52 protein-coding genes, 1 pseudogene and 1 riboswitch (1 of these 54 running past the window's edge) are annotated in these 57,671 nt (G+C 28.1%); of the genes and pseudogenes, 46 read left to right on the plus strand and 7 right to left on the minus strand.

Going from position 1 to position 57,671, the window contains the following annotated elements; all coding sequences use genetic code 11:
- Nucleotides 1-231: 231 nt before the first annotated feature.
- Entirely contained in the window at nt 232-1,299 is a 1,068-nt protein-coding gene (locus tag E5347_RS00005; protein WP_136003292.1) for a LacI family DNA-binding transcriptional regulator, read from the minus strand.
- A gap of 425 nt (nt 1,300-1,724) precedes the next feature.
- On the opposite strand from E5347_RS00005, the gene E5347_RS00010 reads away from it, so the two are divergent.
- From E5347_RS00010 to E5347_RS00050, 9 genes are all read left to right on the plus strand, one after another.
- Nucleotides 1,725-2,609, plus strand: coding sequence for an ABC transporter permease (locus E5347_RS00010; protein ID WP_136005811.1), 885 nt, complete (start codon nt 1,725-1,727; stop codon nt 2,607-2,609).
- Between the two features lie 15 nt (nt 2,610-2,624).
- On the plus strand, nt 2,625-3,518 hold the full coding sequence (locus tag E5347_RS00015) for a carbohydrate ABC transporter permease (RefSeq protein ID WP_136005812.1): 894 nt from the start codon (nt 2,625-2,627) through the stop codon (nt 3,516-3,518).
- Between the two features lie 27 nt (nt 3,519-3,545).
- The gene (locus tag E5347_RS00020; protein ID WP_136003294.1) at nt 3,546-5,138 is read left to right on the plus strand and encodes an extracellular solute-binding protein; all 1,593 of its coding nucleotides are present in this window, start codon (nt 3,546-3,548) and stop codon (nt 5,136-5,138) included.
- 74 nt (nt 5,139-5,212) lie between these two features.
- Entirely contained in the window at nt 5,213-6,688 is a 1,476-nt protein-coding gene (locus E5347_RS00025) for a glycoside hydrolase family 32 protein (protein ID WP_136003295.1), read from the plus strand.
- A 77-nt stretch (nt 6,689-6,765) separates the two neighbouring features.
- A complete protein-coding gene (locus E5347_RS00030; protein WP_136003297.1) occupies nt 6,766-7,716 on the plus strand; it encodes a carbohydrate kinase family protein in 951 nt (316 codons plus the stop codon).
- A gap of 488 nt (nt 7,717-8,204) precedes the next feature.
- Complete coding sequence (gene rsgA / locus E5347_RS00035; protein ID WP_136003299.1) at nt 8,205-9,239, plus strand: ribosome small subunit-dependent GTPase A; 1,035 nt, start codon at nt 8,205-8,207, stop codon at nt 9,237-9,239.
- Between the two features lies 1 nt (nt 9,240).
- Nucleotides 9,241-9,696 carry a GNAT family N-acetyltransferase gene (locus tag E5347_RS00040; RefSeq protein WP_136003300.1) on the plus strand — a complete coding sequence of 152 codons (456 nt, stop codon included), beginning with the start codon at nt 9,241-9,243 and terminating at the stop codon, nt 9,694-9,696.
- Nucleotides 9,697-9,841: 145 nt separating this feature from the next.
- Complete coding sequence (locus E5347_RS00045; RefSeq protein WP_136003302.1) at nt 9,842-10,405, plus strand: RNA polymerase sigma factor; 564 nt, start codon at nt 9,842-9,844, stop codon at nt 10,403-10,405.
- 2 nt (nt 10,406-10,407) lie between these two features.
- Nucleotides 10,408-11,862 carry a DUF4179 domain-containing protein gene (locus tag E5347_RS00050; protein WP_136003303.1) on the plus strand — a complete coding sequence of 485 codons (1,455 nt, stop codon included), beginning with the start codon at nt 10,408-10,410 and terminating at the stop codon, nt 11,860-11,862.
- Between the two features lie 111 nt (nt 11,863-11,973).
- On the opposite strand, the gene E5347_RS00055 is transcribed toward E5347_RS00050, so the two are convergent.
- On the minus strand, nt 11,974-12,576 hold the full coding sequence (locus tag E5347_RS00055) for a DUF445 domain-containing protein (protein WP_136003305.1): 603 nt from the start codon (nt 12,574-12,576) through the stop codon (nt 11,974-11,976).
- Between the two features lie 503 nt (nt 12,577-13,079).
- On the opposite strand from E5347_RS00055, the gene E5347_RS00060 reads away from it, so the two are divergent.
- Nucleotides 13,080-14,786 carry a methyl-accepting chemotaxis protein gene (locus tag E5347_RS00060; RefSeq protein ID WP_136003307.1) on the plus strand — a complete coding sequence of 569 codons (1,707 nt, stop codon included), beginning with the start codon at nt 13,080-13,082 and terminating at the stop codon, nt 14,784-14,786.
- A 187-nt stretch (nt 14,787-14,973) separates the two neighbouring features.
- Here the strand turns inward: E5347_RS00060 and E5347_RS00065 are convergent, their stop codons facing one another.
- Nucleotides 14,974-16,638: a glutamine--tRNA ligase/YqeY domain fusion protein gene (locus tag E5347_RS00065; RefSeq protein WP_136003309.1), complete on the minus strand. Its 1,665-nt coding sequence runs from the start codon at nt 16,636-16,638 to the stop codon at nt 14,974-14,976.
- Between the two features lie 250 nt (nt 16,639-16,888).
- Between E5347_RS00065 and E5347_RS00070 the strand changes: the two genes are divergently transcribed.
- The 17 genes from E5347_RS00070 to E5347_RS00150 all read left to right on the plus strand — a co-directional run bounded on the left by E5347_RS00070 (nt 16,889) and on the right by E5347_RS00150 (nt 32,184).
- Nucleotides 16,889-17,770: a CPBP family intramembrane glutamic endopeptidase gene (locus E5347_RS00070; RefSeq protein ID WP_136003312.1), complete on the plus strand. Its 882-nt coding sequence runs from the start codon at nt 16,889-16,891 to the stop codon at nt 17,768-17,770.
- Nucleotides 17,771-18,000: 230 nt separating this feature from the next.
- Entirely contained in the window at nt 18,001-18,786 is a 786-nt protein-coding gene (locus tag E5347_RS00075) for an HAD family hydrolase (RefSeq protein WP_136003314.1), read from the plus strand.
- Between the two features lie 423 nt (nt 18,787-19,209).
- Nucleotides 19,210-19,635, plus strand: a complete 426-nt coding sequence (locus E5347_RS00080) for a hypothetical protein (RefSeq protein ID WP_136003315.1) — start codon at nt 19,210-19,212, stop codon at nt 19,633-19,635.
- A 146-nt stretch (nt 19,636-19,781) separates the two neighbouring features.
- The gene (gene cobT / locus E5347_RS00085; protein WP_136003317.1) at nt 19,782-20,894 is read left to right on the plus strand and encodes a nicotinate-nucleotide--dimethylbenzimidazole phosphoribosyltransferase; all 1,113 of its coding nucleotides are present in this window, start codon (nt 19,782-19,784) and stop codon (nt 20,892-20,894) included.
- 10 nt (nt 20,895-20,904) lie between these two features.
- Nucleotides 20,905-21,468, plus strand: coding sequence for a bifunctional adenosylcobinamide kinase/adenosylcobinamide-phosphate guanylyltransferase (locus E5347_RS00090; RefSeq protein ID WP_136003319.1), 564 nt, complete (start codon nt 20,905-20,907; stop codon nt 21,466-21,468).
- Nucleotides 21,452-22,207: an adenosylcobinamide-GDP ribazoletransferase gene (locus tag E5347_RS00095; RefSeq protein WP_136003321.1), complete on the plus strand. Its 756-nt coding sequence runs from the start codon at nt 21,452-21,454 to the stop codon at nt 22,205-22,207. The genes E5347_RS00090 and E5347_RS00095 overlap by 17 nt, the downstream gene beginning before the upstream one ends.
- A gap of 15 nt (nt 22,208-22,222) precedes the next feature.
- Nucleotides 22,223-22,609, plus strand: coding sequence for a bifunctional adenosylcobinamide kinase/adenosylcobinamide-phosphate guanylyltransferase (locus E5347_RS00100; RefSeq protein ID WP_136003322.1), 387 nt, complete (start codon nt 22,223-22,225; stop codon nt 22,607-22,609).
- Nucleotides 22,606-23,202, plus strand: coding sequence for a histidine phosphatase family protein (locus E5347_RS00105; RefSeq protein ID WP_136003324.1), 597 nt, complete (start codon nt 22,606-22,608; stop codon nt 23,200-23,202). Before E5347_RS00100 ends, E5347_RS00105 begins: the two co-directional genes overlap by 4 nt.
- 41 nt (nt 23,203-23,243) lie before the next feature.
- Nucleotides 23,244-24,188, plus strand: a complete 945-nt coding sequence (locus E5347_RS00110; protein ID WP_136003327.1) for a cobalamin biosynthesis protein — start codon at nt 23,244-23,246, stop codon at nt 24,186-24,188.
- On the plus strand, nt 24,188-25,267 hold the full coding sequence (gene cobD / locus E5347_RS00115) for a threonine-phosphate decarboxylase CobD (protein WP_136003329.1): 1,080 nt from the start codon (nt 24,188-24,190) through the stop codon (nt 25,265-25,267). Before E5347_RS00110 ends, cobD begins: the two co-directional genes overlap by 1 nt.
- Nucleotides 25,268-25,314: 47 nt before the next feature.
- A riboswitch (cobalamin riboswitch) is annotated at nt 25,315-25,490 on the plus strand.
- A gap of 183 nt (nt 25,491-25,673) precedes the next feature.
- Nucleotides 25,674-26,591, plus strand: a complete 918-nt coding sequence (locus tag E5347_RS00120; protein ID WP_136003331.1) for an ABC transporter substrate-binding protein — start codon at nt 25,674-25,676, stop codon at nt 26,589-26,591.
- Entirely contained in the window at nt 26,578-27,612 is a 1,035-nt protein-coding gene (locus E5347_RS00125) for a FecCD family ABC transporter permease (RefSeq protein WP_136003333.1), read from the plus strand. Before E5347_RS00120 ends, E5347_RS00125 begins: the two co-directional genes overlap by 14 nt.
- A gap of 8 nt (nt 27,613-27,620) precedes the next feature.
- A complete protein-coding gene (locus tag E5347_RS00130) occupies nt 27,621-28,376 on the plus strand; it encodes an ABC transporter ATP-binding protein (RefSeq protein WP_136003336.1) in 756 nt (251 codons plus the stop codon).
- Between the two features lie 15 nt (nt 28,377-28,391).
- Entirely contained in the window at nt 28,392-29,057 is a 666-nt protein-coding gene (locus tag E5347_RS00135) for a diphthine--ammonia ligase (RefSeq protein ID WP_136003338.1), read from the plus strand.
- On the plus strand, nt 29,050-30,540 hold the full coding sequence (locus tag E5347_RS00140; RefSeq protein ID WP_136003341.1) for a cobyric acid synthase: 1,491 nt from the start codon (nt 29,050-29,052) through the stop codon (nt 30,538-30,540). The genes E5347_RS00135 and E5347_RS00140 overlap by 8 nt, the downstream gene beginning before the upstream one ends.
- A 208-nt stretch (nt 30,541-30,748) precedes the next feature.
- Nucleotides 30,749-31,456, plus strand: coding sequence for a phosphatase PAP2 family protein (locus E5347_RS00145; RefSeq protein ID WP_136003343.1), 708 nt, complete (start codon nt 30,749-30,751; stop codon nt 31,454-31,456).
- Between the two features lie 179 nt (nt 31,457-31,635).
- Nucleotides 31,636-32,184, plus strand: a complete 549-nt coding sequence (locus E5347_RS00150; protein WP_136003345.1) for an NADH peroxidase — start codon at nt 31,636-31,638, stop codon at nt 32,182-32,184.
- Between the two features lie 64 nt (nt 32,185-32,248).
- On the opposite strand, the gene E5347_RS00155 is transcribed toward E5347_RS00150, so the two are convergent.
- Both E5347_RS00155 and E5347_RS00160 read right to left on the minus strand, forming a co-directional pair.
- Nucleotides 32,249-32,722: a DMT family transporter gene (locus E5347_RS00155; RefSeq protein WP_136003347.1), complete on the minus strand. Its 474-nt coding sequence runs from the start codon at nt 32,720-32,722 to the stop codon at nt 32,249-32,251.
- 11 nt (nt 32,723-32,733) lie between these two features.
- Nucleotides 32,734-33,156, minus strand: coding sequence for a DMT family transporter (locus E5347_RS00160; RefSeq protein ID WP_136003350.1), 423 nt, complete (start codon nt 33,154-33,156; stop codon nt 32,734-32,736).
- Nucleotides 33,157-33,272: 116 nt separating this feature from the next.
- Here E5347_RS00160 and yeiL point away from each other — a divergent pair, with 116 nt between their 5' ends.
- From yeiL to trmB, 3 genes are all read left to right on the plus strand, one after another.
- Complete coding sequence (gene yeiL, locus E5347_RS00165; protein ID WP_136003355.1) at nt 33,273-33,959, plus strand: transcriptional regulator YeiL; 687 nt, start codon at nt 33,273-33,275, stop codon at nt 33,957-33,959.
- A 117-nt stretch (nt 33,960-34,076) separates the two neighbouring features.
- Nucleotides 34,077-34,724, plus strand: coding sequence for a hypothetical protein (locus tag E5347_RS00170; protein WP_136003357.1), 648 nt, complete (start codon nt 34,077-34,079; stop codon nt 34,722-34,724).
- A 251-nt stretch (nt 34,725-34,975) separates the two neighbouring features.
- Nucleotides 34,976-35,629: a tRNA (guanosine(46)-N7)-methyltransferase TrmB gene (trmB, locus tag E5347_RS00175; protein WP_136003359.1), complete on the plus strand. Its 654-nt coding sequence runs from the start codon at nt 34,976-34,978 to the stop codon at nt 35,627-35,629.
- A 67-nt stretch (nt 35,630-35,696) separates the two neighbouring features.
- On the opposite strand, the gene E5347_RS00180 is transcribed toward trmB, so the two are convergent.
- On the minus strand, nt 35,697-36,983 hold the full coding sequence (locus tag E5347_RS00180; protein ID WP_136003361.1) for an aminotransferase class V-fold PLP-dependent enzyme: 1,287 nt from the start codon (nt 36,981-36,983) through the stop codon (nt 35,697-35,699).
- A gap of 138 nt (nt 36,984-37,121) precedes the next feature.
- Here E5347_RS00180 and E5347_RS00185 point away from each other — a divergent pair, with 138 nt between their 5' ends.
- Nucleotides 37,122-38,297, plus strand: coding sequence for a hypothetical protein (locus E5347_RS00185; protein WP_136003363.1), 1,176 nt, complete (start codon nt 37,122-37,124; stop codon nt 38,295-38,297).
- Nucleotides 38,298-38,299: 2 nt separating this feature from the next.
- On the plus strand, nt 38,300-38,920 hold the full coding sequence (locus tag E5347_RS00190; protein ID WP_136003367.1) for a DUF4397 domain-containing protein: 621 nt from the start codon (nt 38,300-38,302) through the stop codon (nt 38,918-38,920).
- Between the two features lie 127 nt (nt 38,921-39,047).
- Here the strand turns inward: E5347_RS00190 and zupT are convergent, their stop codons facing one another.
- Entirely contained in the window at nt 39,048-39,824 is a 777-nt protein-coding gene (zupT, locus tag E5347_RS00195; protein WP_136003370.1) for a zinc transporter ZupT, read from the minus strand.
- 197 nt (nt 39,825-40,021) lie between these two features.
- Here zupT and E5347_RS00200 point away from each other — a divergent pair, with 197 nt between their 5' ends.
- From E5347_RS00200 to E5347_RS00265, 14 genes and pseudogenes are all read left to right on the plus strand, one after another.
- On the plus strand, nt 40,022-40,834 hold the full coding sequence (locus tag E5347_RS00200) for an alpha/beta hydrolase (RefSeq protein WP_136003373.1): 813 nt from the start codon (nt 40,022-40,024) through the stop codon (nt 40,832-40,834).
- A complete protein-coding gene (locus E5347_RS00205; protein WP_136003375.1) occupies nt 40,822-41,835 on the plus strand; it encodes an acyltransferase family protein in 1,014 nt (337 codons plus the stop codon). Before E5347_RS00200 ends, E5347_RS00205 begins: the two co-directional genes overlap by 13 nt.
- Nucleotides 41,836-41,919: 84 nt before the next feature.
- Nucleotides 41,920-42,441: an ECF transporter S component gene (locus E5347_RS00210; protein ID WP_136003377.1), complete on the plus strand. Its 522-nt coding sequence runs from the start codon at nt 41,920-41,922 to the stop codon at nt 42,439-42,441.
- Nucleotides 42,442-42,790: 349 nt separating this feature from the next.
- On the plus strand, nt 42,791-43,348 hold the full coding sequence (locus E5347_RS00215; protein ID WP_136003378.1) for a glycerol-3-phosphate responsive antiterminator: 558 nt from the start codon (nt 42,791-42,793) through the stop codon (nt 43,346-43,348).
- Nucleotides 43,349-43,368: 20 nt separating this feature from the next.
- Complete coding sequence (glpK, locus tag E5347_RS00220) at nt 43,369-44,865, plus strand: glycerol kinase GlpK (protein WP_136003380.1); 1,497 nt, start codon at nt 43,369-43,371, stop codon at nt 44,863-44,865.
- Between the two features lie 264 nt (nt 44,866-45,129).
- Nucleotides 45,130-45,981, plus strand: a complete 852-nt coding sequence (locus E5347_RS00225; protein ID WP_136003382.1) for a patatin-like phospholipase family protein — start codon at nt 45,130-45,132, stop codon at nt 45,979-45,981.
- 318 nt (nt 45,982-46,299) lie between these two features.
- A complete protein-coding gene (locus E5347_RS00230; RefSeq protein ID WP_136003384.1) occupies nt 46,300-47,469 on the plus strand; it encodes an exonuclease SbcCD subunit D in 1,170 nt (389 codons plus the stop codon).
- Nucleotide 47,470: 1 nt separating this feature from the next.
- Nucleotides 47,471-50,602 (plus strand): AAA family ATPase, encoded by a 3,132-nt coding sequence (locus tag E5347_RS00235; RefSeq protein ID WP_136003386.1) that lies wholly within the window; start codon nt 47,471-47,473, stop codon nt 50,600-50,602.
- A 498-nt stretch (nt 50,603-51,100) separates the two neighbouring features.
- A pseudogene (locus E5347_RS00240) lies at nt 51,101-52,155 on the plus strand (IS30 family transposase).
- 209 nt (nt 52,156-52,364) lie between these two features.
- Complete coding sequence (locus E5347_RS00245; RefSeq protein WP_136003388.1) at nt 52,365-54,401, plus strand: BglG family transcription antiterminator; 2,037 nt, start codon at nt 52,365-52,367, stop codon at nt 54,399-54,401.
- Nucleotides 54,398-54,853 (plus strand): PTS sugar transporter subunit IIA, encoded by a 456-nt coding sequence (locus E5347_RS00250; RefSeq protein ID WP_243109693.1) that lies wholly within the window; start codon nt 54,398-54,400, stop codon nt 54,851-54,853. Before E5347_RS00245 ends, E5347_RS00250 begins: the two co-directional genes overlap by 4 nt.
- Nucleotide 54,854: 1 nt before the next feature.
- Complete coding sequence (locus E5347_RS00255; protein ID WP_136003390.1) at nt 54,855-55,913, plus strand: PTS fructose transporter subunit EIIC; 1,059 nt, start codon at nt 54,855-54,857, stop codon at nt 55,911-55,913.
- Between the two features lie 16 nt (nt 55,914-55,929).
- Nucleotides 55,930-56,238 (plus strand): PTS fructose-like transporter subunit IIB, encoded by a 309-nt coding sequence (locus E5347_RS00260; protein ID WP_136003391.1) that lies wholly within the window; start codon nt 55,930-55,932, stop codon nt 56,236-56,238.
- 151 nt (nt 56,239-56,389) lie between these two features.
- On the plus strand, nt 56,390-57,671 hold the start of the coding sequence (locus tag E5347_RS00265) for a GH92 family glycosyl hydrolase (protein WP_136003393.1). It continues 4,811 nt past the right edge of the window; the window shows 1,282 of its 6,093 coding nt (coding positions 1-1,282); the start codon lies at nt 56,390-56,392; its stop codon lies beyond the right edge, outside the window.

Raw genomic sequence — 57,671 nt, forward strand, 5'->3', positions numbered from 1 at the left:
ATGATATTGTTGAAGATATAGATATAAAAGCTTTAGATGTTAAAAAAGGTGATAAAATTTACTTCATAATAACAGCTAATGAAAATAATGCTTGGGATGGAGGAAGATTAGAAGTTTCTATTAAGCCAGTTTAGAAATATGTAAATTAATAATATAAAAGGAGCTGCCTTAAAATGATTTAATTCATTTTAAGGCAGCTCTAATTTTATTAAAATATAACTTGTAATAACACTACATATTAACATTTCCAGTAGATCCTCTAAATATAATTGAAGTTTTTACATGCATTGTTCTAAAAGGAATTAGAGGATTTTCTATTCTTGAAAGCAAAAGGTTTGCTGCAAATTTTCCCATTTCATAGCTTGGGATATTAACTGTAGTAAGTTTCGGCTCAATTATCTTTGATTCCGCTGAATCATCGAATCCACATACTAATATGTCATCTGGGACAGATAAGCTAAGTTCTTTTAATACTTTTATTAAATATATAGCAATAAAATCATTAGCGCATATAAAGGCTTGTGGTAAATGTGACATTAAAGATAATTTATCTTTAAGTAGTTTGGATGAGGTAAGAAAGCTTTTATCATTTTCAAGAATTGATTTCTGAAAATCTATATCAATTCCAGAATCAGATAATGCAGTTGAATATCCCTTCCAACGTTCATTAAAACTTGCACAGTGATTAATATCACCGATGAATCCAATATCTGTTATATCATTTTTTAACAGGGTTTTAGTTAGCTTATAAACACTATGATAATTTTCCATTAAAAGAATATCAGCATTAAGTTCTGAATCATCATTATTTACTGATGAATCAATAAATAATGTCGGTAGATTTAAATTGCAAATTAATTTATTGTATTCATGGTTAAACATTTCTATACAGATTATACCATCAACTGATTCTGGATTAAAATTAATAGGCAAACTTAAGGAATCTACATCAGTATCTCTAATCAGATGCATAGATAGTCTAAAGCCTAAATTACTTATTGTTTTCTCGAAACCTGATAAAAGATTAGCACCAAAGTGAGAACTGTTTGGCATGTTGCATGTAAATAGTGCAATTTCCTTATTACCTATAGGGATTTTATTTTCTATAGGAATTTCACTATTTATTAAGGTGTTAAGGTGAGAAAATTGTTTATATCCCATTTCAATTGCTTTTTGAATAACTTTTGTTTTAGTACTTTCAGAAATTGTTCCAGTATTATTAAGTGCTTTTGATACAGTATTTCGAGACAGGTTTAGCATATCTGCTATATCTTGAACTGTAACCTTTTTATTTTGCATTATAAAATACTCCTTTACATTTATTAATAAAACTTTTTTATTAATGTTAATTTAATACTACCATTTTACTATACCAAATTAAAAGAGAAAAGGAAAGAAAAATAGTGTTACAAATGTAAAATAAATTTTGTGCAAAGGTTAAAAATTAAGTTGATAAATGTAACTACATATATTGACAATGTAAAATAAAAATGATAATATTAGATTATCACAGTAGAAAATGTTTACAGAAAGAGCAAAAATGTAAAGAAATAAACTGTTTATGTTACAAATGTAAATATGGATATAGAAGGGATGGGATTAAATTGAGAGAGGTAGAAAACCTTTTACCTAGTACAAAGAAAAATTCAAAAAATATTTTAAAAAAAGAACCTTCAAATGTTTTAGGGGGAATAAAGGATAAGTTAAATAATAATTTTAAGTATATGAAAAAAAATTATGAATTATATCTTTTTTTCATGCTACCACCTCTGATTTTATTAATTGTGTTTAAGTATGTTCCAATTGGTGGGATATTAATGGCATTTGAGGATTACAATCCTATTGCTGGACTTCTTAATAGTGAGTGGGTAGGTTTAAAACATTTCCAAAGATTTTTAAGCTCGCCAGATTTTATGCAGTTACTTATGAATACATTAAAGTTAAGCGTATATGGCTTATTATGGGGATTCCCAATGCCAATTATATTAGCTTTATTATTATCAAGAGTAAAGAGCGAAGGATTAAGAAAAAAGATACAACTAATTTTATATGCTCCAAATTTTATTTCAGTAATAGTAATTTCGGGGATGATAATATTATTCTTATCTCCTGTAGGACCTATTAATAACTTTTTAGGAACTGCAATTAATTTCATGACTAAGCCTGAAGCATTTCGTACTATATATATAGCTAGTGGAATATGGCAAGGAGCAGGATGGGCTTCTATTATTTATACAGCAGCACTTTCTAATTCAAGCAAAGAGTTAACAGAAGCAGCAATTATAGATGGAGCAAATGTTTTTCAACAAATTATATATGTTGACTTACCAGCAATAAAGCCAATAATGGTTATACAATTTATATTATCAGCAGGTAATATCATGAGTATAGGTTTCGAAAAAGCGTTAGCATTACAGACAAGTTTGAATTTGCCAACATCAGAAATTTTATCAACATATGTTTATAAAGTGGGTCTTCAATTAGGGGACTATAGTTTTTCTACTGCAGTAGGACTGTTTAATGCAATAATAAATTTAATTCTATTAATTATTGTGAATACAACTGTTAATAGATTGAATAAGGACGAAGAAGAAGCACAAGGCTTGTAGGAGGTGGATAAAATGATGAAAAAAGAAAAAAGTAGGCTTACAAAATCTGATAAATTTATTATGGGTAGTGGGTACTTTATATTAGCAGTATTTGTGCTTTTAATTATTATACCACTTGCGTATGTACTTATTGCATCTTTCATGGATCCAGTTGAATTAAGTAATAATGGAATAACTCTTGACTTTAGCAAATGGTCTTTAGAGGGATATAGAAGAGTTTTTGAAGATGATATGATTTTAAGAGGGTTCCTTAACTCTATGTTCTATTCAATTACTTTTGCCCTTATTTCAGTTGCAGTTACACTTTTAGCAGCATATCCATTATCAAAAAAAGATTTTGTGGGGAAAAAGTTCTTTAATGCATTATTTATTATAACTATGTTTATAGGTGGAGGTTTAATGCCAACCTATCTTTTAATGGATAAATTAAAGCTTATTAATACAGTGTGGGCAATACTACTTCCAGGGGCAATTAATGTATGGAATATAATGCTTGCTAAAACATATTTCAGAAGTTTACCTAAAGAATTAAGAGAGGCTTCAGCTATAGATGGTGCAAGTGAAATAAAACATTTCTTCAAGATTGTTTTACCAGTTTGTAAACCGATAATTGCAGTATTGATTCTATATCAATTTGTAGGACAATGGAATAGTTATTTTGATGCTATGATTTATTTAGATGATGCAAGCTTACAACCATTACAACTTGTAATAAGATCAATATTAATTCAAAATACTCCAGCAACTGGAATGATTGCTGATATTCAAAGTACAGCAGCAATGGCTAAGATTGCAGAGTTATTAAAATATTCAACTATAGTAATTTCAAGTTTACCATTATTAATTATGTATCCATTCTTCCAAAAATACTTTGATAAAGGTATCTTAGGCGGATCATTAAAAGGCTAAAAATAAATATAAAGGAGATTAAATATAATGAAAAAATCTATGATTAAAAAAATATTATGTGTCTCATTAGCAACTATAACAACATTATCAATGGTAGCATGTGGCTCTAAGGGCGGAAAGGAGACAAAAGTATATACAGATGTTTCATTTCCATTAGAAGAAACTGCAACTTTAAAAATGTTAACACATGCGCCTGCTATTTCAGAGCAAGATCCAAGTAAAAGGCTTATATTCCAAAGGCTAGAAGAAGAAACAAATGTGAATATAGATTGGACATGTTATGTGGATGATCAATTTGCAGATAAAAGAAATTTAGCATTATCTAAGAAAGATACTCTTCCAGATGTTGTTTTTGACTCATACATGAGTACTTATGATTTACTTCGTTACTCAAAGCAAGGAGTTATTATTTCAGTAGAAGATTTAATTAAAGATTATATGCCAAACCTTTCAAAAGTATTAGATGAAAATCCAGAGTATAGAAAAATGATTACAGCTCCAGATGGACATATTTATTCTTTCCCTTGGATAGAAGAATTAGGAACAGGTAAAGAAGCAATTCAATCAGTAGGAAATATTCCATATATAAATAAAAAATGGATTGATGAATTAGGACTTCAAGTACCAACAACTACAGACGAATTAGTTTCAGTATTAAAGGCTTTTAAAGAAAAGAAGCCTGATTCAATTCCAATGTCATTTATTATGAATAATGGAGACCAAGATCCAGGAATCTTACTTGGAGCATTTGGAGAAGGGGATAACGCAGATCATTATCTTGTAACAAATGACAAAAAAGTTATTTATTCAACAGTTCAAGAAGGATATAAAGAAGGAATTAAATGGCTTAATAGCCTTCAAACACAAGGATTATTAGATCCAGAAGCATTTACTCAAGATTGGTCTACTTATGTATCTAAAGGTAAGAATGGAAAATTTGGTATGTTCTTTACTTGGGATGCAGCAAACGTAGTAGAAAATGCAAGTGATTATATTGCTCTTCCAGCATTAGCAGGACCTAATGGAAATGTTAATATTCCAAGATCTAATGGATTTGGTGTTGATGTTGGTAGATGTGTTATAACATCAGCAAACAAAAACTTAGAATTAACAGCAAAATGGATAGATAGATTATATGATCCAGTTCAATCAGTTCAAGACAACTGGGGAACTTATGGTGATGAAAATAATCAAAATGTATTTGAATTAAAAGAAGATGGTAGCTTAAAACACTTAGAATTAAATGGAGCATCTCCTTGGGAAGTTCGTGCAAATCAATTCGTTGCTGGTCCTTTAGCTATCCTTGATGAGTATTATGGAAAATATACAACTATGCCGGATGATGCAAAAGCAAGATTAGATATACTTCATGGAACATATGTAGAAAATATGAAAGCAGAATATAATTATCCATTAGTATTTATGACTTCTGAAGATACTGAACAACTTACTCAATATGAAACTGCTGTAAGATCATTCACAGAACGTAAAAAGGCAGAGTGGATATTAAATGGTGGTATTGATGCAGAGTGGGATGCATATCTTGAAGAAATAGAATCATTAGGATTATCAAAAATGTTAGAAATTAAACAAAAATATTTAGATGAGTATTTTAAATAAAATAATAAATTAATGCATAAGAGACTATAGGTCTCTTATGTATTATATTAGAGAAAAAGGAAGGGTTTAAATAAATGAGGGAAAGAAATGCAGCAATTTTAGAAAAAGCAAAATTATATGAAAATGAATTTATCAAAAGTATTAGCAAAGATGAAAAACCATCATTTCATTTATGTGCGCCTATAGGATGGATTAATGATCCAAATGGATTTTCTACTTTTAATGATGAATATCATTTATTTTATCAATATTATCCATATGATACAATATGGGGACCTATGCATTGGGGACATAGTAAAACAAAGGATTTTATAAAATGGGAACAACTACCGGTAGCTCTTGCTCCTGATGAAGATTATGATATGGAAGGATGCTTTTCAGGTAGTGCTATAGAAGATGATGGTAAACATATAATTATGTATACTGGGGTTTTAGATAAAACTAATGAAGAGGGAAAGCGTATATTAAGACAAACTCAATGTATTGCAATTGGAGACGGAATAAATTATGAAAAATTAGATTGCAATCCAGTTATAACAAATGAAATGTTACCAGAAGGAAGTAGTTTAGAAGATTTTAGAGATCCTAAGATATGGAAAGATGGGAATGAATTTTATACTGTAGTTGCAAGTAGGAGTAAAGATGGTAGTGGACAAATTCTTATGTATAAATCAAGGGATTTAAGAAATTGGGAATATGTTACTATTGTTGATAAGAGTGAAAATAAGATAGGACGTATGTGGGAATGTCCAGATTTCTTTAAATTAGATGAAAATTATATTCTTGTAATTTCACCACAAGAGGTTAAGGCTGATAAAAATGGTTTCCATAATGGAAATAATACAGCATATATAATTGGGAAATATGATAAAAATAATAATAACTTTACTAGAGAAAAGTATAGTGTTATAGATTATGGATTAGATTTTTATGCACCTCAAACTTTTGAAGCAAAAGATGGAAGACGTATAATGGTAGGATGGATGCATTCTTGGGAGAATAGAATTGTACCACATGATTTTAAATGGTGTGGAATGATGACTATACCTAGAGAGCTTACAATTAAAGATGGTTTTTTAATTCAAAATCCAATTAGAGAAATTGAAAATTATTATAAGAATACTGTTGAATATAATGATTTATCAATTGAAAAAGAAATATCTTTAGAAGGAATTAATGGTAGGGCAATAGATATTACATTAGATATTGATGCAAGTAAATCTGAAGAATTCCAAATTAAAGTAGCAAAAAATGAAGAATATGAAACATTAATAAGCTATAACCCAAGAAAGAGTATAGTTACATTTGATAGAAGTTACTCTGGAAAATATGGAGATACACTTCATAGAAGAGATATTAGTGTAAAAGAAAATGATGGTAAAATAAAATTAAGATTAATTATAGATAAGTATTCTGTAGAGATTTTTATTAATGATGGAGAACATGTAATGACATCTACATTCTATACACCTTTAAATGCCACAGATATTACTTTTTCATCACAAGGATTAACTTTAGCTAATATTAAAAAACATGATATTATTGTGTAAAAAATAAATTGTTCTTACAATTATATACTATGTAATAATTAAGATAAATAAGCTTATAGGAAATGAGGATGTATGGTATGAAAAGAGTTATTTGTACAGGAGAAGCGTTAATAGATTTTGTATCTACAGATTTAGGAAGTTCATTAAAAGAAACAAATGGATTTGTGAAAAAGGCAGGTGGAGCTCCTGCAAATGTTGCTGCAGCTATATCAAAACTAGGTGCAGAAGCATATTTCTTTGGAACAGTTGGTAACGATGCCTTTGGTAGCTTTTTAGAAGATACTTTTAAAAATAATAATATAATGACTGATTTTATGTATAAGCTAGAAAATCATAATACAACTTTTGCATTCGTATCATTAATGGAGGATGGTGAAAGGGATTTTGAATTCGTTAGAGATGCCGATTCTTTTCTATCATATAATATGATTAAAGATGATTTGGATAAATTTGATTTATTTCACTTTGGAAGTGCCACTGCTTTCCTAGATGGGGAATTAAAAGGCACCTATTATAAGTTAAAGGAATATGCATTGAAAAATAACAAGATAATATCATTTGATGCTAATTATAGAGATAATTTATTTAATGATAAAAAGGATGAATTTATTAAATGTTGTATTGATTTTATTAAAGATAGCTATATAGTTAAATTGAGTGACGAAGAAGCCTTGTTAATTAGTGGTAAAAATACTATTAAAGAAGCATCAGATTTTATTTTAAATTTAGGATGTAAGAATTTGATAGTTACATTAGGTAAAGAGGGTGCAATGTTAACAACAATTGAAAAACAAGTGCTAGTACCAACTAAAAAAATGAAAATGAAGGATTCCACAGGTGCTGGGGATGCATTTATGGGAGCAGTACTTGCACAAGTATTAAATTCACCAGAAAAGGATATGGAAGAAATAATTAGATGTGCTAATATAGTTGGTGGAATAACTACTACAAAGGTTGGCGCTTTAGAATCTATACCAACATGGGATGAAGTTGAGAACTATTTGAAAGATATTAATAAATTTGAATAAATATTAATATTGATAAATTTGAATAATATTCTTATATACATAGGGGAAAATATATATTTTCCTCTTTTTTCTGTGCTCGGAGTAGGTGCGTACTAGTGGGTGAAAGTCTGATTTGTGGCTCAGAAAACTTATAGCTATATTTTTAATAAAAAACTCCTTTTAAAGATAAAAAGAAATCTGGCAACTGCCTTTGATTATCAGAAGGAGGACATTCATAATAAATAATGTAAATGAACTTTAAATAAATATAGAAGTAGAAATATAAAGTTAGAATTATTTACAAATAATTGTATGAAAAAAGTTAATATTGTTATATTATAATTATAGTGGTTACATACAAATTTAACCATTAATTATCTGAAAGGATGTGATGTTTTATGATGAGTTTAGTAAGAATTAACAGAAACTATATTGTTGTTTATGGGAAGGTGACTACAGTATAGAGTAATTTAATATCCTTCCCAATAACTTATGTTTCGGGAGGAAAAATGAATAATAAAAACTTACTAGAATTAGGATTAAATGAAGGATACATTAAAGAGGCAAGTATCTATAATGATGATTTTTATTTAGGAAGAGTGTCAGTACAATACAAAGATATTTATAAAGTATTTACTGAGGAGGGAGAAGTACTTGCAAGGGTATCTGGTAAATTATCATATTCTTCAAATAATACTTTAGATTATCCTGTAGTAGGAGATTGGGTATTATTAGATAGAACAGATAATAAAAATGGAGATGCTATAATTCATAAGGTATTGTCTAGGAAAAGTTATTTTTCAAGGAAGATTGCAGGAAGTAGATTTGATATACAAATAGTTGCTGCAAATATTGATTATATATTTATATGTACAGCTTTAAATAATGATTTTAATATTAATAGGCTTGAAAGATATATAGCAGTTGCATGGGATAGCATGGCAATACCAGTAATAGTATTAACTAAGTCAGATTTATGTGAAGATATAGATGAAAGACTTAGAGCAGTTCAGGAAGTTGCTATAGGAATAGAAATATTAGTAACTTCAAGTTTAAATGAAAATGGATATGAGAAAGTCAAAGAATATATAAAAAGTGGAACAACCATAGCCTTTATAGGCTCATCAGGAGTAGGTAAATCTACTTTAATAAATAAGATATTAAATAAAGATATATTAAAGACTAATTCAGTAGATGAAAATGACAAGGGAAGACATACAACTACCCATAGAGAATTATTTGTGTTAGAAGAGGGTGGTGTAATAATAGATACCCCTGGAATGAGGGAACTTGGATTAATGTCTGCTGATGTTGATAAATCCTTTAGTAATATTGAAGAATTAGAAAGCCAATGTAAATTTTCAGATTGTACTCATAAAAATGAACCTAAATGTGCTGTAAGAGAAGCAATTGAAAAGGGAGAATTAGACTTAGATAGATTAGAGAGATATAAGAAGCTCAAAAGAGAAGAAGAGTATAATTTAAAAAAGTCTATGCAGCAAGAGAAACAAAGAGTAAAGAGCATAATTAGGGGGAAGAGATAAGATGAGTATATATTTAAAAGATATTAATGAAGAGAATTTATTAGAATGTGCACTCTTAACCACTAATAAAGAGGGGAAAAATTATGTTTTTGAAGAATTTGTTGCTTCAAATGCTTTTTCTATTGCGCAATCAAAAATTCAAGCGGGTTGGACTGTAAAAGCAATATATAACGAGGACTTAATGATTGGATTTACTATGTATGGATATTGTAATGAGTATGATTTTTATGAAATATGCAGGTTTATGATAGATCATAAATACCAAGGAAAAGGATTTGGAAGAATTTCTTTAAGAAAAATAATTGAAGAGATGAAGGGAAATGAGGATTGCAAGGATATCTATATTTCCTTTGATCCAAAGAATAATATAGCAAGAAGGCTTTATGAAAGCCTTGGATTTAAGGATACAGGAAAAACTTTAGAAGAAGAATTGTTATTTGAATTAGAAGATAATTAATAATATTATGAAGAGTTGCTTATGCAACTCTTTTTTATAGTAACGAAAAATATTTTAATTATATGGAACCTTTGATTTAAGATAAACGTCTAATTAAGTGAAGGAAAGTTCACATAGCTATGTTAGATGGGGAAGGAGAGAGGTAATGAACACTTCAAGCATAATACCTATAGGTTTGCTTAGTAAGAGACGCAAGAGAATAGATAATAAAAATAGTAAGGTCATACTAGCTATAAATGGAGATAAAGAAGCCTTTAATAGTTTAATTGAGGAAAATATGAAGTCCTTATATATTGTTGCTAGAGGGATATTAAATAGTGAGTATGATATTGAAGATGCATTTCAAAATACCATAGTTAAGGCTTATGAAAAGATTCCATATTTAAAAAATCAGGAGTACTTTAAGACTTGGATAACAAGAATTTTGATAAATGAATGTAATAATATAATACGAAGAAATAAGAAGTTTATATATATGGAAGACTCACAAATTAATAATGAAATTTATGAAGATAAATATAAGGATTTAGACTTAATTAAAGCAATTGACTCTTTAAGTGAAGATTTAAGGCTAACTACATGGCTATTTTATTTTAATGATATGTCTATCGAAGAAATAAGTAGCCTTTTAAAGATAGCAAAGGGAACAGTTAAGTCAAGGTTAAGTAGGGCTAGAGAAAAAATATATAATATTATGAGTGAGGGATAGTCATGAATAATTATAATGAAGATAAGTTTAATGAAATTTTAAAACATAAAGCAAAGCAAGAAAATATACAAGCTCCAGAGAGCTTAAAAAAGAATGTGTTAAATACATTAAATAAATTACCTGATAGGAAAGTTAAAAGAAAAGGTAGATTAAGTAAAGTATCTGGTTTAGTGGCTGGATTAATTGTATGTTTATTAACATTTAATGTATTTATGCCAGCCTATGCAGAAAGTTTACCAGTGATAGGACCTACATTTAAAGAAATTAATGAGGCTATAGGAATTGGAGATAAGTATATAAAAGGTTCTAAAGATGTAGATATTACTAAAAAATATAAAGATACTACTATGACAATTAATAATATTTACTATGATGGGGTAGAGCTTGCTATAGCATATGAACTAAAGTCAGAAAGTGGATTTGATGATAAACCAATAATATTCCCTATAATAAGAAGTGGATTTAAGGGGATTCAATATGATAATGAAGAAAACAATGGAGAATTCATAGATGATAATACTTATGTAGGATTGGCATCTTATTCATTTACTAATGATAAGTTACCTGATAAAGCTAAAATAGAATTTATAGTTAATGATTTATATGGAAATTGGGTTGGATATTATCCTAAAAAGTTAGATTTTAAATTTTCTATAGACTCTAAAGATATGGGAAAAGAAGTCTATACTATAAATAAAGATATTAAATATGGTGAAGAATCCTTTAAGATTAGAGAGGTAATAAAAAGTAAGTTAAATACTGTTGTATATGTTGATATCTATAATGAGCTTAGTAAAGCAAATAAATATTATCAAGGTGATTATCTTAAAGAGTATAATTTTGAATTTATAGCATTGGATGATAAGGGGATTCCATTAAATAATAAGGGGATGGAGTTTTCTGGTGTCTTTAAAGCAAAAAAATCATTAATAGGGACTAGTATATTTAGATTTGATAAGATATCAGAAGAAACAAAATCAATAACTCTTATACCTATTATTAGTAATAGTAATCGTATGTCTATTACTAATAATACAATTGAAAATGTAAAATATACTATAGAAAAAATAAATGAAGATAATGAGACATTAGTAAAATCAAGCTCAGAAGAAGAATATATTATAAATGATATTGATTTCCAAGAAGATAAAACAGTAGTAAATTTAAAAGCTAAAAAATATTTAAGAACTTTGGAAGACATTCATATTTCTATTTGGGATGAAGAGAAATTAGATAAATATAATAGTTCAAATAAAGGTCAAGAAGACGAATGGTATAAAGGAACAACTGATATAGAAATTAAAGAGACTAAATTTAATGGATTAGATGATGGATATAATTTCACATTAACATTACCTGCATTAGATAAAAGTAAGGATTATTATATAGCAGCACCTAATAGAGATATAAAAGTCTTAGAAAATGAAAAAATAACTATTGATTTATCTAAAAACTAAGGATTATTAAATAATGAAAAAAGTATAGTATTAAACTTAAAGAGCTGCCATATAGCAATTTTAAATTACTAATGGGACAGCTCTTTCTATTTAGTAAAAATTAAATTTTATTTAAAGAAATATTACTAAAATTCCTTGAAGAACTCCAATAATGGAACCAAGTACAAGACCTAGGATTTCAATATGTTTTAGTTCTTTTTTAGCAACTTTAATTATTATATCTTCAAGTTTCTCTAAATCTAATTCATTTATTTTTTCTTCAATAATTCCTTGAATATTAACATTTTCTTTAGCTTTAATTAATAAATCATCAGTAATTTCACTAATTGCACTAGGAACTTCCTTATTTAATATTTCATCAATATAAGGGGAAGCCATCATTCTAAAGGGCATAGGAATAATATTTAGCTTTTCATTTATAATAGCTTTAATTTTTTCTATTATGTAAGAATTGAAATTTTCACCATTTGAATTATTTAATGCTTGCTCTAATATATCATTCATTGAAAGAAGTTCATTAGAAATTACTTCACCAATATTTGCTGCAATTTCTTTTTTTCTCTTAGGAATTAGTCCTAGTATTTCAAAATTTAAAATTGGAATTCTAATAGGTGTAATTGGTCTAAATAAAAGCTTTATAGCTAATATATTAGTTATCCACCCAATAAGTCCACCAACAACAGTTAATATTAAAATAGTTATAAGTTTATCCATAAGTTCCTCCTACATAAGTAATTATAATTACCTTATAAAACTCATAGATTATTTTATAATTAAAAGAGAATTATTTCAATATAAAATTGACTATGTAGTACAAGTATTATCCATTAGGGCTTTATAATATTTATTAACTTAATATTTTATAGAGTTTAATTTATTTTTTTATTGATTATTTCTTAAGGGATATGTAGCCGTATAAATTAGTACTAACTTTAGGGTGATTTATATTAGAAAAGTTGTGAAACAAATTAATTAAAGAAAAGGATAACTGTAAGGTAGAAGAAATAAGAATTAATGAATAATAGTACCACCAAGTATTAAATAGCAAATGGATGATAAGATTTGCATTGTGGTGTTTAATGCTATATTTAAGGGGTGAATTTCTCAACTTCCTATACATTGTTATAAGAGAATAATGATGATATTATTTAAGTGTTAATTATTGGTATAAATAACAAGGGATAAAGGAAACTTATGCTCTTATAAGGGGGAGAATAATGAGAAGGATAAGAAAAATTTCACATCAGCTAGCTTTATCTTTCATATTAGTAATCTTATTTATTGTTACAATTTGGATGGTTGGAATAGTAAGTATTAAGATTGTTAATGAAGGTACAGAAGTATTATACTCTGATAACACTTTAGGGATATCAAACATTTCTAAATTAAGTAATACTCAGCTTGAAATGTATATAAAGATTGAAGATTTATTAAATGCCAAAAGTGAAGATGAGAAATCAGAAATATTAACTGAATTGGAAGCAATACAGAAAAGTAGTTCTGAAGCAGTTAAGTCTTACGAAGAAGGTATAACTAGGGAAGAAGATAGAAGGCTTTTCACTGAGTTAGAGAAAAATCTTGAGGAGTATGAGGCTAGAAGAGGTCAGATTATTAAGCTGATAAATGAAAATAAACATGTTGAAGCAACAGTAATAATGCCAACTTATTATGAACTTATTGATAAGTGTAAATGGAAGATAAATAATCTTATAGATCTTAATAATCAGTGGGCAGAAGAAGCCTTAAATAAAAATGAAGATACATATTCATATTCTATAAAATTAACAAGTGTAATATTAGCACTAGCATCATTAATTGCAATTCTAATTTCAGTTAGTATGACAAGGGGGATAACAGGATCTCTTAATAAGATTTTAGCTCTTGCAAAGAGATTATCAGAATATAATCTTTCTGAAAGAATCGATATTAAATCTAAAAATGAATTTAAAGATATTGGTGATGCATTGAATAATGCTCAGGATAATGTAAAGGAACTTATTAAAACTGTAATAAATGGAGCTGAGGATATAACTGCCTCAAGTGAAGAATTATCAGCCAATATAGAGGAAATGACTGCTCAGCTTGAGGAAATAAATAATTCTACTAATGAAATAACAGCTGTGATAAATGAGTCAAGCAACACTGCTGAAGAGTTATATTTATCTATATCTACAGTTAAGTCAAATGTAGTAGTTTTAGCAGAGAAAGCTGAAGAGGGAAATGAAAATTCTAAGGCAGTAAAAACTAGGGCTGGAGAGATAAAAGTCAATACTAAAGGAATTATAGATAGCACTGCCAACGTATATGAAAAGGTAGAGGGAGAAATTATTGCAGCTATTGAAAAGGCTAAGGTAATTAATGAAATAGCTACCATGGCAAATACAATTGAGGAAATATCAGAAGAAACTAATCTTTTAGCTCTTAATGCAGCTATAGAAGCAGCTAGAGCAGGGGAGCATGGCAGAGGATTTAGTGTTGTAGCAGAAGAAGTACGTAACTTGGCTGAAGAATCTAAGAATTCAGTTCACTCAGTAAAGGAAACTATAGGTGATATTCAAAAAGCATTTTCAAGTATTGATGAAACTAGTAGTAAACTACTAGAATTTATTAATGGGGAAATTATGAAGGAATTCAAGAATTTTGTGAATATAGGTACTCAGTATGAAAAAGATGGTGAATTTATTAATGAAATGAGTATTGAAATATCAAATATGAGTAATGAAATAGCTGAAATAGTAAAGAGTATTAATAATGCTATTAAGAACTTAGTAGAAGTTATGACAACTTCCACGACAAGTGTAGCCTTAGTTAAGGATAATATAAATGATGCTACACATGAAATAGATCAAATTGCAGTTACAGCTCAAAGTCAGGCTGAATTAGCACAACGATTAAGTGAAGTTGTAGAGAAGTTCCTGGTATAAGACTTAGGAAGATGATAATAAAAATGAAGGAATGAAAAAATGAAAAAATGAAGGAAGGAGGTTTTGCTAGCCAAAACCTCCTTTATTCTAAAGATGCCCTTAAATAAAAATCTGTAAAGATTTCTATTTAAGAGCTTTTCATTCTTTAATTTTTTAATTCTTTCATTAATAAAATGCTAGCATTTTATTACTTATTAATCTTGAATGAACTCTTTAGTGATACTATTCTATTAAATACTAACTTATCATCAGTAGTGTATTTAGGGTCAACATTGAAGAATCCGTTTCTAACTAATTGGAATTTATCTTGTGGTTTTGCTATCTTAGCAGTAGTTTCTTCTATAAATCCTTCTAAAACTTCTAATGAATTAGGATTTATTTGTTCTAAGAAATGCTTACCTTCATTTTCAGGAGCATCATCTAATATTAATGGCTCATATAGTCTAAATTCAGCTGGTTTTGCAGTTTTTGCATCTACCCAGTGAATAGTTCCTTTTACCTTTCTTCCAGTAAATCCAGAACCACTCTTAGTTTCAGGATCATAAGTACAATGTAATTCAACTACATTTCCATTTTCATCTTTTATTACTTCATTACACTTAATAAAGTAAGCTCCAATTAATCTTACTTCATTACCTGGGAATAATCTAAAGTACTTTTTAACTGGTACTTCCATAAAGTCTTCTTGCTCTACATATATTTCTCTTGAGAATGGAACTTCTCTAGTTCCTGCTTCTTCATTTTTAGCATTATTTGAAACAGTTAGTATTTCTGTTTGACCTTCTGGATAGTTAGTTATAACAACCTTTAAAGGTCTCATAATAGCCATAGCTGTATTTGCTTTAAGTTGTAAGTCTTCTCTTATAAAGTATTCAAGCATTTGAGAATCTACAAGAGAGTTAGCCTTTGATACTCCAATTGCGCTACAGAAGTTTCTAATAGCTTCAGGAGTGTATCCTCTTCTTCTTAATCCAGATACAGTAGGCATTCTTGGATCATCCCATCCATCAACTATCTTTTCATCAACTAATTGTTTAAGTTTTCTCTTACTCATAACAGTATTAGTGATATTAAGTCTTGCAAACTCTATTTGTCTTGGAGTGCTTTCCATTTCACATTCTTTTACAAACCAATCATAAAGAGGTCTATGATCTTCAAATTCTAAAGTACAGATTGAATGAGTTATTCCTTCAATTGCATCTTCAAGAGGATGTGCAAAATCATACATAGGATATATGCACCATTTATCTCCAGTATTGTGGTGAGTTGCATGAGCAATTCTATATATAATTGGATCTCTCATATTTATATTTGGAGAAGACATATCTATTTTTGCTCTTAGAACTTTTTCTCCATCTTTAAATTCACCATTTTTCATTCTTTCTAATAAATCAAGATTCTCTTCTACAGATCTATTTCTATAAGGACTTTCTTTTCCAGGTTCAGTTAAAGTTCCTCTATATTCTTTTATTTCATCAGCATTTAAATCACAAACATAAGCTAAGCCTTTTTTAATTAGTAACTTTGCTTTATCGTACATGATATCGAAGTAATTAGATGCAAAATAAAGATTATCCCAATTTCCACCAAGCCACTTAACATCTTCTTTTATTGATTCAACATACTCTGTATCTTCCTTAGTTGGGTTAGTATCATCGAATCTTAAATTAAATTTACCTTTAAATTCTTCTGCAAGTCCTGAGTTTAATACTATTGACTTAGCATGACCTATATGTAAATATCCATTTGGTTCAGGTGGGAAACGAGTTATTATTTCACTATGCTTTTTACTTTCTAAGTCTTCAATTACTATATTTCTTATAAAGTTAGATGATATGTTTTCATTTGACATATTAGTACCTCTCCTAAAAAACTTTTTATTCTTATATATAGTTATATACTATTTTTTACTTTTAAATCAATTATCAATAAAGTGTTTATTTAATTTTAAACTATGAGTAAGAAAAAATAAAGGTTTGAAGCTAAATTATTCTAATTTGTATAATATTATCTTTTGAATAAAATGTTATATTTGTAGTAATATGGGTATAATTAATATATAATTAAATTACTAATAATATTTTTGTAAAGGATGGTATTTTATGGGTAGCAAAGTAAAAAGTTTTTTTGCATCTTTGGGGTATTTAGTATTAAGCTTTGGAATCCAACTTGCAGTTTCATTTGTTGCATCAATAGGTTTAATAATATATCACTTAGTAACTAATGTTAGCAGCACTGGAGAAAGTTTAGAGGCAGTAGTGGCTGATGTGGATTCAATGGTGAATTTTGTAGTAGGGGCAACTAGTTGGATATTATTATTTTCTTCTATAATAACTATACTAGCTTTAATCCTAATTTATAAAATAAAGAAAAGAAAAGTTAAAGAGGAATTATTAATTAATGGTACTAAGCCAATTAATTATTTATCTGCATTTTTATTAGGAGCACTTTGTTGGTTCTTTAATTCAGCAGTTTTAACTTTAGTTAGTAGTGCAGGAGTATTAGAAAATCAATTTAATAAGACTGATAATATACTTGCACCATTATTGGAGGGATCGCTTATTATAACATTTATTACTGTTGGAATAGTTGCGCCAATTGCTGAAGAATTCCTATTTAGGGGAGTAGTATTTAATACATTACAGAAGAGATTTTCATCAGCGTGGACTATTGTAATACAAGGGGTCCTCTTTGGAGTATTTCATTTGAATTTAGTACAAGGATCCTATGCAACAATTCTAGGAATAGTCTATGGATATGTAACTTATAAAACTAAATCTTTATGGCCAGCTATTATAATGCATATAGTTAATAATTCTATGCCTTTCATTATGACCATAATTTTTGGGGATTATAATTTTAGTACAACAGCGTCTCTAATACAAGCTATAGTAGCAGTTATAGGTATGGCAGTTATATTATTCTTAGTATCTAGAACAAATCCTAAAGTAAGTGAAGAAACTCCACTTGATGTTCAATATTGAATAAAAAAATAGAATAGGATAAAATTACAATTAATAATGAATAATGAATAATTAATAATGTATAATGAAGGAGAGTACTGTCGCGCAATTAACAATTAAAAATTAATAAAAAACTCCTAAAGGAGTTTTAATTCTTAATTTGAGCTGATAATATGACAGCACTATGGTTTGGAAGTTAACATTAGAAATTAATTTTAATACGAAAGAAATAAGTTAAGAGGTGACTGCTAATGATAAAATTAATTGCAACAGATATGGATGGAACTTTATTAAATTCTAAAGGTGAAATAAGTGAAGAGTTTTTTGAAATTTTCCCTAAGATTATAGAAAAAGATATAATTTTTGCAGCTGCTAGTGGAAGACAATATTATAATTTATTAAAGAAATTTGATAAGGTAAAAGATAAAATGATGTTTATAGCAGAAAATGGAACTTATGTATTATATAAGGGGAAAGAACTGCTTGTAAATTCTTTAGATAGAAACATAGCTATGGAGCTTATAGAAATAGGCAGAAAGATAGACAATGCTTATGTAGTTTATTGTGGGAAAAATTCAGCTTATATAGAAAGTGATGATGAAAGAATAGTTAGAGAAACTAAGAAGTATTATGAAAGATATGAAATAGTTGAAGATTTAACTAAGGTAGAGGATGAGGTATTAAAGATTACTATTTGTGATTTTTCAGGATCTGAGTTTAATAGCAACAATTATTACAATGACTATAAGGATAAGCTTCAAGTTACAGTTTCAGGAGAAATATGGTTAGATATAACTAAAAAAGGTGCTAATAAGGGAATAGCCTTAGATAAGATAAAGAAGGACCTTGGAATTTCTTATGAAGAAACTATGGTATTTGGAGACTATCTTAATGATTCAGAGATGATGGAAGAAGGATATTATAGTTATGCTATGGAGAATGGACATGATGATTTAAAGAAAGCATCTAGATTTATAGCAAAAACAAATGATGAAAATGGTGTTGTAGAAGCAATAAAAGATATATTAAAGATTTAAGTTACTAACTTATAATGAAAAATTAAGAATGAATAATGAAGAATTAATGAAAAAACTACTAATGGAGTTTCGAAAAATAATTATTTTCAATTATTAACTATTAATTCTTATTGTGGCTGTTTTTGTACAGCCACTTTTTAATTTTAAAGGGATTGTTTGTGAAACAGTCCTTATTTTTTTATAGATAATCAAATAGTCTACAAAATTTTTTTCTGAACTAAAAAAGAATTTCGCAATATAGTGATATTTTACAAAAAAGTACAGAAATATGGAGAATAGGACTAAGGTCCTGTTATTTTATGACTATTTTTAAGGAAAATAGGACTTTCAAATTACAGTAATTAGGATAAGAATATAATTAGAGAATAATTTTACATAATATTAGGTATAAAAGCTAAGTTGTTAGTTTAAAGGAGGCTTAATATGAGTTTTATTGAATTAGATGATATTCTATCAACTTCTGTATTATATGATGGCTATTGCAATTATAGTGAAATCTTTAAAATTCACAAACCAAGTATTAATAGTCTATTAAATAAATCTAACGACTATAATAATAAACTTTATACAAGAGAGTTTTTATATAAATTTAGGAATACATTTACAATAAATAAAGTAACATTTCCAATAACAAAGGGTGACATAATAAGTTATGAGATTTATAATGTTATTGATTTATTTAATAATGAAAATATAATAACTAAAGCACAAAATATATCTATGGAAGAAGATGAATTAGAAATTAATTTAAATAATATAGAATTGGACAATATAAAAATAAGAATTATCAGTAGAAGAAATATATATCCAAGAGCAGATGAAATATTAATAATAAAATCAAATAGCTAATAAAATTCACGGTTTTAAATAGATAACTGTGAATTTTTTGTTTTTTAGGAAATTATAAAAGTGATACTTTTTATTGTTGTCATTTGGTTATTTTTATTCTAAAGTTAATATATCATGACAAAAAGGAATAATAAAAGAGGGATATAATGAATTATAAAGATGAAGTTTTAAAAATTATTAATAATATAGAAGGCAGAAATGATAAAGCTATTGAAGCTGCTAAAGAAAGAGTTGATTCTTTGGCTAAACCCCTTGGAAGTTTAGGTAAACTTGAAGAAATAGCAATAAAGTTAGCTGGAATAACTGGAGAGATTAATAATGAAATTAATAAGAGATGTGTGATTATACTTTCCTCTGATAATGGAGTTGTAGAAGAAGGTGTGGCTTCAGCTCCTCAATATGTAACTTTAGCTCAAAGTATTAATTTCTCTAGAGGAAAGACAGGGGTAGCAGCTTTAGCTAAAGCTAATAACACTGATTTAATAGTAGTTGATATAGGAATTAACTCTGATATAGAAGTTCCAGGGGCTATAAATAGAAAAATAAGAAAAGGTACAAGCAACATAGCTAAGGGGCCTGCTATGTCTATAGAGGAGTGTCTAAAAGCTATTTATATAGGTATAGATACAGTTAAAATAGCTAGCAGGAAGGGCTATGAAATTATAGGGGTAGGAGAAATGGGAATAGGTAATACTACTACAAGCAGTACAGTTTTAAAAGCCTTAATTGGCTGTAGTGTTGATGAAGTAGTAGGAAAGGGAGCAGGTCTAACCGAAGAGGCTTTTAATAAAAAGAAGGAAGTAGTTAGAAAAGCATTAGAAATAAATAACCCAAGTTTAAAAGATCCTATTGATATTGTAGCTAAAGTTGGAGGGTTTGATATAGCTGGAATGATTGGAGTATTTTTAGGAGCTTCATATTATAAAATTCCAGTAGTAATTGATGGATTTATTTCTGCTGTAGCAGCTCTATGTGCTACTAGATTATCACCTTTTGTAATTGATTATCTAATACCTTCTCATCTATCTAAGGAAATAGGATATAATTTAGCAATTAAAGAAATGAATCTTGAACCAATGCTTAATTTAGATATGAGGTTAGGTGAAGGAAGTGGATGTCCTATAGCTTTTTCAATAGTAAGTTCTGCTTGTGCAATGATGAATAATATGGCAACATTTGCTGAGGCTGAAATTGATCCTAGTTATTTAGAAGAGATTAGAGATGAAAGTAGCTATAAAGTTGATACTTTAACTAAGTAGGTGAGGTTATATGATAATATTAGTAGTAGGTGGCTCTAAAAGTGGAAAGTCCATGCTATCTCAAAGAATAGCTAAGTATTTAGAAGATGCTAATGGAAATTTATTTTATATAGCAACAATGAAACCTAATGACAATGAGGATATGAGTAGAATAGATAATCATATTAAAGAAAGGGAAGGCTTTAACTTTATTACAATAGAGAAAAATGCAAATATTGAAGAAGTAGGAATGAACTTTAAAAGCATAGATACAGTTATGCTAGATAGCATTACAGCTTTAGTTACTAATGAAATGTTTAAAGATGGAGATTTTATAAATGAAGTTCATGATAAAATACTAGATGGATTAATGAAAATTAAGGATATTCCTAAGAATATGGTGATTGTTTCAGATTACTTATTTAGTGATTCAATTAAGTATGATGATTATACTGATAATTTTAGAAAAGAGCTTGGAAATTTAAATATATCTATAGCTAAATTTTCTGATGTAGTTATTGAATCATCTTTTAGCAATATTATTATTCACAAAGGTAAAGAAAAGGTAGGTTTTTTAAATGAAAAATTTATTTAAGGGTTTTATAATGGACATTACAATGTTTACTATTATACCTATACCTTATAAGGTTTGGGAGGATAGAGCTGTATGTCATATGATGAAATTATACCCACTTATAGGACTTATAGTTGGATTAATTAATTATCTAGTTTATTTAATAGCAAATTATTTTAACCTTCCATTAATTATAATTACTGCATTAACTATGATATCTCCTTTTATTATAACGGGAATGCTACATTTAGATGGTTTTATGGATGTTAGCGATGCTCTATTATCAAGAAGAGATAGAAAAGAAAAAATAAGGATTTTAAAGGATCCAAATACAGGAGCCTTTTCAGTTATATCTTTAGGAATATTATTTATATTAAATTTTTCTTCAGTATATGCAATAATCGAAGGAAATAAGAATATTATGGGGATAATTATTATACCTATTATATCTAGAGCTTTAATGGGATATATGCTTTTAAAAAAGGATACTATGAAGGAAAGTTCACTGGGAAGTTACTTTAAAACTGGTACTGGTAAAGTAGATATTGTAGTAATTCTATCTTTCTTAATACTTGCGTTAATTGGACTAGTATATTTATTAGGAATTAAAGGACTTATTTTAGGGGGATTTATAATTTTATCAGCGATAATATCAGTAAAGAAAAGTATTAAGGAGATTGGTGGAATGTCAGGAGATATTGCAGGATATGGATTAGTAATAGCAGAGGCTGTAGGATTATTTATTTTATCCATTAGTTAAAGAGAGGTGAGACTTTTGATTTTAGTTTTTGGCGGAGCTTATAGTGGCAAATTAAGTTTTGTAACAGAAAGATATAACCTTAAGGAAGAAGATGTATTTACTATTAATAATGAAGGAATAAAAGAAATAGATTTTTCTAATAAGGTAATATATAAGCTACATAATTTAACTTATAAATATGCTTTAGAAAATAAAGATATAGTTAAATATTTTAAAGATAATATTAACCTGTTTAAAGATAAAATAATCATTTGTGATGATATTTCTGAAGGAATAGTGCCTTTAAAAAAAGAAGATAGGCTTTGGAGAGAAACTACAGGAAAGCTTTTACAGGAAATAAGCAAGGAAGCTAATGAAGTGTATAGAGTTTTTTGTGGAATTCCTATGGAGATTAAAAAATGAAGAAACTAAATTTATATTTATTAAGGCATGGAAAAACATTAGCAAATGAAAATAAGCTATATTGTGGGTTTACAGATCTACCTTTAAGTGAAAAAGGAAGAGAAGAATTAGCTTTATTGAAAGAAAAGATAAGTTATCAAGAAGCTGAAAAGTACTATACTAGTGGAGCATTAAGAGCAAATGAAACAATTGGAATTATTTATGAAAATAATGAGTTTGAAGAAGTAAAAGGTTTCTTTGAATATAATTTTGGCGATTTTGAGATGAAATCTTATGAAGAGCTAAAAGACAATAAAGATTATATTAATTGGATAACTGATGAGTCTTTAAATTTTAAGTGTCCAGGGGGAGAAAGTAAGTCAGAGTATAGAAAAAGAATAAAAGAAGAATTTATTAGTTTTATTAAAAAAATAAAAGATAATAATTCAGTTCTTTTAATATCTCATGGAGGGACTATAGGAACTATTTTAGAAGAGTTTTATGATAGTAGTAAGAGTTTTTATGAGTGGCAGCCAAGCTATGGTAGAGGATATAAGCTTGAATTAGAAATATTAAAGTCAGAATTTAAAATATTGAAGATTATAGAGATATAAATATGTACATAAATCATTAAAGAAATCGGGAGAGATAAACTATGAAGGAATTAACTATAGGATATTTATTAGACTTAATAATAGGTGATCCCCAAAATCCTATTCATCCTATAAGATTAATAGGGGACTTATGCAAAAGAATAGAAAATTATTTTAGAAAAGAACTAAGCAATTCTCTTAAGATGGCAGGATTATCAACTTGGATATCCGTTGTTTTAATTGTTTTTATATTTACTAATCTAATTTTAAAACTTAGTTATAGTTTAAATTATATATTTGGAATAATAGTAAGTGGAATTATTATATATTTTTGTATAGCAACAAAGTCATTAAAAGTAGAAGCTTTAAAGGTTATTAAGGCATTGAAGGATAATGATATTGAAGAGGCGAGGCATAGATTATCTTATATTGTAGGAAGAGATACTAAAAGTTTAGATGAAGAAGGGATTCTAAGAGCTGTAGTTGAGACTATAGCTGAAAATATTTCAGATGGAGTTGTAGCACCAATTTTATATGCAGGATTATTTGGAGCACCATTTGCATTAGTATATAAGGCAGTAAATACTATGGATTCTATGTTTGGATATAAAAATGATAAGTATTATGACTTTGGATATTTTCCTGCTAAATTAGATGATATCTTTAATTATATACCAGCAAGAATTACTGGATATTTAATTATGATTTCAGCTTATTTTTTAAATCTAGATTACAAGAACTCATATAAGATATATATAAGAGATAGATATAATCATAGTAGTCCAAACAGTGCTCATCCAGAAGCAGCAGTTGCAGGAGCATTAGGACTTAAACTTGGTGGATCAAATTATTATTTTGGTAAGTTAGTAGAAAAGCCTACTATAGGTGATGAAGTTAAGAAAATAGAAATCAATGATGTTTACATAACAAATAAAGTATTGTACTTAGTATCATTTTTAAGTTTTAGTTTATCTATATTATTAAATTATTTAGGGAGTTTATTTTAATGAGTAAGGCTATTCATGGTGGAAATATAGAGGAATTATCAAGGATATATAATATTGATAAGTCTAAGCTTTTAGATTTTTCAGCTAATATTAATCCATTAGGTATTAGTAGTAAAGTTAAAGAGTCGTTAATAGAAGCTATAAAGGAAGCTAAAGTATATCCAGATATAAAGTATCATAACTTAAAAAGTGTAATTAGTGAGTTTGAAGATGTTAGTTTAGAAAATATAGCTTTAGGCAATGGTGCTGCTGAATCTATTTTTAATTTAGTTAGAGCAGTTAAACCAAGAAAAGTATTAATTCCTGCTCCAACCTTTAGTGAGTATGAGGAAGCTGTTTTAAGTATCGGTGGAGAAGTAAAATATTATTTTCTTAAAGAAGATAATGATTTTAACATAAAAGAGGATATATTAGATTATATTAATAAAGATATTGATATTGTTTTTATTTGCAATCCTAATAATCCTACTGGTAAGCTAACAGGGAAAGATATAATAGTTAGGATTTTAGAAAAAGCTAAGATAAATAATGCTTTTGTAGTAATAGATGAATCATTTTTAGATTTTATAAAAGACTACAATGAATATTCAGTAAAAGAATTTCTTTCTAAGTATAATAATTTAGTTATAATAAAATCTTTAACTAAGATATTTGCAATACCTGGAATAAGAATAGGATATACTCTTACTAAGAATAAAGATTTACTAGAAGAAATTAATAAGGTAACATCTCCTTGGAATATTAATATATTTGCAGAAAAAGCAACTATTGCTGCATTAAATGAAAAAGAGTATATTTCAAAAACAGTTGAATATATAGAAGAGGAAAAAGATTATCTTTATAGTAAGCTAAAATCTTTTGAGGGTCTAAAGGTATTTAAGCCTTCTGTAAACTATATTATGTTTAAGGCTTTAGTAGATATAGATTTAAAAGGGGAATTGCTAAAGAAAAATATAGTTGTAAGAAGCTGTAGCAGTTATATTGGATTAGATAAAAGTTATTATAGAATTGCAGTTAGAACTAGAGAAGAAAATGAAAGAATTATTAATGGATTAAATTGCATATTATCTATACATTAGTAATTGACAAAATATCTCATTAATAATATAATTCAAGTTGATATTTTAACTATATAACTATTAAAGGTGCTTTATAAGCTTAATAGGGAATTAGGTAAAAGCCTAAGCTACCCCAGTAACCGTAATATGGACGAAATCTATAACATACCACTGCAAAGTAGCGGGAAGGTTAGAAAGTAGGATGAAATAGAGCCGGGAGACCTACCTTTTTTGGGAATACTGTTATCCTCTGAGGGTAGGATAATGGGGATACTGTTATAGTTTTGAGTTATAGTTATAATGTTTTATTTATAAGTTATAATTTGAAATTATTTGATAAGTATTTTGGGCATACTCTTAGTATGCTTTTTTTATTTTGCAATACTTTGCAAAATTACCCTAATAAAATAATTAGGAGGACTTATTCATGAAAAAGAGAAGTAAAATTCTTGCTGTAGTATTATCCATGGTATTTGCAATTGCATTATTTGTTGGATGCACAGAAACTACAAAAACTATGACAGACAGGGAAGGTAATGAATTTACTTTACCTAATAAAATCGAAAAAATTATATCAACTGCACCATCTAATACTGAGGTATTAGTAGCTCTTGGGCTTTCAGATAAGCTAGTGGCTATAGACAAGTATTCTTCAGATGTTGAAGGAATTAATACTGAAATACCACAAATAGACTTTAGAAATCCTGATGCAGAAACAATAATTGGTCTTGAACCAGATATTATAATAGCTTCAGGTCATAATAAGGTTGGAGATAATGATCCATTCCAATTAGTAAAAGAAGCAGGTATTCCAGTAGTATATATTCCAAGTAGTGATAGCATAGATGGAATATATGGCGATATTGAATTTATGGCTGAGATAACAAAGACTGAGAAAAAAGGCAAAGAAATTGTAGATAATATGAAAAAAGATATTGAGGATATTAGAGCTATTGGTGAAAAAATAACTGATAAGAAAAAGGTTTATTTTGAAATAGGATCTGGTCCAACATTATTTAGTTTTGGTAATGGAACATTCTTAAATGAAATGATTCAAATAATTGGAGCAGAAAACATATTTGCTAATGAAGATGCATGGATTTCACCTACTCCTGAATCAGTAATAGATGCAAATCCAGATGTAATATTAACTAATGTTCCAGATATAAATGGAGTAACAGCTGTAGATGATATTAAGAGCCGTGATGGATGGGATAGCGTTACTGCTATAAAAGAAGGAAATGTTTATGGAGTAGATAAAAATGCTTCTGCAAGACCTTCTCAATATGTAGTAAAAGCTTTAAAGGAAATGGCTAAGGCTGTTTATCCAAATGAGTATAAATAAAGATAAGAAAAATAAAACAATGATGATACTATCATTCGTTGTGGTATTTTTAGTAATATGTATTGGAACTTCCATAGGGAGTTCCAATATTAGCATTATAGATATTATTTCAATAATATCTCATAAGATATTTAATACTAATTTACTACAAGGAATTGAGGCGAAGGATGTTTCAATTATATGGAGTATAAGATTACCTAGAGTATTATTAGCATTTACTGTAGGCGGAGCACTTGCTGCAAGTGGTGCAGTAGTTCAATCTATATTAAAAAATCCATTAGCTTCACCCTATACACTAGGAGTGTCATCAGGAGCATCACTAGGGGTTGGTTTATTAATAGTATCAGGAATATCTATCCCGTTCCTTGGTAATTTTTCACTACCTTTAGTTGGATTTATATGTAGTTTATTAACTATGGTAATTGTAATAGCATTTTCAAGTAAGGTTGATAAAGAACTTTCAAATACAACTATTATATTAACTGGTATGGTATTTTCACTATTCTTTAATGCAGCATTAACTACAATAACCGCACTATTTACTAAGAATATTGAAGCTATAACTATGTGGCAAATGGGTTCATTTTCTATGAAAGGTTGGAGTTATTTAAAAGCTGGAGTTCCATTTTTCTTAGTTGGAATAATTGGAGTTATGGCTTTTGTACGTGAAATGGATGTTTTAACCTTTGGTGAGGAACAAGCAAAATCTATAGGAGTTGATGCCGAAAAAGTGAAGAAGTCTTTATTTCTTTTTGTAGCAGTGTTAACTGGAGCAGCGGTAGCGATAAGTGGAACTATAGGATTTGTTGATTTAATTGCACCTCATGTGGTAAGAAAGATTTTTGGTTCTAAACATAGTTATGTTATACCTATGTCTGTTGTTTTTGGTGGATGCTTAATGGTTATAACTGATTTAATATCTAGGACTATTATAGTTCCTTCAGAGTTACCAGTTGGAGCAGTTACAGCTATGATAGGTGCACCATTTTTTGCATATCTATACTTTAAAAGATCAAAGTAGGTGATTAAATGTTAGAACTTAAAAATATTTTTTGTGGATACAATAATGTAGATGTAGTTAAAGATATAAGCTTTGATGTAAAAAGAGGAGAAAATATCTGTATAGTAGGACCTAATGGATGTGGTAAAAGTACATTATTAAAGGCTATATCTAATTTAATTTCTTATAAGGGAGATATTATTTTAGATGGGAAAAATATAAAGGACTTAAAAAGAAGAGATCTTGCAACTAAGGTTGCATTAATGACGCAAAGTACAAATATATTATTTCCATATAGCATCTATGATACTGTAGCTTTAGGAAGATATGCACATTTAAAAGGAGTTTTTTCAAAGTTAAGTAAAGAGGACAAAGAAATAATACATAATAGTTTGGAAATGGTAGGGCTTTATGATATTAAAGATAAGCTTATAAGTGAGCTTTCAGGGGGACAACTACAAAGGGTTTTTCTAGCAAGAGCCTTTGCGCAATCGCCTGAAGTAATACTTCTAGATGAACCGACTAATCATTTAGACTTAAGATATCAAATAGAAATACTACATTACTTAAAAAAATGGGCAAAAGATAATAATAAAATAGTAGTTGCAGTTCTTCATGACTTAAACTTAGTTCAAAGTTTTGGAGAAAGAGCTTTAATGCTTAAAGAAGGTAAGGTAGTTAATGTTGGAGTTACAAGAGAGGTTTTAAATAGCAAAGATTTAGAAGAAGTATATGGTATAGATATTAAAGAATTTATGGTTACTACTTTAGAAAAGTGGAAGTAAAAAGGAGGAATGAAGATGAGTAAAAAATTTGTAATGTCATATAGCTGTGGAAAAGATAGTACATTAGCATTATATAGAATGATAAAAGAAGGTCATAAACCTGTAGCATTACTTATTACTGTTGATAAGAAAGTCCTTAGATCATGGTTTCATGGAGTGCCTGAAGAATTATTAAATATGGTTTCAAAATCATTAGATATTCCTTTATTATTAGTAAAATGTGAAGGAGAAGAATATAAAGATGCCTTTCATAAAGCATTATTAAAAGCTCGTGATGAACTTGGAGCTGAAGCTTGTGTTTTTGGAGATATAGACTTAGAAGCACATAGAGTTTGGTGTACTGACAGATGTGATTATGCAGGAATTGAAGCTATATTCCCACTATGGCAGGAATCAAGAGAAGGTTTAACTTATGAATTTATTGATACTGGATTTAAAACAGTAATAAAAAATGTAAGATTAGATGTTTTATCAACTGATTTTCTAGGAAAGCAATTAACTAGGGAAGTAGTAAAGGATATAGTTAAAGCAGGTTCAGATCCGTGTGGAGAAAATGGTGAATACCATACCTTTGCTTTTGATGGTCCACTTTTTACTTTTCCAATTAATTTCAAGGAAAATGGAATAATAACAAATGAAAAATATGGATTTTTAGATATTGTAGGTGTAGTTAATGAGTAAGAGTATTATGCTGCTTGGAACTGCTTCATCTGTTGGTAAAAGTACAATAGCTGCAGCTTTTTGTAGATATTTTAAAAATAAGGGATTAAAAGTTGCACCCTTTAAGGCTTTAAATATTTCTTTAAATTCCTATGTAACTAAAGATGGGCTTGAAATGGGAAGAGCTCAAGTAGTTCAAGCAGAAGCATGTGAAATAGATCCAGAAGCTTGGATGAACCCTGTATTACTTAAACCAAGTGGTAACAATAAGACTCAAGTTATAGTTAATGGAAGAGTTAAATGTAATATGGATGCTTACAAGTATAAGGATTTAAATAGGGAGTTAAAAGAAGTAGTTAAGGATATATATTATAAGGAAGGAAAGAACTTTGATTTAATTGTTTTAGAAGGTTCTGGCAGCTGTGCTGAGATTAATTTAAGAGACAATGATATTGCTAATATGTCTATGGCTGAAGCAAGTAATTCTCCTGTTATCTTAGTAGCAGATATAGATAGGGGAGGAGTCTTTGCTTCTATAGTAGGAACTATAATGCTACTTGAAGAAAAAGAAAGAAGTAGAGTAAAAGGCGTAATAATAAATAAGTTTAGAGGAAATATTGAAAGCTTTAAGCCAGCTATGAAGCAGCTAGAAGATATAATCAATATACCTGTTTTAGGGGTTATGCCCTACTTTGATATCCATATAGAAGATGAAGATAGTGTTACAGAAAGATTTAATGGAAGTAAGAATAAAGAAGCCATAATAGATATAGCTGTTATTAAGCTTGCATCCATGTCCAACTTTACAGATTTTAATGCTTTAAGTAGATTAAAGACTATAAATTTAAGGTATGTAGAAGAAGTAACTGAGATAGGTTCGCCAGATTTAATTATATTACCTGGAAGTAAGAATACTATTCATGATTTAAAGATAATTAAGGAAAAAGGAATATTTAATAAAATTATAGAATTAGAGCAAAAGGGAACTCTAGTATTTGGTATCTGTGGTGGATATCAAATGCTTGGTAAATTTATAGAAGATCCTTTATTTATTGAAGGAGAGAATAAAAGTGAAGAAGGATTTAAGTTTTTAAATACTAAAACATCTTTTATTAAAGAAAAAAGAACAAAGCAGGTTAAAGGAATAGCCTCCTGCAATAATATAATTAATTACAATGATATAGAGGTTCAAGGATATGAAATTCACAATGGTGTAACGTCTATTGAGGGTAATGAGATACCTTTTATTATCCTAGATACCGGAGAAGTTGCAGGTTTAGTAAATGATAAAGGAACTGTATTAGGAACATATCTCCATGGAATATTTGATAATGAAGAGTTTTTAAGAGAAATTTTAAAATACTTATTATCTAAAAAGAATATTAATAATATAGAAGAGGAGATAATTTCCTATAAAGAGTATAAATTAAGAGAGTTAGATAAGTTATCTAATCTACTTAAAGAAAACATTGATATGGAAAAAGTAGAGGAAATAATAAAGTAAGCTTAGAAGAACTAATCCAGTCCTGCAGCAGTGCTTAACTCCCACTTTGAGAAGATAGGAGTATTATTTATGGTGACTATTGGATAAATATCTAAAGATTCTCTTATAAATATCTTAATAATAACATAATGGTATAGCAATTTATTTCCTATTAAGTAAAATATAAATATACAGATTATATTTACCAGATTGGCTGGAGGGATTTATATTGAGTAATATTGTTAAGAACTTTATTTTTAAATATAACTTACAAGATGTAAAATGGATGGACTTAACTTGGTTATTAGTCATGCCAATAATTAATATAAACTATTTATTGGCTGGATATTTAGCCGAAAGTGGGACTAGCCTTGCTTTAGAATTAGATAAAGAAATACCTTTCATATCAGTATTTGTTTTCCCTTATGTTTATTGGTATATTTTTATTTTATTAGGTCTAGTTTTTATTTTATCTAAAGATAGAGAGAGGTATGGAAGAACTTTATTAGCAATATATGTTGCTATGTGTATTTGTTATTTATTTTATTACTTTTACCCAGTAGAGATATCAAGACCAGTAATTGCAAATACTACTATTCCAAATAGGTTAGTTAATATAATTTATGAAAATGATAGGCCTCTTAACTGTTTCCCATCAATTCATGTTTTAAACACTTATATAATTATGCGTTTTACTAAATTAAAAGATAATAAATCATGGTTTTGGTATACAAATATTAGTGGAATATTGATAATGCTATCTACTTTATTTATTAAACAACACTTTATTTTAGATGGGGTTATGGCTATAGCCTTAGGGGAAGTAGTAGTACTAATAATAAATAAAATAGAGGGTAAGTATATTAAGCAGATATTAGAGTTACCATATAAAGCTATTGATAAGATAAAAAAAGGACGAGATATTACTATTAGTTAAAGAAATATACTGGAGTTTTTCTATTTATTATTGTGATATACCAGAATCTTTACTATTTGTTCACAAAAAAGAAATAAATTTTTCTTGAAAACTATTTACAACTAATAATAATTATTATATAATAAAAACATCGAAAAAATAAATTATATAATAAATGTGGAAATTAGGAGGAGTTTAAAATGAAGAAATTTGTTTGTACAGTATGTGGATACGTTCATGAAGGGGATATGCCACCAGCACAATGTCCAGTATGTAAAGTAGGAGCTGATAAGTTTGTTGAGCAATCAGCAGATTTAGCATGGGCTGATGAACATAGAGTAGGAGTTGCTAAGGATGTAGATCCAAGAATTATGGAAGGATTACAAGCTAACTTTATTGGAGAATGTACAGAAGTTGGAATGTACTTAGCAATGTCAAGACAAGCTGATAGAGAAGGATTCCCAGAAGTTGCAGAAGCTTATAAGAGAATAGCATTTGAAGAAGCAGAACATGCTGCTAAGTTTGCTGAACTTATAGGAGAAGTTGTTGTTGCTGATACAAAAGCTAACTTACAAGCTAGAGTTGATGCAGAGCACGGAGCTTGCCAAGGTAAAAAAGATTTAGCTACATTAGCTAAGGAATTAAACTTAGATGCAGTACATGATACAGTTCATGAAATGTGTAAAGATGAAGCTAGACATGGACAAGCATTCAAGGGATTATTAGATAGATATTTCGGACAAAACTAGAATTTATATAATAAAAAAGACTTAGCACAATTGTGCTAAGTCTTTTTTATTTAAAAGTATAATTTTAAAGTGTTTCATCTATTAACTTATTTTTTGAATCAATACTTTTATCTATTAAAATATTATAAGACAATCCTAATAAAATTAATAATCCACCAATTAATTTCCCCATAGAAACTGTGTTATAAGAGTAATAATCTATTAAAATACCAATAGAGAGTTGTCCCAAGAAAACTATCAATGATAAATAAAATGATGATACCTTTGGAGTTGTATAATTTGATAGCATAACAACTAAAATTCCTATTCCTCCTCCTAAATATGCATAAAATGGTATATTTGAATAGGATTCAGGGTTAATATTTATATAGTCTTTAGTTATTATAAAGAGTAAGAAGGCTGATATTAATCCAGTTACATAATTTATAAATGTTCCTTGGAAGGTGCCTATTTCTTCTGCTATTCTTGAGTTGTAAATTCTTGATATCACAACTGATACACCAGCCATTATTGCTAATAAAACGTAAAAATAAAACATAAATCCTCCTTTTAATAAATAGCCATGACAACTATTCCTAAGATTATTAAAGATAATCCAAATATTTTTTTCTTCTGGAAGGGAACCTTTTTCATTTTCATTAGTCCAAAGCTATCTATAAGAAGTGATGAGAGAGTTTGCCCAAGAAGACCAAGGGATATTGTTAAAGATGCGCCTATTGCACTAAAACTTAAATTATTGAACAAAACTGTAAAAACTCCTATTATTCCTGCACTATACAAAAATATTGGAATATTTTTAGAAAAGCTAAGTTTATATTTTTTTATAATAAGTACTAAAAGTAAGATACTTAACCCAACAATATGAATTAGAAGTGTAGATGAGTAGTTGCCAATATAACTAGATAAAAGGCTATTAAAACTGATCATCATTGTTATTAAAAACCCAGTAAATAAAGATAAAATATTGTACATATAATTCCTCCATAATCTTTTAAAAACAATTTATCATAAATAAATGAAATTCTATTAGGACATATGTCATAATAGGAAGAGGTAATAAAACTATCAAGAGATTTTTAGGAGTAGATATGTATAAAGTTAAGGATTTAGATTTATTAAATAAATATATTAATACTCATAATATAGATAATTTGTTTAGTAGCAATATTAAAGAAAATATAGAGTTATTATTTTTTGATAAAAGAGAACTTATAATTCAAGAGGGGGAGGAAATAACCCATCTAATGTTCTTTGTTGAAGGTAAAGCTAAGGTTTATATGACACTTAAAAATGGTAGGTTGTTATTGTTAGATTTCTATAAGGAGTTAGATACCCTTGGAGATATGGAGTTAATTACTAATGATATAGCTGCTTGCAATGTAGAATCAATTGAATCATGTGTTTGCTTAGGAATACCAGTGAAATTTTTAAAAAATAATTATGATAAAGATATAAAGTTATTAAATTTCTTATGTAATTCCTTAGGGGAAAAGCTTAAGAGATCTTCTAAAAATTCAACTATTAATTTACTGTATCCTTTGGAAAATAGATTGGCAAGTTATATTATTTCTATTGGTGTCAATAAATATGATAAAGAGTTTAGATTTGATGAAACTCTTACTATTATTTCAGAACTTTTAGGTGCAAGCTATAGACACTTACATAGAACATTAAATAAGTTATGTGAAAAGGGGATTCTTTTTAGAAAGGAAGATTCATACTTAATAGTAGATTATAATAAGTTAGAAGAGTTAGCAGCAGATATATATAGGTAAATTAATTAACATAGAATTCATAGAATTTATATATTTAAAATTTTTACATATGATATAATTATAAAGGATAAGTTGTAAAAAAATTCTATAGAATGTATTGAAAAGTGAGGTATACATATGAAAAAGAAGAGAATTATAACTATGGTAGCAGCTATGGCTTTAACAGTAGGTTTAGTTGGATGTACTAGTGGAGGCATGAAACTACCAGAGGGAGACGTTAAAATAGTAAATCAAGCAACACAAGGTGTAGTGGAACTTTTATTAGAAGCATCTAATTATGGTGGAGATAAGAGCTCAGTAACTTCAGTAGTTTTACCAGTTGACTCGGAGTATGAAGTAACTTTATATAAAGAAAAGTATTCAATGGGTGAATTAGTGGAAGAGAAAGAAATAAGTAAATACACTACAGAAACTATTGCTAAGGACTCAATAATGCATATTATATTTAATGTTGCAAAACTGAATGATGGAGAAGCTGATAAGTCTATAATATCTATTGCTGAAATAGATAGAGAAAATAGTGAGGATAGCAAAAATCCATCTTATAAGGTAAGTAAATTTAATGATGAAGCTATAGATTTTGATTCAAGGACTTTAGTAGATCAATCTGGAAAAGATTTAGATGAAGAGCAAGCCTTAGCAGCATTCGTTAAATTTAATGAAGATGATAATGAAAAGGCAGCTATTAATTTAGATACTTATAAAGATGAAGTTTCTAAATACAAGGAAGCTACAATCTTCAAAATTAAAGTAACTAAAAAATAGTAAGCTATAGAAGCATTAGCTATCGTAAGATAGTCTAATTAAAAATTGATAAATAAAAATGTAGAATTGCTGATGTAATTTATTGAAGCTTACTAAAAATAAGTTAATTTCAAAACTCCTTAGGGAGTTTTTTTCTTTAATTCTTAATTGTCAATTGTGCATCATCACATTCTTGTTTTTAATTTTATATTTGATATATTTAATATTAATTTGTATAATTGTTATGAATTAAAATAAATGGAGTGAAGAATATGAGACTAAGAAAAAAGCCATGGGCTAGACCAGAACTAGAAGCCTGTAATTTCTTTATTATAAATCCAAGTGAAAATAAAGGTAAATGGAGAGAATCTTTTAATAATGATAATCCAATATATCTAGAGTTAGGCTGTGGAAAGGGTACATTTATAGCTGTTCATGGTTCTGAAAATAAAGATATCAATTATATAGCTATAGATATAAAAGATGAGGTTTTAGTATTAGCTAAAAGAAATATAGAAAAAGCTTATAAAGAAAAAGATCAAGAAGTCAACAATTTAAAACTTATGGCTCAAGAAATAGGATTAATAGAAGATGTATTTAGCAAAGATGATATTGTTAGCAGAATATATATAAATTTCTGTAATCCTTGGCCAAAGGAAAGACATAAAAAGAGAAGATTAACTTTTACTAAACAATTAGAAAAGTATAAGACTTTCTTAACTGAAAATGGAGAAATTTATTTTAAGACTGATGATGATAATTTATTTGAAGAATCTTTAGAATATTTTAAAGAGGCAGGTCTTAACATAGAATATATTACTTATGATTTACATAATAGTGATGTTAAAGGAAATGTAAGAACTGAACATGAAAATATGTTTAGTGAGCAAGGGATAAAAATTAAATTTTTAATTGCAAGAAAATAGAAATGAAGATTGATGATGTGATTTACTACTTTAGTATATTCATCATCAATTTTCATTATATTAAACTTTAATATCTTAATTTACAAATTAATTCTAGGGTGTTTAAGAAAACATCTATTTCATCAATAGAGTTATATAGACCAAAGCTAACCCTAACCATTCCAGGCATAGTACAAGTAGAATCTACTAAATATCTACTTGATTCATCTTCAGATAAACCTAAAAGTCTTTTTACATATGGATGTGCACAAAAGGCACCTTGCCTTACAGCAATTGCCCTAAGGCTTGCTAGAAGTCTTGCAACTTCCGCATGATATATATCTTTTATATTAAAAACAGCTATTCCAAGCCTATCTGAAATATTATCATTATCACCATAGGATATAATATTATTAATAGATTTTAATCCACATATGGCATGATTTAATAGAATTTGTTCATTTTTCTCTATAGTATCAAATCCTATTTTTTCTAGTTCTTTAAGGGATTGAACTAATGCAATAGCTCCAAAGAAGTTCGGACTACCAGCTTCATCTTTTTCAGGAGGTAATAAATATATTTGTGAACTATCTAATACTGCTTCTACAGTACCTCCTCCCTTAAAATCAGAATTTAATCTTTGAAATTCATCTTTTAAACCTATTATTGCTCCACTCCCAAAAGGAGCATATATTTTATGAGCAGAAAAAACTAGATAATCTATAGGGGTTACAGTTAAATCTATCTTCTTATGAGCTACTATTTGAGCTCCATCGACTATTAATTTAGCATTATATTTATGAACAAGATTGCATATATAATTTATATCATTTATATATCCTGTTACATTTGATGCCGCTGTAAGAGAGACATATTTAACTAAGCCATTATATCTTTCTAGCAAATCTTCTAATTCATCTAATTTCAATCTACCAAGACTATCTACTTCTATATATTTTAAGTTGCATTTTTCTCTCCAGGGCAAATCATTAGAATGATGTTCCATTCGAGTAGTTATTATTATATCTTCAGCCCTCTCAATTAATATATTAGATAATCTATTTATTCCTTCAGTTGTATTACTGACAAAAATAACAGTATATTTATCATGAGATCCATTAAAAAATTTTAAAATATAGTTTCTTGAGTCAAGAAATAATTTAGTAGAATACTCAGATTTCTGTCCAAGTCCTCGTCCAATAGCTCCATATAACTCGCAGGCTTTTGTTATTTCTTTTAGAACGCTTTTAAATACCGGAGTAGTAGCAGCATTGTCAAAGTTAATTGGAACAATTTCTTTATCACTAAGAATAGGAACCTTTTTATCAAGGCCTATAAATAAATTTCTATAATCTATAATCTTTAAATCCTCCATTAAAAAACCTCCCTAGATATATTATTCAAGGGTTATTAATATGGTGATTCAACAAAGCTATAGTTATATTAAGATTTAAGAGAACATATATAAATATATAACATATACTTATAGTGAAATATTTTTGGGAGGAAGTAGATGTATTCAGAAAATTCAAATGGTCAACAAGAAGATAATGATTTAAAATTTGTACCTTTAAATATTAGAGAACCATTTAAGAATAAAGACTCTAGTTGGTATCCAGAAATAGATACTAGCGCGCCAACTTTAAGTAACATATCTAATAATTTTATTATGGGTTTATCAGTTCCTGTAGATAATTCAAATTTAGAGGTGAGATCATTTAGAACCCTAGATTACTTGCCAAGAAATGAGATGAAAATGGGAAATCCAATGCAACAGGTTCTTGATGGGCAATTTAATAATAACCAAATGCTTGAGCAACAAATGAATAATCCTAACACTAATTCAAACAATATGAACCAGAATAATATGAATCCTAATATGATGAATCAAAACAATATGAACCAGAATAATATGAATCCAAATATGATGAATCAAAGCAATATGAACCCAAATAATATGAATCCCAATATGATGAATCAAAACAATATGAACCAGAATTATATGAATCCCAATATGATGAATCAGAGTAACATGAATCCAAACAATATGAATCCCAATATGATGAATCAAAGTAATATGAACCAGAGTAACATGAATCCAAACAATATGAATCCTAATATGATGAATCCAAATAATATGAGCAATTCATCTAATGCCAGTCCTATGAGTTTACAAGAAAAGCAGTTAAGTGAAGATGCTAGTTTTGATTTGGAATATCCATCAGAGACTCCAGGAGAAGAATTATTTTCTTATAATAATGCAGGGGGATGCAAAAATAAGGATTCAGAAAGAGAGAATACATTAAATAGTAATTTAAGTGCTGTAAATACTGTAAGTACTTTAAAGACTGTAAGTAATACAAATAACTTAAGTATAAACCCTGATAATGATGCTATTGTTGATGGATATAGTCATGAAAATCTTGACTATGAAGATTTTGAAATAAACTTAATTCACATGAAGCTGTTAAGAGAATTAAATGAAGATACTACTCATTCAAATTTCTTTAGGGGAGAAAGCTATAACTTACTTGAAGAGATAGATGAGATTTTTAATATTATTAAGAATGATGAAGATATTATAAATATTTTCAAGGCATATAATATGCCAGAACCTATTTATAATTTGGCAATCAATAAAATAATAAAAAGTACTTTAGAAAACACTACTTATAAGAGAGGTGAGTAAATATGTTATTTCGTCAAAACTTACCTAATTTACAGAGCAAAATAAGGTTTCTTCATGCTAATCCTTTTGCTCAAGCAGTAGATATATATTTAAGTGGAGAATTATATGGGAGGAACCTAAGTTTTTCTGATATTAGTTGTTATGAAATTATAGCAACTGGGGATTTTGAGCTACAAATATATAATTCAGGGACATATGATAGTCCTTTGTATACAAAGCAGATCAATATATTACCCAATACAAATTCCACAGTAAATATAGTTTCCTTAAGTGGAAGAATAGATACACTTATACTAAATGATGCAAATGTAAAAGGTGATCTATTAAGTTGTTTCTTAAGATTTATTCATTTATCACCTAATTCACCTCTTATAACTTTAGGATTACCAAATGATGTAAGCCTTTTTGGAAATGTAGAGTATTTAGAGACAACAGGATATTATCCTTTATCACCAGCTATTTATAATTTTAAGGTAAGCTTTGCTTCTGCAAGTGGATTATTTAAGTTTATAAGTGATAAAAAATTGGAGAATGGAAAATTCTATACAATATATATAATTGGATTATTAAATAAGAAACCTGGAATAGGATATTTATTAGTGGAAGATGGAAGAGATTCTTAGAATAGTTTATTGCTTAGAGATTAGAAAAATAGAAGTAGTGGCTGTCTGTGTGACAGTATCTATCAAAATAGAGATGGGGTTGCCTTATGGCAACCCCTAATTATTGTAATAATAGCTTAAGAGAAATTTAGTGGGAATACATATGACTAACTACAATTGTTAAAATCCCTAAGAATATTGAAAATAGGTAAACTTTATTATGCTTATATATTCTTGCTGTTGGTATTAATTCTACAAAGGCTATATAAAGCATTATTCCAGCTACCAAGGCAAAGGTAATAGCTAAAATTACTTCACTAATATAAGGTCTTAAAAATAGAAATGCTACTAATGCTCCTAGTGGTTCAGCAAGACCAGAGTAAAGTGTGTATTTAAAGGCTTGTTTTTTGCTTCTTGTAGAATAGTATATTGGCATTGCAATAGTTATACCTTCAGGAATATTATGAAGGGCTATGGCTAATGTCACATAAATACCTAGGGAAGTGTTTTGATATCCAGAGATAAAAGTTGCAACTCCTTCGGGAAAGTTATGTATTATTAAGGCTATCATTGATACTAAACCAACTCTATAAAGTTTTTCATTAGAATTTGTATATCTGTTAATTGATCCTTTAGGGTCATCAGGGATAAATTCATCTATTAAGTATGCGAGTAAGCTTCCTATTAATAAGAATAGACAAGATAAAATAATTCCTTTTAAACTTCCATGAGCTTTTGTTAATACTTCTTCAGCAGAAGCAAATAAATCAGTAAAAGATACTGTAATCATAACTCCAGCAGAATAAGCAAGGGAGAAAGTTATTAATCTATTATTTTTTTCTTTAGATAGAAACAATATAAAGGCTCCTATTACTGTAGATAATCCAGCAATTAATGACATGATTAATGGAATTAAGGATCTCATAATTAGTTTTTTCTCCTTTCGCTTTTATTTTTAGCTATTATTAAATATATTGTTTTTAAAAAATACTATGCAAAAAAGAGGAAATTTTATAAGATAAGAAAGAGATTAGAATAAGGTAGTTAATAATATAAGAGGAAGATTAAAATAGGATATTTAATAATATAAGAAAGAACCTTTATATAGGATTGGAGGGTAATATGATAGCTTACAAGATAGAGGAAAAGATTAATATGATTCCTTTAATTACAAAGGGAATGATAATTAATTCTAAGAATAGAAATTTTGAAACTATTAAATATGGGGATAGTATAAAGCAGTATTATAGATTTTTTAGAGGAAAAGAGAATAAAGCAACTATAGTATTTATTCACGGGGGTGGATGGTGGCACGGTAGTCCAAAGACTTCAAGTTATATAGGGAGTTTTTTTAATAAACTTGGATATAATGTTGTAATGGTTGGTTATAGACTTGTACCTCTATATAAATATCCAACTCAAATAAATGATGTATTTGAAGCTTTAAAGACTTTCATTAGTAATGAAAGTAGTATAAAGGATATTATTGTTATGGGATTTTCAGCAGGAGGAGAACTTGCTTGTAATTTAGTATATAACTTAAATAAGCAAGTTGAGTATGGTATTAATAAAGATCAGATAAAAGGATTAATTACTTTTGCTGGAGTACTTGATTTTAATAAATGTACTACTAAAAGGTCAATAGAACTAATAGAGTATTATATTGGGGATAATAAGGATTACTGGAATCCTATTGATTTAGTCAACTCAGAAGTTAATACAAAGGTTATGTGTATTCATGGAACAAAGGATCAGCTAATTGATATAGATAACTCTATTGCTTTTGTAGATAAGGTTAATGAATATGGGGATAATGCTAGACTAGTTACTATAAAAGGAAGACATCATTCAGATATTATGTCTTTATTTATTAATAAAGGAGAAAAGGAATCTAAGATAGTTTTAGATTTTATAGAAACAGTATGCAAGAAATAAAAGAAAGAAATTATTTATTAGACAATTTAAAGGTTATTTTAATATTTTTTGTAGTGTTTGGACATACAATTGAGTACTACATAAAGGATTCAAAGGTGCTAATGACTTTATATATCTTTATATATATTTTTCATATGCCATTATTTATATTTATTTCAGGATATCTTTCTAAGAACTTTTATAAGATGAAAAGAAAGGCCGTGAAAAATCTTTTAATTCCTTATATTATTTTTAATATGATTTGGTATACGGCAGTTTATATAGGCACTAAAAAGGCCATGTTTACAGTTATGTATCCAGGATGGACCTTATGGTATTTATTAAGTCTATTCTTTTGGAGAATCATTTTAAAATACATAGTTAAGATAAAGAATATAGTATTAATAAGTTTTATAGTAGGTATTATAGTAGGAGTAATCCCTGCAGTAAATGGATACTTATCTATATCTAGAACTATAGTATTTTTACCTTTCTTTCTTTTAGGTTATTACACTAAGGAAGAGCATTTTGAGAAACTTAAAAGTATTAATAAATTATTTGCTTTTATAGGAATAGCATTATTTTTATTTATAGCTATATTTGTAGTTAATTACAATATAGTCGATTATAAATTTCTGTATAATTCTTATTCATTTAGTTCATTAGAGGTTGGATTATTTAATGGATTACTATATAGAGGAATCTTATATATTTCATCAATTTTATTTGGTGCTTGTGTAATAATGCTAGTACCTAATAAAAAGCAAAGATATTCTAATATTGGTAAGGCAACAATGAATGTATATGTATTTCACATTTATTTAGTTATGCTTGTATATTTTTTTATACCTAAATGGAATATGGGTATAATTCAAAATATTTTAATACTATTAAGTCCAGTTTTAATTATTTATATTTTATCTAGAAAAAGAGTGAATAAGGTTTATGAAGGTATATTTTATCCTGTAAATAAGGGGATAGATACAGGGAAAAAGTCCTATAAATGGTTTAAAAGAAATTAAAATGGAAGAAAAATATTTACAAATATCAATCTTAGTACTATACTAGTGTATATACAGCAGTATAGTATTAAGGGGGATTCAATAATGGAAAGTAGAGAAAGAATTAGAAAGATGGTATTTGCAGCAGTTTTAACAGCAATAGCAATAATAATACCTGTACAATTTGGATTTTTAAAGGTAGTAATTGGACCATTTACTGCAACAATAGCATCACATGTACCAATGTTTTTAGCAATGTTAATATCACCATCTGTAGCAGTAGTTGTAGGAGTAGGATCAGCTTTAGGATTTTTCATTACTTCTCCTGCAGTAATAGCAGCAAGAGCAGCTACTCATATAGTAGTAGGATATGTTGGAGGAAAAATCATTGCTAAGGATAAGAATTTCAAAAAAGCAACATTAATAACTGCACCTATTCATGGAATCTTAGAAGGACTTATGGTTATTCCTTTTGGATACTCATTTTATCAAATTATAATAGTTGTTGCTTTAGGGACTATTTTACATCACTTTGTAGATGGAAGTATTTCTTATGCTTTAGCTACAGCTTTAGCGAAGGCTAGAAGAACAGAAGTATATAATGTTTTTTCTAACGAAGTAGCATAAGTGCTGGCGCACAATTAAGAATGGATAATGTATAATGGAGAATTAATAATTAGAAATATAGATTTTAGAAGGTAATTTCTTTAAAATTACTTTAATAAGAAAATATGTGCTGCTGCGCAATTAAGTGGATTAACTCGGCCAAGGCTGAGTTTTTTTGCTTTGTAGAAAATTATTTAGATGTTATTTTATAATCAAATTTATAAATTTTTATTTTAAAATGTATATAATTTCTATTGAGTGCTCAAAGGGAATAATAAAGAAGTTTATAAGAGTTATTTCTGTAATAATTTAATTTTATAATTCTAATTATGATATAATTAATTAAAGTAAATGATTACAAGGAGGAACTATGAATATAAAGGAAGTGCTTTCTGATAATCCTGTTATAGCAGCAGTTAAAAGTTTAAATGAGCTTGATATTGCTTTAGAAAGTAGTGTAGGAATTATTTTTATTCTATTTGGGGATTTAATCAATATAAAAGATATAGAAGAAAAAGTTAGAAATACTAATAAGCTATGTATAATACATATAGATTTAATAGAGGGTCTTGCATCAAGAGAAGTTTCAGTTAAGTATATAAAAGAAAGAACTTCATTTAAGGGGATTATTTCAACGAAGCCACAAGTAATTAGGGTTGCTAAAGCTTTAGGATTAATAGCTATTCAAAGGATGTTTATCTTCGATACATTATCCTTAAATAATATAAAAAATCATTTAGTAAAAGAGTGTGATGCTATTGAAATATTACCAGGGGTTATTCCTAAGGTAGTTACTAAAATTAAAGTCTCCTTAAATAAAGAGATAATTGTTGGTGGATTAATAGAAACCAAGGAAGAGGTTATTATGGCTCTTAATTCAGGAGCAACTTGTGTATCTACAACTAAAAAAGAAATATGGGAAGTTTAATATAAATAAGGGGTGTTTTTATGTCTAAATATATAGTTTCTTTAGATCAGGGAACTACTAGTTCTCGCGCTATTATTTTTGATAAGGAGCAAAATATATTAGGAGTAAGTCAAAAGGAAATAAATCAAATTTATCCCAAGAAAGGATGGGTTGAGCATAATCCTATGGAAATATGGGCTTCTCAATATGGAGTTCTTCAAGAAGCTATAGCTAAGGCTAATATAAAGGTATCTGAAATAGCAGCTATTGGGATAACTAATCAAAGAGAAACTACTATTCTTTGGGATAAGGCTACTGGCGAGCCAATTTACAATGCAATAGTATGGCAATGTAGAAGAACAGCAGATATTTGTGAGAAGCTAAAAGAAGATAAGGACTTTGTTGAATATGTAAGAGATAACACTGGACTTGTTATGGATGCGTATTTTTCTGCAACAAAGATAAAATGGATTTTAGATAATGTGGAAGGTGCAAGAGATAGGGCAGAAAGAGGAGAAATACTTTTTGGTACAGTTGATACTTGGCTTTTATGGAAACTAACAGAAGGAAAAATTCATGTTACAGATTATACTAATGCTTCTAGAACTATGCTTTATAATATAAAGGAATTAAAATGGGATTCTAGAATTTTAGAAAAACTAAATATACCAATTAATATTTTGCCAGAAGTTAAAAACTCTTCTGAAATATATGGTTATGCTGATATAGGTGGAAAGAATGGAGAGCTAGTTCCTATAGCAGGAATAGCAGGAGATCAACAAGCAGCTTTATTCGGACAAGGATGCTTTAATAAGGGAGATTCTAAGAATACTTATGGAACAGGATGCTTTTTACTTATGAATACAGGAGAAGAAATAGTAAAAAGTAATAAGGGTTTAATTACAACTATTGCAATAGGAATAGATAACAAAGTACAATATGCTCTAGAAGGATCTGTCTTTATGGGAGGAGCAATCATTCAATGGATTAGAGATGAATTAAGATTAGTAAATGATGCTCAAGATACAGAATACTTTGCAAAGAAAGTTGATGATAATGGTGGAGTGTATATAGTGCCAGCTTTCACAGGCCTTGGAGCACCTTATTGGGATATGTATGCAAGGGGAGCTATCTTTGGATTAACTAGAGGAGCTAATAGAAACCATATAATTAGGGCAGCTTTAGAAGCAATAGCTTATCAATCTAAAGATGTTTTAGATGCTATGGAAGAAGATGCAGGTTGTAAGATAAAAGCTCTAAAGGTTGATGGTGGCGCAAGTAGAAATGGATTACTTATGCAGTTTCAATCAGATATAGTAGGAGCTAAGGTAATAAGGCCTATAATTTCAGAAACTACAGCATTAGGCGCTGCATTTTTAGCAGGGCTTGCAGTTGGATTTTGGAAAAATAAAGATGAAATTGAAAGTAGTTTTTATATAAGTGAAGAATATGAGCCTAAGATTGAAATAGAAGAAAGAAACAAGCTATACAAGGGATGGAAAAAGGCTGTTGAAAGAGTAAAGGGATGGGAAGAGTAGACAGTTAACAATTGGCAGTTAACAATTAACAATTTAGGGGAAAACTCAGCTGTGGCTGAGTTTTTTATATTTTGGAGTTAGAGGTAAATAGTGAACTTAATTATTAAGTTTAAATCTTTAACTTATATCGATAAAGAAATTATTTTATAATAATTTTATATAGGATATGAGAGGGTTTGAAACTAGTTATTTTCAATATAAAGTGATATAATTTTTTATTAATGGAAATAGTTAGAATATCAAAGTAAGTTTGGAGGAGGAAGTATGGAAAATACATCACTTATATTAGAAGGCGGAGGAATGAGAGGAGTATATTCAGCAGGAGTTTTAGATTTATTATTAGATAGAAATATTGATATAAAATATTGTGTTGGTGTATCTGCAGGTGCATGTAACTGTGTTTCTTATATTTCTAAGCAAAAGAAGAGAAATTATAGAGTTAATATTAATTATATTAAAGATAAAAGATACTTAAGCTTCAGTAATTTAATAAAAACAGGGTCTGCCTTTGGGATGGATATGTTATTTGATTTGATACCAAATGAGCTAGAACCCTTTGATCATAAAACATTTATTGAATCAAATGCTAAATTTATAGTTGGTACTACTAATTGTGAAACTGGATTACCTGAATTTTATAATATCAAGGACTTTAATACTGATGGATATGATGCTCTTAAAGCTTCTATATCATTACCATTAGTTGCAAAAGTTATTAATTATGATAATAAAAATCTTTTAGATGGAGGAATAGCTGCTCCTATTCCAATTAAAAAGGCTATTGATGATGGAATAGAAAAACATGTAGTTATTTTAACTCAACATAAGGGATATAGAAAAAGTAAGACTAAAATGATGCCTTTAATAAAAAGAGCTTATAAGGATCATCAAGGTTTAATAAATGCAATGGAAAATAGATATAAGGTTTATAATGAAACTTTAGATTTATTAGATAAATTAGAAGCAGAAGGAAAATGCTTTGTAATAAGACCAAGTGCCCCTTTAGAAGTAAGTAGATTCGAAAAGAATAAAGAGAAATTAGATGCTATTTATAATCAAGGTTATAAAGATGCTGAGAAAATAGCAGAAGAATTAGTTAAGTTTTTAGAAAGCTAGTAAAGCTATTACACTATGGAAAGCGGATAATCAAATCAGGTGAGTAGTATAAGGAAAAGTTAAGACGTAAGCGGTAAGAGTTAAGAGAGTAGGAGAAAGCTACTAAGGAGTTTTTGAAATTAGAATTTTTATTTTTAGTAATTCTGAAGGAATTATATTAAAATGGATAATTGATAATGTACAATTGATAATTGAGGAGAAAACTCCTAAGGAGTTTTTATAATTAAAATATTTATTTACAGTAATTCCAAAGGAATTACATCAACAATTGTTAATTGACAACTGTTAATTATTAATTAAAAAAGAGGTGTTTTTAAAATGAGGATATTTCATATGGGTGACTGGCATATAGGTAAGCTTGTAAATGGATTTTATATGACAGAGGATCAAGAACATATTATAAATCAATTATATTTGGCTATTGAAGAAAAAAAGCCAGATGTATTAATAGTTGCTGGTGATCTATATGATAGATCAATACCTCCAGTGCCAGCAGTAGAGCTTTTAAATAATGCTCTTATAAAGATAGTTAAGGATTTAAATACTAAAGTCATTGCAATAGCTGGGAATCATGATAGTAATGAGAGGATAGAATTTGCTAGTTCTCTTTTGGATTCTTCTGGACTTTACATAAGTGGAAGTCTTAAAAAGAATATTGAAAAGGTAACTTTAGAAGATGAGTTTGGAAAGGTGAATTTTTATCCTATACCTTATGCTGATGTTCCATATATAAGAGATCTATTTCAGGATGAAGAAATAAAAAATTATGATATTGCAATGGAAAGAGTAGTTTCTAATATTTCCAAGGAAATAAACAGGGAAGAAAGAAATATTGCCATAGTCCATGGATATGTAACTAAGGTTAGTGAGGATAGTTATGAAGAGTTAGAAGTTAGTGATTCAGAAAAGCCATTATCAATAGGAGGTACTGAATATATAAGTTCTAAACATTTTGATATATTTAATTATACAGCTTTAGGTCATTTACATGGACCACAAAAAGTAGGTAGTGATAAGATAAGATATTCAGGATCTTTAATGAAATACTCTTTTTCTGAAGTTAAGCAGAAAAAGGGAATTACTATAGTTGATATTGATGAGAAAGGTGAAGTTAATATAGAATTTTGTCCTTTAAAGCCAAGAAGAGATTTTAGGGTAATAGAAGGAGAATTAAGCGATATAATTAAAGCATTTGATAAAGATGCTTTAGATAACGAAGATTATATAAAAGTAACATTAAAGGATAAGGGAGAAGTCTTAGATCCTATGGCTAAGCTTAGAGCACTTTATCCTAATGTTATGGAGCTTATTAGAGAAGAAAAGACTTTAAGAAATAATAATAAAAATGTAGCGTTAAATATAAAAGAAAAGTCAAAATTAACTTTATTTGAAAACTTTTATGAAGATATATTAGGAGAGAAGTCTTCTGAAGAAGAAATAAATATTATGGAATCAATAATTCAAGCTGCTGAAAAGGTAGGTGAGTAAGGTGAAGATAAAGAGATTAAAATTTAATGCTTTTGGACCTTATGCAACAGAAGTTGATTTAGATTTTGAAGAGAATTTAAATAATAAAAATATGTTTGTTATTACAGGTAATACTGGTGCTGGTAAGACTACTATTTTTGATGCTATTAATTTTGCATTATATGGAGAAGCAAGTGGTAGTGATAGAGATGGAAGAGCCTTTAGAAGTGACTTTGCAGATCCAACCTCTGATACTGAAGTAGAACTTTGGTTTTCTTTAAAGGGAAAGGATTACTATATAAAAAGAAATCCAAATTATTTTAGGGCAAAATTAAGAGGTGATGGTTTTACAGAACAAAAGGCAGGAGCTGAAATTAAATTTGATGATAAAAATATATCTGGGGCTAAAGAAGTTACAAGGTTAGTTGAAGATATATTAGGAATAACCTCTGAGCAGTTTAAACAGCTAGTTATGATTCCACAAGGTGAATTTAAGAAGCTTTTAAATGCAGATAGTGATAAGAAGGAAGAAATATTTAGGAAGATTTTTGGAACTAAGATTTTTTCTGATATACAGCAAAATATAAAGACTGAAGCTAATAACTTAAAGAAGGCTATAGAAAATATCCAAAGGGATAGAGAAAATAGAATCCGTGCTTTTTTATTTAGGGAAGATGATATTGATTTAAAAGCTTTAGTTTCTAATAAGGATTTAAATATTGATCTAATATTAGAAGGATTTTATGATTCAATTTCTAAAGATGAAAAAGATGAAAATATAATTAAAGAAAAGCTACAAAAAGTGAATGATGAAATAAATAAGTTATCTAAGGAATTGGCTTTGGCAAATGATATAAATAAAAAACTAGAAAATCTAGAAGTTTATAAGAAGGAATTTAATGATTTAACTTTATTAAAAGAAGAATATAGATGTAAGAATGATAAATTAAATAATGGTAAGAAAGCTATTACTGCCTTAAGCTATGAGGATAAGTATAAGGAAAAGAAGAATTATCTTTCTAAAAATGAAAAAGAATTAAATAGTAGTAATGAAAGGCTAAATAATTTTAAAATTTCCTTGGAAGAAGCAGAAAATCTGTTTAACCTTCAAGTAGAAAAGGAACCATTTAAAAATGAACTAATTAAAAAATTAGATGAGGTAGAGAATTTAAAAGCTAAGGCTTTAAATTATGAGGAAAATAAAGAAAAGTTAGATAATTATATTTTCGAAGCTAAAAAAATAAAGGAAGAAATTAAAAAATCTACAAAAAATAGTGAAGACAATAGTAAGCTTATAAAATCTCTTAATGAAGAATTAAGTAATATAAATAAATTTAAAGAAAATAGAAATTTATTAAAAATAGAAGAGCTTAATTTGAAAAATAAATTAGATAAGTTATATAAATTAAAAGAAGCAATAGAGAAATCAATAAGTGAAGAGCAAAGACATAGTAAGGGTGCAATTTATTACGAAAAGGCTGATAAAGACTATTTAAATAAAAAGGAAAACTATGAAAAGCTTGAAGATGCTTTTAGAAGAAATCAAGCAGGGATTTTAGCAAAATCCTTAAAGGATGGAGCTCCATGTCCAGTTTGTGGTTCTACAAATCATCCTATATTAGCTAAGCTAGAAACAGAAAATGTTACAGAAGTTTTGGTAAAAGAAGCAAAATCAATAAGTGATTTAGCTTATGAAAAGCGAGAAAAGTATTATAGGGAATTAACTAAGATAGTAACAGAAATAAATTCATTAAAAGAGAAATATATTAATCCTTTATATAAAGAAATCTTCTTAGAAGATATAAAGGATGAAACAGATAATCTTTTAGATAAGGTAAAAGAAGTTATTAGAGAAGATGAAACTAAGTTAAATAAAATAATTGAAGATTTAGTTAAAATTGAAACAGAACTATTAAAAGAAAGTAAGATTGTCCTTATGAAAGAAGAAAAAGAAAGAGATAATGAAGCTTTAAAGTTAGCTTTAGAAAAGTTAAATACTGAACTTTTAGAAAAAGAAGGAGAAGTAAAAACTCAAGAAGCTAATTTAAATAATATTTTAAAGGATTTTAAGGGTGAATTAAGAACAGTTTCAGCTTTAGATAAGGAAAAATTAGAATTAAATAAAGTTTTAAATGATTTAATAGAAGGTTATAAAAAAGCAGAAAAATATTATAAGGACAGTAAGTCAAACTATGATAAGGAAAATGGTAATAAGATATCCTTAGAAGCATTAGTAAAATCTAATAAGGAAGATTTAGATAAGGCTTTAGAAGATTTTAAAGAGAAGGTTTTATCATTAGGCTTTGAGGACTATAAGGATTATTCAGAAAAGAGAATAACGGAAGAGGAAATAGTAGCTTTAGAAAAAGATATTAATAATTTCAATATTAAGCTATCTAATGCTGAAAGAGTTTATAATATTGCTTTAGAGGATACAAAAAATCTGAAAATTCAGGATGTCAATTTCATAAATGAAGCATTAAGCGTTAAGAACGACAATAAGGAAAAAATAGAAAAGGTTGAAAAAGAAATATATTATAGAATAAATCAAAATAAAAAAATCATCGGTGAGTGTTTAAATTATAATAAGTTAATTGAAGATGATGAAGAAAAGTATAAAGTAGTAGGTAAATTAGCAAAGGTTATAAATGGAGATAATCCAAGGAAAATAAGTTTTGAAAGATATGTTTTAGCTGCTTATTTTGAAGATATTATTTCATCAGCCAATTTAAGATTTTCTCAAATGACTAATAATAGATTTGAATTATTAAGAAAAGAAGATATAGGTGATAAAAGAAAAGGTCAGGGGTTAGACCTTGAGGTATTTGATAATTATACTGGGAAGGCTAGAGATGTAAAGACATTATCAGGTGGAGAGTCCTTTAAAGCATCGTTATCTATGGCATTAGGTCTTGCTGATGTTGTTCAAAGGTATTCTGGAGGAATTCAGTTAGATACTATGTTTATTGATGAAGGCTTTGGAACATTAGATCCAGAGTCACTAGATAATGCTGTTGAATGTTTAGTAAACCTACAAAGTGATGGAAGAGTAGTAGGGATAATATCTCATGTTCAGGAATTAAAAGATAGAATAGAAGTGAAATTAGAAGTATCATCTACAAATAAAGGAAGTATTGCTATATTTAAAGTTTAAAAATAGGTTGCTAGAAAGCATCCTATTTTTTTATGTTATTGAGATCACCTACTCTTAGGTGTAAGAGAAATGCGTAATAGATATATAAAGGTCAAGTGGGAAGTTATGGTGTAATTTGTATGGAGGAATAGAGTGGCATAGTGTAGAAGTTTATAGGAGTTGAAGTTTTGTAATAAATAGTGTTTATATATAAGGTTCATGATATTCATATTAGCTTTTTGTCTGTACATAATTGAGAACTATAAAAGATCCATAAGATTAGATCTTAAAGGCTCTTTTATTATTATTTACAAAACAACAAAAATAGTTACAAACTTATTACGAATATTTACGAAATAGTAACAAAATATTAAAAATATTACAAAATAATACTAAATAGTATAATATAAAAATTGTTCTATAGACTAGTTGTAAAATTAAATTGAAGTAAAAAAAATCCATAGTGATTTTTCGTGTTAAAATTGAATTTGCTGAAACAATTCACGAAAGGAAATCACTATGGACACTAAAGAGAATATCACAAATACAAAGAAAAATAAACACTTAAGTTTACAAGAAAGGTGTTTTATCGAAATAAGATTAAAAGAAGGTTGGAGTGCTTACAAAATCTCTAAAAGTATTAACAGAACAATAAATACAGTGCTTAATGAAATTAAGCGTGGATCAGTAAAGCAAATAAAAAATGGAGTAGAGATTACAAGATACTTTGCAGAAGTAGGTGAAAGAGTATATTATCAAAATCGTGAAAATTGCAAGGGTAAATATAAACTTCTAAAATGCTCTAAATTTATAGATTATGTAACAAATAAAGTATTAAAAGATAATTGGTCATTAGATGCTTGTACCGGCGAAGCTTTAGCTTCTGCTCGTTTTAATAGTGATGAAATGGTCTGTACAAAAACACTTTACAACTATATAGACCTAGGATTTATAAAGATTAGTAATAGTGATTTGCCTATGAAGTTAAGAATTAATAAGCGTAAAAACATTGTTAGAGTTAATAGAAGAAAGCTTGGCAGAAGTATTGAGGAAAGAGATAAGACAATAGAGAAAGTATTGAGGAAAGAGATAAGACAATAGAGACAAGAGAAGAATTTGGCCACTGGGAGATAGATACTGTCGAAGGACTAAAAAATAAAAAAGATAATGTTCTTTTAACTTTAGTAGAAAGAAAGACACTAAATTCAATCCACAGGAAGATAGCTGCTAAGACAGCTGATGGGGTAGATGAAGCATTAAAAAGTATAAAAGATGAATTTGGTAGTAAATTTAGTGAAGTATTTAAAACAATAACTTCAGATAATGGATCTGAGTTTTCAAACCTTAGTAATATAGAAAATGATTGTTCTACTAAGGTCTATTTTACGCACCCTTATTCATCTTTTGAAAAAGGGTGCAATGAGAGGCATAATGGGCTAATAAGAAGATTTATTCCAAAATGAAAAGCTATATTCCAATATACTATCGATGAGATATCTCGTATTGAAGATTGGATTAATACTCTTCCTAGAAGAAAGTTAAATTATAAGACACCAGAAGCTCTCTTTTATTAATATCTAGATGATATTTATTCAATTTAACAAAAATAGTTCAATTTGATATTGCAATTTAGAAAATTGTTCTATATATTATGTAAAAAAAATTACAAAAATTGTCCGGTGTAAATTGTGGAAAAAAACTTACAAAACCTCTAACTTATATATTTTTTCATTATTATGTATGATTATTATTGTAAGAGGTGATTTATTGAGGGGGAAATAAATTGTTAAGCGGAAGAATGTTAAAAATAATCGATTATTTGCAAAGCAAAAAGGAAAGTACGTACAAGGAAATAGCATCCAGCTTAGATATAAAGGAAAGATATGTTAGATATGATATAGATAGAATTAATAGCATTCTAGAATATAATAAAATGCCATTAATTGAAAAACTATCAAAGGGAAGTATTGTTTTCCCTGATAATATTGATACTTCTATCTTAACTCAAGAAAATGATTTTATTTATTCTCAAGAAGAAAGAGTCTCTTTAATTTTACTTATTTTATTAATAGATAATCATAGACTAAAAATTAATAAAATAAGTTTAGATTTTCAAGTATCAAGATCAACAATAAAAAATGACATAACATTTCTAGAAAATAAATTATCTGAAAATAATATAAAAATTACTTATACTGATCATTTTTTTCTAGATGGATTAAAAAATAATAGAGTAGCTTTAGTTAATAATGAATTTAAAAAGTATGTACATTTACTAAAAGGTGAAAAACTAACTTTAAATGCTTTTGAATCTTATGCAGTAGATGTTATAGAAAGGGCCTTTGAAGGAATTATATTAAAGGATGTAATTAAATGGATAGACAAGCTTCTTGAAAATATGAACTGTATTTTAGCAGATGATGTTTATAAGTGGTATGTTTCAAATGTATTTGTAGTTATTTGGTTTATATTGAAAGGGAAAGAAAATCCATTAGAATCAACAATAAACAATCATTATTCTGATAGGTATGATGACTTTATAAGTGATTTAGAAGCAATTATAAAAATAAAAATAGATCAGAAAAAACAAAAGGTACTTATTAGATTAATAAACTATATTAATAATGATGTTGGTTTAGATGGAGACATAGACTTGATTTATATTGAAACAATGGTATCAAATTTAATTGAAGCTATATCAAAAGAAATGGATATTGACTTTAATAAGGATAATATATTAATAGATGGATTATTAAATCATATTATACCTTTAATGAAGAGGGTTACTGGAAGAGTAAACCTTTGCGATGAAGTATTTTCAATACTTCCTGAAAAAGATATAGATGTATTCTATGCGGTTTCAAAAGTTATTAAAGAGATTGACGGATTGAAGGAAATTAATAATTATGATGAAATAGCCTATCTAACTATACATTTTATTGCAAGTATAAGACGTATAACAAAGACATCAACAAAAAATATATTATTAGTTTGTGGACATGGTTATGGAAGTACTACTATGCTAAAGGAATCTTTATTGAATGAATTTCAAGTAAACGTTATAGATACAATACCAGTATATAAATTGAGTACTTATAGTAACTGGCGAAATATAGATTTTATAATATCTACAGTAAAAATAAATGTTCAAAATAAAATAGAATGTTTAATAGTTAATCCAGTATTATCAGATAAAGATTATACAAATATTGAAAAGAGTGGAATAGAGAGAAAAAAGATAATATCTAGTTGCAATGTTATAAGAGAAAAATTAAATTTTCTAGATGAAGTAGATAAAATGAAAGTTCTTGATATTATTAAAGAAGAATTTGGATATCAAATTTCAATTACACCATCAAAGATCAATAAACTTAGCGATCTATTATCTGATAATTGCATTGACTTTTATGAAGAAAATATGGAATGGAAAGTAGCTGTAAAAGAGGTAAGTAAACTACTTGAAAAGGAAAACTATATAGATGAAAGCTATGAAGAAGATATAATTAATACAATGGAGAGTGTTGGATTTTATTCAGTTACAGACAATAGTTTTGCATTATTACATGGAAGAGGCACTACTGGGGTTTATAGAAGTTGTATTAGTCTAATAGTTAGTAAGGAATTTATAGAATTTGGTGATAAGAAAGCAAAAGTTATTTTTTGTTTAGCAAGTAAAGATAGAAAAGAACATATTCCAGCCATTATAGTTTTAATGAGAATGATAAAAAACACGAACTTAATTAATAGATTAGAAAAGGCGAATTCATTAAATGAAATTAAAGAAATAATAAGAAAATCAGAGTTGGAGGTAACTTTATGATGGAATCAATTATACAGAAAGAATGCATTATATTTGATATAGAAGAAAAAGAAAAGAATGAAGCAATATTAACATTAGTAAAGAGGTTGAAAGAACAAGGTGCAATAACTACTACAGATAAGTTTTACGAAGATGTCCTTGCAAGAGAAAAATTATCTCCAACTTCAATAGGAAATGATATTGGACTTCCACATGGTAAGACAGAAAACGTTTTGAGACCAGCTATTTGTTTTGGTAGGTTGAAGGATAAAATTTTATGGAATCCTGAAACAGGGGAATTAGCTAATATAATAATTTTAATAGCTGTTCCAGGGAATGATGAAGAAAATACTCATATAAAAATAATATCAAGATTAGCTAGACAGCTAATGCATAAGGAATTTATTGATAAGTTATTAATTAGTGATAAAGAAGAAATTTTTAATATGTTAAGGGAAGGATTAGGTGAATAAAATGAATTGGAAAAAAAGTTTATCAGATTTAAAGAGACATACGCTAACAGGAACATCACATATGATTCCATTTATAGTTGCAGGAGGAATATTATTTTCTCTATCAGTAATGTTAAATGATGTTCCTGCAACTCCAACAGAAGGATGGCTAGCAGGATTAGCACAAATAGGTTTAGCAGGATTAACATTATTTATACCAGTTTTAGGTGGATATATTGCATATTCTATTGCTGATAAGCCAGGACTAGCACCAGGTATGTTAGGTGCATATTTAGCAAAAGAAGTTGGGGCTGGATTTCTTGGAGGAATGATTGCTGGATATATAGCTGGGGTTGTTGTAAAGCAATTAAAAAGAATTAAGCTTCCTACTTCATTAAAATCATTAGGATCAATATTCTTATATCCTTTATTCGGTACTTTAATTACAGGTGGTATTATTATTTGGGTAATAGGAGCTCCAATTGCAGCTCTTATGACTGGATTAACAGATTGGTTAGCAGGATTAGGTGATATCGGTAAAGTACCGCTAGCAACTATTTTAGGTAGTATGACTGCTTTTGATATGGGAGGTCCAATAAATAAGGTTGCTACATTATTTGCTCAAACTCAAGTAGACACATTACCATACTTAATGGGTGGTGTTGGTGTTGCAATTTGTACACCTCCAATAGGAATGGGATTAGCTACATTATTAGCTCCTAAAAAATATAATACTGAAGAGAAAGAAGCTGGTAAAGGTGCTTTATTAATGGGATGTGTAGGAATTACAGAAGGTGCAATACCATTTGCAGCTAATGATCCATTGCGTGTTATACCATCTATTATGGTTGGAGCTGCAGTTGGGAATATTATTCCATTCTTATTTGGAGTTTTAAATCATGCTCCTTGGGGTGGACTTATAGTGTTACCAGTTGTTGAAGGAAAACTTGGATATATAATAGGTATAGTTGTTGGATCTTTAGTAACAGCGATAATGGTTAATTTATTAAAGAAAACAAATAAAGATAGTGAAGTTAAAGTAGAAGAAGAAGATTTTGATTTAGAATTTGAAGAAGTTTAAAAGGAGTTGTAAAAATATGAAAATTGTAGGAGTTACATCTTGTCCCTCAGGAGTTGCACATACTTATATGGCAGCAGAAGCATTAGTTTTAGCAGGTAAGAATCATGGAGTTGAAGTAATTGTAGAGACTCAAGGAGGATCAGGAATAGAAAATCAATTAAAGAAAAAAGATATTGATGAAGCAGTGTGCGTAATATTAACAAATGATGTTTCTATAAAAGGTGAAGAAAGATTTAAGGGAAAGAAAGTTCTAAGAATGGGGGTATCAGATGTTATAAAAAAAGCTGATGCTATAGTAACAAAAATAGTAAAGACATTCAAATAATAAAAAGTCATATAAGGATTACACTTAAATATTAAAAGAGAGCGACAGTAGATATATTTACATAAAAATAATTTATCTACTGTCTTTTATTTAATCAATATATAAATATTTACGTGGAATTATAAATTTATTATGAAAGGATTGAGTGGTTATGGGAAAAAAATTTTTAGCATCATTATTAGCTTCATTTATGCTTGTAACAATGCTTCCTACAAATAGAATTACAGTTAATGCAGCAGTTTTTGATAAAAATTTAACTACAAACGCAAATACAAAGCCAGAAAAAGAAATGCTATTTGAAACATCTTTTGAAGAGAATGAAGAGGATAAGGAATTTTTAAATTCTACTATTGATGAAAAAAAGGGAAGCAACAATGTATTGGGGCTACCAAAAGAAGTAGTTATTGACGGAAGTATTAATAATGAAATAATTTTATCTAGTATTAAATCAAGTCCAAGTTTTAATGATAATGAAATTGCAGAAAACTTATTTGATGATTCAGTTAATACAAAATTTTTAGTTAATGATAAAAATGGTGTAAATAGTACAAATCCTGCTTGGGTGTCATTTGAAGTTAAAGAGAAAGTATTAATTGATAGATATCAGATTGCAGCAGCAAATGATGCTCAAGAACGTGATCCAAAGTCTTGGAAATTACTTGGATCCAATGATGGAGAAAAGTGGGATATTTTAGATTCTCAAAGCAATCAAACTTTCTCAACTAGATTCGAAAGAAAAGAATACAAAATTAATAATTCTGTAGAATATAAATACTTTAAATTGGAAATTACTGAAATTTATAAATCCAATGGAAACATGGTTCAATGGTCGGAGTTAAACTTAGGTACTGGAATAAAAGAAGATGAAGAAACAGCTAACAAAATGACAACAGTAATCACTAAGGGACCTTCAGAAACATGGAATCAAGCTTCAGGAAAGGGGTGGACTGGAAGTAAAGCAGTTGAAGTAGCAGGAGTTCATGAAGGGAATGAAAGAGCTTATTCCTATAATGTAATTTATAAGGATTTAAATATTAAAGTAAGTGAGGATACAAATTTAAGCTATACTATTTTTCCAAGTATGCTTGATGAAAGAGATTATGATTATGAATATACTCAAATGCATATTGCAGTTGATGTAGAATTTAGTGATGGCTCATTTTTAAGTGATCTAAATGCAATAGATCAATATGATACTAAGTTAAATCCTCAAGCACAGGGAGATAGTAAAATACTAACAACAAATCAATGGAACTATATAGCAAGTAATATAGGTAGTGTAGCAGACGGAAAGATAATTAAGAATATTTTAATTGCATATGACAATAATGAAAATCCAAAAGAAGATAATGCAAAATTTAAGACATATATTGATGATTTAAAAATTTATAATGAAGAATCAGTTACTGTTACTCATAAATCAGACTACGTTA

This window comes from Clostridium sartagoforme (assembly GCF_004794105.1).
Classification (GTDB): domain Bacteria; phylum Bacillota; class Clostridia; order Clostridiales; family Clostridiaceae; genus Clostridium; species Clostridium sartagoforme_B.

Coding starts and splice junctions, on each gene's coding strand:
- E5347_RS00005 (WP_136003292.1), bottom strand. CDS start 1,299: ATGCAAAATAAAAAGGTTACAGTTCAAGATATAGCAGATATGCTAAAC.
- E5347_RS00010 (WP_136005811.1), top strand. CDS start 1,725: ATGAAAAAAAATTATGAATTATATCTTTTTTTCATGCTACCACCTCTG.
- E5347_RS00015 (WP_136005812.1), top strand. CDS start 2,625: ATGAAAAAAGAAAAAAGTAGGCTTACAAAATCTGATAAATTTATTATG.
- E5347_RS00020 (WP_136003294.1), top strand. CDS start 3,546: ATGAAAAAATCTATGATTAAAAAAATATTATGTGTCTCATTAGCAACT.
- E5347_RS00025 (WP_136003295.1), top strand. CDS start 5,213: ATGAGGGAAAGAAATGCAGCAATTTTAGAAAAAGCAAAATTATATGAA.
- E5347_RS00030 (WP_136003297.1), top strand. CDS start 6,766: ATGAAAAGAGTTATTTGTACAGGAGAAGCGTTAATAGATTTTGTATCT.
- rsgA (WP_136003299.1), top strand. CDS start 8,205: ATGAATAATAAAAACTTACTAGAATTAGGATTAAATGAAGGATACATT.
- E5347_RS00040 (WP_136003300.1), top strand. CDS start 9,241: ATGAGTATATATTTAAAAGATATTAATGAAGAGAATTTATTAGAATGT.
- E5347_RS00045 (WP_136003302.1), top strand. CDS start 9,842: ATGAACACTTCAAGCATAATACCTATAGGTTTGCTTAGTAAGAGACGC.
- E5347_RS00050 (WP_136003303.1), top strand. CDS start 10,408: ATGAATAATTATAATGAAGATAAGTTTAATGAAATTTTAAAACATAAA.
- E5347_RS00055 (WP_136003305.1), bottom strand. CDS start 12,576: ATGGATAAACTTATAACTATTTTAATATTAACTGTTGTTGGTGGACTT.
- E5347_RS00060 (WP_136003307.1), top strand. CDS start 13,080: ATGAGAAGGATAAGAAAAATTTCACATCAGCTAGCTTTATCTTTCATA.
- E5347_RS00065 (WP_136003309.1), bottom strand. CDS start 16,638: ATGTCAAATGAAAACATATCATCTAACTTTATAAGAAATATAGTAATT.
- E5347_RS00070 (WP_136003312.1), top strand. CDS start 16,889: ATGGGTAGCAAAGTAAAAAGTTTTTTTGCATCTTTGGGGTATTTAGTA.
- E5347_RS00075 (WP_136003314.1), top strand. CDS start 18,001: ATGATAAAATTAATTGCAACAGATATGGATGGAACTTTATTAAATTCT.
- E5347_RS00080 (WP_136003315.1), top strand. CDS start 19,210: ATGAGTTTTATTGAATTAGATGATATTCTATCAACTTCTGTATTATAT.
- cobT (WP_136003317.1), top strand. CDS start 19,782: ATGAATTATAAAGATGAAGTTTTAAAAATTATTAATAATATAGAAGGC.
- E5347_RS00090 (WP_136003319.1), top strand. CDS start 20,905: ATGATAATATTAGTAGTAGGTGGCTCTAAAAGTGGAAAGTCCATGCTA.
- E5347_RS00095 (WP_136003321.1), top strand. CDS start 21,452: ATGAAAAATTTATTTAAGGGTTTTATAATGGACATTACAATGTTTACT.
- E5347_RS00105 (WP_136003324.1), top strand. CDS start 22,606: ATGAAGAAACTAAATTTATATTTATTAAGGCATGGAAAAACATTAGCA.
- E5347_RS00110 (WP_136003327.1), top strand. CDS start 23,244: ATGAAGGAATTAACTATAGGATATTTATTAGACTTAATAATAGGTGAT.
- cobD (WP_136003329.1), top strand. CDS start 24,188: ATGAGTAAGGCTATTCATGGTGGAAATATAGAGGAATTATCAAGGATA.
- E5347_RS00120 (WP_136003331.1), top strand. CDS start 25,674: ATGAAAAAGAGAAGTAAAATTCTTGCTGTAGTATTATCCATGGTATTT.
- E5347_RS00125 (WP_136003333.1), top strand. CDS start 26,578: ATGAGTATAAATAAAGATAAGAAAAATAAAACAATGATGATACTATCA.
- E5347_RS00130 (WP_136003336.1), top strand. CDS start 27,621: ATGTTAGAACTTAAAAATATTTTTTGTGGATACAATAATGTAGATGTA.
- E5347_RS00135 (WP_136003338.1), top strand. CDS start 28,392: ATGAGTAAAAAATTTGTAATGTCATATAGCTGTGGAAAAGATAGTACA.
- E5347_RS00140 (WP_136003341.1), top strand. CDS start 29,050: ATGAGTAAGAGTATTATGCTGCTTGGAACTGCTTCATCTGTTGGTAAA.
- E5347_RS00150 (WP_136003345.1), top strand. CDS start 31,636: ATGAAGAAATTTGTTTGTACAGTATGTGGATACGTTCATGAAGGGGAT.
- E5347_RS00155 (WP_136003347.1), bottom strand. CDS start 32,722: ATGTTTTATTTTTACGTTTTATTAGCAATAATGGCTGGTGTATCAGTT.
- E5347_RS00160 (WP_136003350.1), bottom strand. CDS start 33,156: ATGTACAATATTTTATCTTTATTTACTGGGTTTTTAATAACAATGATG.
- yeiL (WP_136003355.1), top strand. CDS start 33,273: ATGTATAAAGTTAAGGATTTAGATTTATTAAATAAATATATTAATACT.
- E5347_RS00170 (WP_136003357.1), top strand. CDS start 34,077: ATGAAAAAGAAGAGAATTATAACTATGGTAGCAGCTATGGCTTTAACA.
- trmB (WP_136003359.1), top strand. CDS start 34,976: ATGAGACTAAGAAAAAAGCCATGGGCTAGACCAGAACTAGAAGCCTGT.
- E5347_RS00180 (WP_136003361.1), bottom strand. CDS start 36,983: ATGGAGGATTTAAAGATTATAGATTATAGAAATTTATTTATAGGCCTT.
- E5347_RS00185 (WP_136003363.1), top strand. CDS start 37,122: ATGTATTCAGAAAATTCAAATGGTCAACAAGAAGATAATGATTTAAAA.
- E5347_RS00190 (WP_136003367.1), top strand. CDS start 38,300: ATGTTATTTCGTCAAAACTTACCTAATTTACAGAGCAAAATAAGGTTT.
- zupT (WP_136003370.1), bottom strand. CDS start 39,824: ATGAGATCCTTAATTCCATTAATCATGTCATTAATTGCTGGATTATCT.
- E5347_RS00200 (WP_136003373.1), top strand. CDS start 40,022: ATGATAGCTTACAAGATAGAGGAAAAGATTAATATGATTCCTTTAATT.
- E5347_RS00205 (WP_136003375.1), top strand. CDS start 40,822: ATGCAAGAAATAAAAGAAAGAAATTATTTATTAGACAATTTAAAGGTT.
- E5347_RS00210 (WP_136003377.1), top strand. CDS start 41,920: ATGGAAAGTAGAGAAAGAATTAGAAAGATGGTATTTGCAGCAGTTTTA.
- E5347_RS00215 (WP_136003378.1), top strand. CDS start 42,791: ATGAATATAAAGGAAGTGCTTTCTGATAATCCTGTTATAGCAGCAGTT.
- glpK (WP_136003380.1), top strand. CDS start 43,369: ATGTCTAAATATATAGTTTCTTTAGATCAGGGAACTACTAGTTCTCGC.
- E5347_RS00225 (WP_136003382.1), top strand. CDS start 45,130: ATGGAAAATACATCACTTATATTAGAAGGCGGAGGAATGAGAGGAGTA.
- E5347_RS00230 (WP_136003384.1), top strand. CDS start 46,300: ATGAGGATATTTCATATGGGTGACTGGCATATAGGTAAGCTTGTAAAT.
- E5347_RS00250 (WP_243109693.1), top strand. CDS start 54,398: ATGATGGAATCAATTATACAGAAAGAATGCATTATATTTGATATAGAA.
- E5347_RS00255 (WP_136003390.1), top strand. CDS start 54,855: ATGAATTGGAAAAAAAGTTTATCAGATTTAAAGAGACATACGCTAACA.
- E5347_RS00260 (WP_136003391.1), top strand. CDS start 55,930: ATGAAAATTGTAGGAGTTACATCTTGTCCCTCAGGAGTTGCACATACT.